Source organism: Streptomyces sp. CY-1 (assembly GCF_047218265.1).
In the GTDB taxonomy this organism is placed as follows: Bacteria; Actinomycetota; Actinomycetes; order Streptomycetales; family Streptomycetaceae; genus Streptomyces; species Streptomyces niphimycinicus.
This window is the reverse complement of record NZ_CP178393.1, coordinates 11,027,058-11,084,187: the sequence shown is the minus strand read 5'-3', so window position 1 is coordinate 11,084,187 and position 57,130 is coordinate 11,027,058. Positions and strand designations below refer to the sequence as shown.

At 69.2% G+C, this 57,130-nt stretch carries 47 protein-coding genes and 9 pseudogenes (2 of these 56 only partly in view); 35 read left to right on the top strand and 21 right to left on the bottom strand.

Annotation, left to right across the window (positions count from 1 at the left end; translation table 11 throughout):
- The 3 genes and pseudogenes from ACK1X7_RS46530 to ACK1X7_RS46520 form a co-directional block, all read left to right on the top strand.
- A protein-coding gene (locus ACK1X7_RS46530) for an MFS transporter (RefSeq protein ID WP_413116738.1) crosses the window boundary here: on the top strand, positions 1-715 show its 3' portion. 659 nt of this gene lie to the left of the window's left edge; only the last 715 of its 1,374 coding nucleotides appear in the window; its start codon lies off the left edge, out of view; it ends in the stop codon at positions 713-715.
- 265 nt (positions 716-980) lie between these two features.
- Positions 981-1,162: pseudogene (locus tag ACK1X7_RS46525) on the top strand (transposase); the annotation flags it as partial.
- Between the two features lie 388 nt (positions 1,163-1,550).
- Complete coding sequence (locus tag ACK1X7_RS46520; protein WP_398158803.1) at positions 1,551-1,916, top strand: hypothetical protein; 366 nt, start codon at positions 1,551-1,553, stop codon at positions 1,914-1,916.
- Between the two features lie 187 nt (positions 1,917-2,103).
- Here the strand turns inward: ACK1X7_RS46520 and fdxA are convergent, their stop codons facing one another.
- Together fdxA and ACK1X7_RS46510 are read right to left on the bottom strand one after the other, a co-directional pair.
- A complete protein-coding gene (gene fdxA / locus ACK1X7_RS46515; RefSeq protein ID WP_385154605.1) occupies positions 2,104-2,430 on the bottom strand; it encodes a ferredoxin in 327 nt (108 codons plus the stop codon).
- Positions 2,431-2,710: 280 nt separating this feature from the next.
- Complete coding sequence (locus ACK1X7_RS46510) at positions 2,711-3,178, bottom strand: MarR family winged helix-turn-helix transcriptional regulator (protein WP_216345787.1); 468 nt, start codon at positions 3,176-3,178, stop codon at positions 2,711-2,713.
- A 104-nt stretch (positions 3,179-3,282) separates the two neighbouring features.
- Here ACK1X7_RS46510 and ACK1X7_RS46505 point away from each other — a divergent pair, with 104 nt between their 5' ends.
- Entirely contained in the window at positions 3,283-4,497 is a 1,215-nt protein-coding gene (locus tag ACK1X7_RS46505) for an amidohydrolase family protein (RefSeq protein WP_385154602.1), read from the top strand.
- 842 nt (positions 4,498-5,339) lie between these two features.
- Positions 5,340-5,942, top strand: coding sequence for an ALF repeat-containing protein (locus ACK1X7_RS46500; protein ID WP_413116737.1), 603 nt, complete (start codon positions 5,340-5,342; stop codon positions 5,940-5,942).
- Here ACK1X7_RS46500 and ACK1X7_RS46495 read toward each other — a convergent pair.
- A complete protein-coding gene (locus tag ACK1X7_RS46495; protein ID WP_385154593.1) occupies positions 5,939-6,196 on the bottom strand; it encodes a hypothetical protein in 258 nt (85 codons plus the stop codon). The two genes, ACK1X7_RS46500 and ACK1X7_RS46495, sit on opposite strands and share 4 nt — an antisense overlap.
- Before the next feature lie 34 nt (positions 6,197-6,230).
- Here ACK1X7_RS46495 and ACK1X7_RS46490 point away from each other — a divergent pair, with 34 nt between their 5' ends.
- The 5 genes and pseudogenes from ACK1X7_RS46490 to ACK1X7_RS46470 all read left to right on the top strand — a co-directional run bounded on the left by ACK1X7_RS46490 (position 6,231) and on the right by ACK1X7_RS46470 (position 11,214).
- Positions 6,231-6,548 (top strand): response regulator transcription factor, encoded by a 318-nt coding sequence (locus tag ACK1X7_RS46490; protein ID WP_385154590.1) that lies wholly within the window; start codon positions 6,231-6,233, stop codon positions 6,546-6,548.
- 872 nt (positions 6,549-7,420) lie between these two features.
- Positions 7,421-9,487, top strand: a complete 2,067-nt coding sequence (locus ACK1X7_RS46485) for a discoidin domain-containing protein (protein ID WP_413116736.1) — start codon at positions 7,421-7,423, stop codon at positions 9,485-9,487.
- Between the two features lie 209 nt (positions 9,488-9,696).
- Positions 9,697-9,981: pseudogene (locus ACK1X7_RS46480) on the top strand (glycoside hydrolase family 36 N-terminal domain-containing protein); the annotation flags it as partial.
- Positions 9,982-10,084: 103 nt separating this feature from the next.
- A complete protein-coding gene (locus ACK1X7_RS46475; RefSeq protein ID WP_390792348.1) occupies positions 10,085-10,327 on the top strand; it encodes an alpha-galactosidase in 243 nt (80 codons plus the stop codon).
- A gap of 173 nt (positions 10,328-10,500) precedes the next feature.
- Positions 10,501-11,214 carry an MFS transporter gene (locus ACK1X7_RS46470; protein WP_413116735.1) on the top strand — a complete coding sequence of 238 codons (714 nt, stop codon included), beginning with the start codon at positions 10,501-10,503 and terminating at the stop codon, positions 11,212-11,214.
- A 100-nt stretch (positions 11,215-11,314) separates the two neighbouring features.
- Here the strand turns inward: ACK1X7_RS46470 and ACK1X7_RS46465 are convergent, their stop codons facing one another.
- Entirely contained in the window at positions 11,315-11,938 is a 624-nt protein-coding gene (locus ACK1X7_RS46465; RefSeq protein WP_119994144.1) for a TetR/AcrR family transcriptional regulator, read from the bottom strand.
- Between the two features lie 61 nt (positions 11,939-11,999).
- On the opposite strand from ACK1X7_RS46465, the gene ACK1X7_RS46460 reads away from it, so the two are divergent.
- Positions 12,000-13,334: a GH1 family beta-glucosidase gene (locus tag ACK1X7_RS46460; RefSeq protein WP_390792344.1), complete on the top strand. Its 1,335-nt coding sequence runs from the start codon at positions 12,000-12,002 to the stop codon at positions 13,332-13,334.
- Here the strand turns inward: ACK1X7_RS46460 and ACK1X7_RS46455 are convergent.
- Positions 13,312-13,953, bottom strand: coding sequence for a DDE-type integrase/transposase/recombinase (locus tag ACK1X7_RS46455; RefSeq protein ID WP_413116734.1), 642 nt, complete (start codon positions 13,951-13,953; stop codon positions 13,312-13,314). The two genes, ACK1X7_RS46460 and ACK1X7_RS46455, sit on opposite strands and share 23 nt — an antisense overlap.
- Positions 13,954-14,077: 124 nt before the next feature.
- Positions 14,078-15,370: an FAD-dependent monooxygenase gene (locus ACK1X7_RS46450; RefSeq protein WP_413116733.1), complete on the bottom strand. Its 1,293-nt coding sequence runs from the start codon at positions 15,368-15,370 to the stop codon at positions 14,078-14,080.
- Between the two features lie 193 nt (positions 15,371-15,563).
- Between ACK1X7_RS46450 and ACK1X7_RS46445 the strand changes: the two genes are divergently transcribed.
- Positions 15,564-16,196 (top strand): TetR/AcrR family transcriptional regulator, encoded by a 633-nt coding sequence (locus ACK1X7_RS46445; RefSeq protein ID WP_413116732.1) that lies wholly within the window; start codon positions 15,564-15,566, stop codon positions 16,194-16,196.
- Between the two features lie 316 nt (positions 16,197-16,512).
- Here ACK1X7_RS46445 and ACK1X7_RS46440 read toward each other — a convergent pair whose 3' ends face one another.
- Both ACK1X7_RS46440 and ACK1X7_RS46435 read right to left on the bottom strand, forming a co-directional pair.
- Positions 16,513-17,262: an SDR family oxidoreductase gene (locus tag ACK1X7_RS46440; protein ID WP_390792340.1), complete on the bottom strand. Its 750-nt coding sequence runs from the start codon at positions 17,260-17,262 to the stop codon at positions 16,513-16,515.
- Between the two features lie 158 nt (positions 17,263-17,420).
- Complete coding sequence (locus tag ACK1X7_RS46435) at positions 17,421-18,326, bottom strand: AraC family transcriptional regulator (RefSeq protein ID WP_413116731.1); 906 nt, start codon at positions 18,324-18,326, stop codon at positions 17,421-17,423.
- Between the two features lie 143 nt (positions 18,327-18,469).
- Between ACK1X7_RS46435 and ACK1X7_RS46430 the strand changes: the two genes are divergently transcribed.
- From ACK1X7_RS46430 to ACK1X7_RS46415, 4 genes and pseudogenes are all read left to right on the top strand, one after another.
- Positions 18,470-18,787 (top strand): putative quinol monooxygenase, encoded by a 318-nt coding sequence (locus tag ACK1X7_RS46430; RefSeq protein ID WP_385155908.1) that lies wholly within the window; start codon positions 18,470-18,472, stop codon positions 18,785-18,787.
- A 105-nt stretch (positions 18,788-18,892) separates the two neighbouring features.
- A complete protein-coding gene (locus ACK1X7_RS46425; protein WP_385155911.1) occupies positions 18,893-19,861 on the top strand; it encodes an alpha/beta hydrolase in 969 nt (322 codons plus the stop codon).
- A 160-nt stretch (positions 19,862-20,021) separates the two neighbouring features.
- Positions 20,022-20,712, top strand: a pseudogene (locus ACK1X7_RS46420) (transposase); the annotation flags it as partial.
- Between the two features lie 805 nt (positions 20,713-21,517).
- On the top strand, positions 21,518-21,910 hold the full coding sequence (locus ACK1X7_RS46415) for a hypothetical protein (RefSeq protein ID WP_385155914.1): 393 nt from the start codon (positions 21,518-21,520) through the stop codon (positions 21,908-21,910).
- A 35-nt stretch (positions 21,911-21,945) separates the two neighbouring features.
- On the opposite strand, the gene ACK1X7_RS46410 is transcribed toward ACK1X7_RS46415, so the two are convergent.
- Entirely contained in the window at positions 21,946-23,832 is a 1,887-nt protein-coding gene (locus ACK1X7_RS46410) for a S9 family peptidase (RefSeq protein WP_390792337.1), read from the bottom strand.
- Between the two features lie 839 nt (positions 23,833-24,671).
- Between ACK1X7_RS46410 and ACK1X7_RS46405 the strand changes: the two genes are divergently transcribed.
- From ACK1X7_RS46405 to ACK1X7_RS46395, 3 genes and pseudogenes are all read left to right on the top strand, one after another.
- The gene (locus ACK1X7_RS46405; protein WP_390792336.1) at positions 24,672-24,842 is read left to right on the top strand and encodes a hypothetical protein; all 171 of its coding nucleotides are present in this window, start codon (positions 24,672-24,674) and stop codon (positions 24,840-24,842) included.
- Positions 24,818-24,919: pseudogene (locus ACK1X7_RS46400) on the top strand (hypothetical protein); the annotation flags it as partial. The gene ACK1X7_RS46405 and the pseudogene ACK1X7_RS46400, both read left to right, overlap by 25 nt.
- A gap of 75 nt (positions 24,920-24,994) precedes the next feature.
- Positions 24,995-26,150, top strand: a pseudogene (locus ACK1X7_RS46395) (IS110 family transposase).
- Here ACK1X7_RS46395 and ACK1X7_RS46390 read toward each other — a convergent pair.
- Together ACK1X7_RS46390 and ACK1X7_RS46385 are read right to left on the bottom strand one after the other, a co-directional pair.
- A complete protein-coding gene (locus tag ACK1X7_RS46390; protein WP_385155923.1) occupies positions 26,117-26,542 on the bottom strand; it encodes a hypothetical protein in 426 nt (141 codons plus the stop codon). The pseudogene ACK1X7_RS46395 and the gene ACK1X7_RS46390 overlap by 34 nt on opposite strands.
- Positions 26,543-26,611: 69 nt before the next feature.
- Positions 26,612-27,223 (bottom strand): annotated as a pseudogene (locus ACK1X7_RS46385) (NF041680 family putative transposase); the annotation flags it as partial.
- A 226-nt stretch (positions 27,224-27,449) separates the two neighbouring features.
- On the opposite strand from ACK1X7_RS46385, the gene ACK1X7_RS46380 reads away from it, so the two are divergent.
- The gene (locus ACK1X7_RS46380; RefSeq protein WP_413116730.1) at positions 27,450-28,196 is read left to right on the top strand and encodes a phosphotransferase family protein; all 747 of its coding nucleotides are present in this window, start codon (positions 27,450-27,452) and stop codon (positions 28,194-28,196) included.
- Positions 28,197-28,272: 76 nt separating this feature from the next.
- On the opposite strand, the pseudogene ACK1X7_RS46375 reads toward ACK1X7_RS46380, so the two are convergent.
- Together ACK1X7_RS46375 and ACK1X7_RS46370 are read right to left on the bottom strand one after the other, a co-directional pair.
- A pseudogene (locus tag ACK1X7_RS46375) lies at positions 28,273-28,600 on the bottom strand (IS5/IS1182 family transposase); the annotation flags it as partial.
- A gap of 300 nt (positions 28,601-28,900) precedes the next feature.
- The gene (locus tag ACK1X7_RS46370) at positions 28,901-29,293 is read right to left on the bottom strand and encodes a winged helix-turn-helix transcriptional regulator (protein ID WP_385158348.1); all 393 of its coding nucleotides are present in this window, start codon (positions 29,291-29,293) and stop codon (positions 28,901-28,903) included.
- Between the two features lie 107 nt (positions 29,294-29,400).
- Here ACK1X7_RS46370 and ACK1X7_RS46365 point away from each other — a divergent pair, with 107 nt between their 5' ends.
- From ACK1X7_RS46365 to ACK1X7_RS46335, 7 genes and pseudogenes are all read left to right on the top strand, one after another.
- A complete protein-coding gene (locus tag ACK1X7_RS46365) occupies positions 29,401-30,237 on the top strand; it encodes an enoyl-CoA hydratase/isomerase family protein (protein ID WP_390792334.1) in 837 nt (278 codons plus the stop codon).
- A gap of 408 nt (positions 30,238-30,645) precedes the next feature.
- On the top strand, positions 30,646-31,632 hold the full coding sequence (locus ACK1X7_RS46360) for an NADPH:quinone reductase (protein ID WP_413116729.1): 987 nt from the start codon (positions 30,646-30,648) through the stop codon (positions 31,630-31,632).
- A 125-nt stretch (positions 31,633-31,757) separates the two neighbouring features.
- Positions 31,758-31,944, top strand: a pseudogene (locus ACK1X7_RS46355) (IS5/IS1182 family transposase); the annotation flags it as partial.
- 63 nt (positions 31,945-32,007) lie between these two features.
- A pseudogene (locus ACK1X7_RS46350) lies at positions 32,008-32,412 on the top strand (YybH family protein); the annotation flags it as partial.
- A gap of 587 nt (positions 32,413-32,999) precedes the next feature.
- Complete coding sequence (locus ACK1X7_RS46345) at positions 33,000-33,974, top strand: NAD(P)H-dependent flavin oxidoreductase (RefSeq protein WP_413116963.1); 975 nt, start codon at positions 33,000-33,002, stop codon at positions 33,972-33,974.
- Positions 33,975-34,200: 226 nt separating this feature from the next.
- A complete protein-coding gene (locus tag ACK1X7_RS46340; protein WP_390792332.1) occupies positions 34,201-35,160 on the top strand; it encodes an alpha/beta hydrolase family protein in 960 nt (319 codons plus the stop codon).
- Positions 35,161-35,286: 126 nt separating this feature from the next.
- Positions 35,287-36,180, top strand: coding sequence for a LysR family transcriptional regulator (locus tag ACK1X7_RS46335; RefSeq protein WP_390792331.1), 894 nt, complete (start codon positions 35,287-35,289; stop codon positions 36,178-36,180).
- 499 nt (positions 36,181-36,679) lie between these two features.
- On the opposite strand, the gene rocD is transcribed toward ACK1X7_RS46335, so the two are convergent.
- From rocD to ACK1X7_RS46305, 6 genes are all read right to left on the bottom strand, one after another.
- Complete coding sequence (gene rocD, locus ACK1X7_RS46330) at positions 36,680-37,921, bottom strand: ornithine--oxo-acid transaminase (RefSeq protein WP_385146290.1); 1,242 nt, start codon at positions 37,919-37,921, stop codon at positions 36,680-36,682.
- 36 nt (positions 37,922-37,957) lie between these two features.
- Entirely contained in the window at positions 37,958-39,121 is a 1,164-nt protein-coding gene (locus ACK1X7_RS46325; protein WP_385146292.1) for a M20 metallopeptidase family protein, read from the bottom strand.
- On the bottom strand, positions 39,118-40,266 hold the full coding sequence (locus ACK1X7_RS46320; protein ID WP_390792330.1) for an amidohydrolase family protein: 1,149 nt from the start codon (positions 40,264-40,266) through the stop codon (positions 39,118-39,120). Before ACK1X7_RS46320 ends, ACK1X7_RS46325 begins: the two co-directional genes overlap by 4 nt.
- Positions 40,256-41,563 (bottom strand): glutamine synthetase, encoded by a 1,308-nt coding sequence (locus ACK1X7_RS46315; protein WP_390792329.1) that lies wholly within the window; start codon positions 41,561-41,563, stop codon positions 40,256-40,258. Before ACK1X7_RS46315 ends, ACK1X7_RS46320 begins: the two co-directional genes overlap by 11 nt.
- Positions 41,560-43,035, bottom strand: a complete 1,476-nt coding sequence (locus ACK1X7_RS46310; RefSeq protein ID WP_385146296.1) for an APC family permease — start codon at positions 43,033-43,035, stop codon at positions 41,560-41,562. Before ACK1X7_RS46310 ends, ACK1X7_RS46315 begins: the two co-directional genes overlap by 4 nt.
- Before the next feature lie 105 nt (positions 43,036-43,140).
- Entirely contained in the window at positions 43,141-44,085 is a 945-nt protein-coding gene (locus ACK1X7_RS46305) for a MurR/RpiR family transcriptional regulator (RefSeq protein WP_385146298.1), read from the bottom strand.
- A gap of 222 nt (positions 44,086-44,307) precedes the next feature.
- Between ACK1X7_RS46305 and ACK1X7_RS46300 the strand changes: the two genes are divergently transcribed.
- Positions 44,308-45,879 carry an alpha/beta hydrolase gene (locus ACK1X7_RS46300; protein WP_413116728.1) on the top strand — a complete coding sequence of 524 codons (1,572 nt, stop codon included), beginning with the start codon at positions 44,308-44,310 and terminating at the stop codon, positions 45,877-45,879.
- 195 nt (positions 45,880-46,074) lie between these two features.
- On the opposite strand, the gene ACK1X7_RS46295 is transcribed toward ACK1X7_RS46300, so the two are convergent.
- Positions 46,075-48,042: a hypothetical protein gene (locus ACK1X7_RS46295; RefSeq protein WP_413116727.1), complete on the bottom strand. Its 1,968-nt coding sequence runs from the start codon at positions 48,040-48,042 to the stop codon at positions 46,075-46,077.
- Positions 48,043-48,280: 238 nt separating this feature from the next.
- Here ACK1X7_RS46295 and ACK1X7_RS46290 point away from each other — a divergent pair, with 238 nt between their 5' ends.
- The 6 genes from ACK1X7_RS46290 to ACK1X7_RS46265 all read left to right on the top strand — a co-directional run bounded on the left by ACK1X7_RS46290 (position 48,281) and on the right by ACK1X7_RS46265 (position 55,459).
- Positions 48,281-49,642: an ABC transporter substrate-binding protein gene (locus ACK1X7_RS46290; RefSeq protein ID WP_385146304.1), complete on the top strand. Its 1,362-nt coding sequence runs from the start codon at positions 48,281-48,283 to the stop codon at positions 49,640-49,642.
- Complete coding sequence (locus ACK1X7_RS46285) at positions 49,639-50,565, top strand: carbohydrate ABC transporter permease (RefSeq protein ID WP_413116726.1); 927 nt, start codon at positions 49,639-49,641, stop codon at positions 50,563-50,565. The genes ACK1X7_RS46290 and ACK1X7_RS46285 overlap by 4 nt, the downstream gene beginning before the upstream one ends.
- Positions 50,562-51,389 carry a carbohydrate ABC transporter permease gene (locus tag ACK1X7_RS46280; RefSeq protein ID WP_390792325.1) on the top strand — a complete coding sequence of 276 codons (828 nt, stop codon included), beginning with the start codon at positions 50,562-50,564 and terminating at the stop codon, positions 51,387-51,389. The genes ACK1X7_RS46285 and ACK1X7_RS46280 overlap by 4 nt, the downstream gene beginning before the upstream one ends.
- A 2-nt stretch (positions 51,390-51,391) precedes the next feature.
- On the top strand, positions 51,392-53,158 hold the full coding sequence (locus ACK1X7_RS46275) for a glycoside hydrolase family 36 protein (protein WP_413116725.1): 1,767 nt from the start codon (positions 51,392-51,394) through the stop codon (positions 53,156-53,158).
- A gap of 2 nt (positions 53,159-53,160) precedes the next feature.
- Positions 53,161-54,150: a LacI family DNA-binding transcriptional regulator gene (locus ACK1X7_RS46270; protein ID WP_385146312.1), complete on the top strand. Its 990-nt coding sequence runs from the start codon at positions 53,161-53,163 to the stop codon at positions 54,148-54,150.
- Between the two features lie 247 nt (positions 54,151-54,397).
- Positions 54,398-55,459, top strand: coding sequence for a fatty acid desaturase family protein (locus ACK1X7_RS46265; protein WP_398158815.1), 1,062 nt, complete (start codon positions 54,398-54,400; stop codon positions 55,457-55,459).
- A 335-nt stretch (positions 55,460-55,794) separates the two neighbouring features.
- On the opposite strand, the gene ACK1X7_RS46260 is transcribed toward ACK1X7_RS46265, so the two are convergent.
- The gene (locus ACK1X7_RS46260) at positions 55,795-56,370 is read right to left on the bottom strand and encodes a TetR family transcriptional regulator (RefSeq protein WP_385146316.1); all 576 of its coding nucleotides are present in this window, start codon (positions 56,368-56,370) and stop codon (positions 55,795-55,797) included.
- A 180-nt stretch (positions 56,371-56,550) separates the two neighbouring features.
- Here ACK1X7_RS46260 and ACK1X7_RS46255 point away from each other — a divergent pair, with 180 nt between their 5' ends.
- Positions 56,551-57,130: the 5' portion of a zinc-binding dehydrogenase gene (locus tag ACK1X7_RS46255; protein WP_385146318.1), read on the top strand. It continues 359 nt past the right edge of the window; the window shows 580 of its 939 coding nt (coding positions 1-580); it begins with the start codon at positions 56,551-56,553; the stop codon falls past the right edge of the window.

The window sequence follows — 57,130 nt, the reverse complement described above, 5'->3', positions numbered from 1 at the left end:
GATGAAGGCGGCGGGAGTTGCTCCCCGCAACCCGCTGCTGACCGGCATCCGCACCCAGTGGCGCAAGATGCTCCTCGTGTTCTGCGCCGCCGCGGTCACCGCATCGTCTTTCTACATCCTGAACTCGTACATGGTCACCTATACGGAGACGGAGCTGGGTGCCAGCCGGAACGCCTCGCTCTTCATGAACAGCACGGCCATCGTGATCTTCTGCGTCGTGGTGCTCCTCGGCGGTCGCGCGGCCGACCGATTCGGCCGCCGACCGGTCATCATCACGGGGCTGGTCGCCCTGGTCGTCCTCGGGGTGCCGGCTTTCTTGCTGATGCAGACCGGGCACCTCGCCGGCGTGCTGCTCGGGCAGATCATCTTCGGCCTGTGCATCGCACCTGTTTCGGGTGTCGTGCCAGCCCTTTCGGCCGAGCTGTTCCCTACCTCGGTCCGGTACAGCTGTAATTCGATGAGCTACAACCTCGCCTACACGGTCTTCGCCGGTACCGCCCCCTTCGTCGCCGCGTGGCTGGTCTCCCTGACCGGCCTGCTGGTCTCTCCGGCCATCTACGCATCCTCGATCGCACTCATCTCCGGTGTGATCGTCTTCTGTTTCCTCAAGGAAACCGGTGGCACCGCCCTCGAGCAGGGTGTCGATACCGGCGAGCGCCAGGGCGGCGTGCGCCCAGGAGACCACAGCGACGCGGCGGTTGCCCGCGCCTCATGAAGACCTCGGCGGAGGCCACGCCGAGAGGGAAGCCGGACCGGGCCCGTCGGAGGGCCGTCCGACGTTCTCGTCCAGCATGCGGCCGAGGGGCCCTCGATGGCTGTGGCGGCGCCGCGGAGCCGTCGGGCCGCATCATCGATCCGGTTGATCATCCGTGACGCGGGGCCGGATACGTTGATCACGCCGACCAGCCCACCCGCTGGTGTCCGCAGGGAGCCCCGGCCTAACGCCGTGTGCTACATGGTCAGTTGGTCGTTGGCCGAGTATGGGGAGTGGGCTGTGGGGATGGATCCTGCCGGTGGGACTGTGGGAGATCGCCAGGCCGTTGCTACCGTCGGCGCGAGTGCGGCCGCAGGGCGGCGGGGTGGCCAACATCGATGACGAGGCGGTGTTCGCGGGCATCGTCTACGTGCTGGTCAGCGGCTGTACGCCTGGCGGGCGCCGCCTGTCGGACTCTGTTGGTCGATGTGATGGTTCACCCGAAATGACCTTCGAGTGCGGTGGACACTGCTCGTTGTCGGGTCTGTTTCCTGGGCGCGAGGGGGAGATCATGTCGATGCGTCCGTTGCCTGCGCCTGCGGTGCCTGAGTCCACGGCGAGGGTCGCCCGTGCTGCGTTCCCGCGCGGGTGTCTGGCCATGCGGATCAGGGACGAGTTCGGGGCGGTGTTTGAAAGCGAGCGGTTCGTGGCGGCGTTCGCATATCGAGGTGGTCCGTCCATGTCTCCGGGGATGCTGGCGCTGGTGAGCGTGTTGCATTACGCCGAGGCTGACCGACCGGCAGGCCGCTGATGCCGTGCGTGGCCGGATCGACTGGAAGGTGGCTTTGATTTCCCGGTGCTCAGGGAGTTCCGTGACCGGCTGATCGCCCACGGCCTGGAGCAGCAGATCCTGGACGCCATCCTCGCGCAGTGCAGCAAGCGGGGCCTGCTGCGGGCCGGCGGTCGGGCCCGCACCGACTCCACCCATGTCATCGCCTGCATCCGTGACCTGAACCGGCTGGAGTTCGTCACCGAGACCATGCGCTGCCCGGTTCGTCCTCGACGAGTTGGGAAGGCGCGGGTGGAATCTCGACAAGGCCGGCATGTTCGGCCACTCCTTTGGCGGCTTCACCGCCTCACTCTCCACCTGCCCCAACGCTGGCGCTTGGAGCACGACTTCGCCAACCTGTGGACGGCAACCGGTCAGCGCATAGTCGCCTGAGCCAGCCGCTCGGCCTGACCGCCCACGACCCGAAAGACCCTGGAGACCCCGCCCGGACGGCCACCCGACGACTCGCGCTGCCTCGGACTGGAGAAGTCTCCGGAAACCGGCCGAAAAGGATCACCGGAGTTCACGCGTCCTCGGCGCGGGGAGACCTGCTCGCGCTCGTGATCCCTGGCCATGGTGGTCAGCCTTCCAGGTCCTGCGGCGGCAGCGCGGCGATCAGCGAGTGGTCGCGCTCGATGAGCCCGAGCTTGGCAGCGCCGCCGGGAGAGCCGAGTTCGTCGAAGAACTCCACGTTCGCCTGGCAGTAGCCCTTCCACTCCTGCGGGACGTCGTCCTCGTAGAAGATGGCCTCGACCGGGCAGACGGGCTCGCAGGCCCCGCAGTCGACGCACTCGTCCGGGTGGATGTACAAAGAGCGCTGCCCCTCGTAGACGCAGTCGACCGGGCATTCCTCGATGCACGCCTTGTCCTTCACATCGACGCGGGGCTGAGCAATCACGTAGGTCACGATGCTCTCCTCACGCCACCAGGGAAGGCCAAGTGGTCGGGCTGTACGTCCAAGGAAAGAACGCGTGGTCGTGGGGCGTGGGCGCGGCCACGACACGGCTCACGAAGTGCACTGTCCACCCGGGCCCGCCCAACTCCCGCGGACACCGACCGGTCAGTGGTCGACTGCCCACAGCCAATCCGGCAGGGATCGGCCCTCCCCCAGGTCGACGCCGCGGAGGCCGCCCATCCGGCCGTTTCCCGGCCCGAGCTCAATGTCGGACGCACCGCTGTCGCCTCGCTCAGTCGCGCCTTGTGGCCTGTGTCCTGGACCATGCGGTGGCATCAGCGCCGTACCGGACCAAGAGGCGTGCGAACTGAACCCGCTCCTCCGGAGACCAGGCAGCGGTGATCTCCAGGAACGCTTTTCGCTGCTCAGCGGCAAAGCGGTTGCGCTCAGCCTCACCGTGCTCGGTGAGTTCGAGCACGGTACGGCGTCCATCGAACTGGGACGCCGCCCGGCGCAGCAACCCGTCGTCTATGCAGGCGGCGACGGTCCGGCTGGCCACCGGCTGGGCGACGCCCATCTCGGCAGCGAGGCCACCGACGGTCATCTCGCCCGGCGCATCGGCGATCACATTGAGTACGAGGTTGCGGGAGAGGTCCTTGCTCGAAGCGGGTGCGCGTCGTCGCAGACGTGACAGCGCCGGGCCGATCTGGTCCAACGCCAGGTCGTCGGGAGGCTGTTCAGAGAACGACGCGCTGCTCATGTGCCTGAGTCTAGGTCCACAGTCGCACATTTGCATACCATCCAGCAAGTGCATAGCATCAGGTATGTAAATATTGACGAGCAAGAAAACGAGGCGGACTGCTCATGGCACTCACCGCGATCACCAACGCCCGGGTCTTCGACGGGGAGAAGACGGTCGGCGTGCAGACCGTGGTCATCGACGGCAGGAGGATCGCCCGCGTCGGTGGCGATGCCCCCCGAGGCAGCGAGATCGTCGACGGCAGCGGCGCCACACTGCTGCCGGGGCTCATCGACGCCCATGTTCACTCCGCCCCGGGTTCCCTGGCGCTCGCCCTGCGGTTCGGGGTGACGACCGAACTGGAGATGCAGGGGATGAACACCCGGGAGAACCGGGGGCTCATCAGCGACGACGACACCGTGGCCGACGTGCGCTCCGCAGGCTTCGGCATCACACCGCCCGGTGGTCACCCGAGTGAGCTGATGCCCGAGGGATTCCGGCCGAAGTGGGACCTCCCCCCGGTGATGCCCCTGATGCCGTTCTCCACCACGCCGGAGGAAGCGGCCGCCTTCGTCCCCCAACTTCTCGGCCGGGGATCCGACTTCATCAAGTTCATGATCGACGACGGCAGCGTGGAGGGACACCCTGGGCTGCCGTCGCTCGACCAGGCCACCGTGAACGCCGGTGTGGCGGAAGCCAAGAAGTACGGGGCCCTCACTGTGGCCCACGCGCTGACCCTGGAGGCCACCAGGATGGCCGCCGAAGCCGGCATCGACGGCGTCACCCACGTGTTCATGGACCAGCCGCATACCGCCGAGATCATCAGCCTCATCAAGGACGCGGGCATGTTCGTCATTCCCTGCATCAGCCTCAATGCCTCGATGATGGGGATCACCGGCAGTGGACTCGCCGACGATCCCCGGGTCGCCGCACGCCTGGACAGCACGTGGGACCGGACCCTGCGCTCCAGCTACAACCGCTACCCGCAGGGCAAGCTCGACGACGTGTACGACACCGTGCGCGCTCTGGACGCCGCCGGTGTCGACGTGCTGGCCGGCACCGACGTCTCCATGCCCGAGACGTTCTTCGGGGGCCTGGCGCACGGAGCGAGCCTGCACCACGAACTGCAATACCTCGTGGCAGCCGGCCTGACGCCCGCACGGGCCTTGCGCGCGGCCACAACGACCACAGCCCGCCGCTTCCATCTCAGCGACCGGGGCCGCATCGCCGAGGGACTCCGCGCCGACCTTCTGCTGGTCGACGGCGACCCGACCAGCAACATCAGCGACACTCTCAACACCCGCGCCATCTGGCGCCGCGGCACCCGCCTGGCGGAATGACCACAGTCCATCATCATGCGGTATCCCGACGGGGGCGACCTGACGCCAGGAGGTGTTCGTGGCGGCCCCGGCACAACGGGGCGGGGGTGCCGTCGCCCTCGGTCGCCCGATCTCGTACAGGGTCATGGTGGTCCCGCAGCGCCCTCCCGGCCAACAGCGGCCGCAGAGCGCGACCGCTTCGGTCGCGTACGGGTCACGGTAGGCGGCGTGGTCACTGACATCGAACGGGACCGTCTTCGCCACAGCCTCGGGGACCGTGTCCTTGCGGCTGCGCGTCGAGATGGTCGACGGCGCGCTCTGCGTGGCCGCGCTGGGTGTAGGGGCCGATCCGCGGTAAGAGCTGCCCGAAGAACTCGGCCTTCAGGCACCGGGCAACGTGCACGGCGTGGTTGGCCGGCGGCATCCCGACGTCGTCGGGGAGGTGCAGGCCCGCTGCGGCCTGGTTGAGTGCGCGGTAGCGGCCACGACGGGGTCCGTCGCGCAGTCCTGGACGTGGCCGCGGGGCAGGACCAGGAGGTGCCCGTCGGCGCAGCCACCGCTGCGGGGCACGATCGCGAGCGCGTCGACCCACTCGTGGACGATCGTCACCGGGAGGCACCGTGATGGATGATCGCGCAGAAAGGGCAGTCGGACCGTGGGGGTTCGCGAATGGGGGGGAGCCGGCGGCCGGTTGATGTGGTGGTGGGTGACCTGGACGCGGGCGCCGGTCTCCTGCGTGCAGCGGCCGATGGTGTCGGCGATGCCGGGTGCGCTTCTTCTGGATTGACGGATTCCTGATGCCGTTTCGGCCCGCATGGGTGATCATCGGCTCACCTGAAGTTCGATCACGGAGGCGTACATTCATGAGACCGACGCGTGCCGCTCTGCTCGTCGTGGCCACCGCCCTGACACCAGCCCTCCTCTTCACCGCCCCGGCGTTTGCCAGCGGTTCGGCGGCCCCGACCACCACCACTACCGTGGCGACCACGTCCGGCACACCGGTGGACGAGATGTCGGAGGACGAACTGCGTGCCGCGATCGCCGTCATCCTGGCCGACGAGGGCAGCGGTCAGGGGGTCATCCGAGAGGCCGATGAGGCCCTCAACGGGACCATGGATGACATGCGGACCTTCTTGAAGACCGGCTATCGGCTGGCCCAGGCCGAGGACGACCGGGTCGCCATCGCCGGTATCCTCCACGTGGCAACACAGAGCCAAGACAAGCGGGTCATTGAGGAGGCCAACAAGCTCCTCGACAGCGACTCTCCGGAGGAGATGCGCGCCTGGCTGGAGACTGGCTATCGGCTGGCCCAGGCCGAGGACGACGCCGTCTACATAGTTCGCATGCTCACGGACCCGAACATCAGCGATGCCCTCCGCGCCGCTGTCAACGCAGCCCTCGACGACGGCTCCCCAGAGACCCTGCGCTACTTCCGTGAGGTGGGACAGTACGAGGTGGACGGCTAGGCCAAGCGGGGGCGCTGCCACCCGGCGCGTTCTGCGGTAATCCGGTCAATGACTCGGTGGCGGCCGTACCAGCAGTTCACCAGGAGCCGGACCGGGCGGCCGTGCGCAGCGGCGCGTAACGCGGTGAGTTCGCGGACGGCGTCGTTGATGATGCGGGCCGCGCCCGGCGTCGCCAGAACGTAGTCGCGCACGCCTGCGTCCCTTTCCGGTCCGGCGGGCGCCGAAGGCGCCGATGTACAGGTCAGGGTCGTCACGGGGTCTCCAAGTTCACCAGGCCGTAGGCGGATCGTGCACGAAACCGCACCGTCCACGAAGGCGACCCCGTTCCTCGCGCCCGCCCTCATGCGCACCCTCATCGAGCGCACCTACACGACCCCGCCCCCATCGCCCGCACCCCCGGGCGCCGCCGACGCGCTCAGCACCCGCGAACAGGAGACCCTCGGCCGCCTCGGGCGCGGCCTGGGCAACCGGGCCATCGCCGCCGAACTCCACGTCGCCGAGACCACGGTCCGCGCCTACGTCTCCCGGCTGCTGACCAAACCCGGCCTGGAGAACCGCGCCCAGGCCACCCTGTACGCCCACCGGGCGGGACACCGCGCTCCCTGACGGATGCCAGAGCTGTTTGGCCAGGAAGTCGCGGCTGATGCCCGTGGGCGCGCAGCGCACTTCGCCCAGGCGGCGCCAACCGTTCCACTCGTAGAAGCCAAGGGCCTGGAAGCTGACGGTGTACAGGACGGCGGTCGTCCTCGGCCCGGCGCAGAATCCGGCTGCCGAGCCCGGCGCCGCCGGGCTCACAGGCCAGGACGGCGAGGGGACGTCGGTCGTCCATGCCCGTGGCGTCGAGGTTGAAGCGGTCCAGCGTGTCCGAGATCGCCGCCACGTCAGCGGGTCCTGGGGGTCGATGAGGACGAGTTCCACCGCCCCCGACGATCAGCGACGGCGGTCGCGGTGGCACGGCTGCTCGCGGACGGCACCCGGGCCGACATGTCCCTGACCCTCCTCGACCGCCGGCCCGGAACGGCACGGGAGCTGGGCCGAGGAACGGCACGGCCGCCACCGGTATCTGCCGCCGGCCGACCCAATGTGGTGATCCTGACCGCCCTCCGTCGATCGCTCGGCCACCTCGCGGGAATCCTCGGTCTGGCCGCGCCGGACGCGATGCTGGAGTCATGGCCTGATCACCTGGGAACCGGATCCGCGGCTCACCCCGGCCGGCGCGGCCTTGACCGAGCACCGACCCCACTGGGCAGGCCCGCCGAAGCCGCGCGCTGCCCCCGGGCTCTGGACGCGCCAAAGAGGCGAACCCTCATGAAGAGTGACCATCTCGGTCGGAGTGAGCGACGCCACCGGCGGCCGTTCCGGTGGGGTGCTCTTCCCATTTCCCGGCGATAGCCCCCGTCAGGGGGTTGGCGTTGCGGGCTCGCGTCCCTAACGTACGAGTAGAACATGAGTCTGGCTCACATTTAAGGATCGACGCGATGATCATGGTTCAACCTCCGCGCCGCAGGCTCAGATCCCTCACGGTGGTCTTACTGCTCCTGTCCGCGATGGCTCTGGCACTCGGCCCGACGCCCAGTTCCGCGGCGGAGTCCAACTGGTGGGATCCGACCGCGCGGCCCACACCCGAGGCTCAGATCAACGTCACGGGCGAGCCCTTCAAGGGCACTGACGCCCAGGGGCACGTACGGGGCTTCGTCGACGCCCACGACCACATCATGTCCAACGAGGGCTTCGGCGGCCGGCTGATCTGCGGCAAGCCGTTCTCGGAGCAGGGCGTCACCGACGCGCTCAAGGACTGCCCCGAGCACTACCCCGACGGCTCGCTCGCCATCTTCGACATGATCACCAAGGGCGGCGACGGCAAGCACGACCCCAACGGGTGGCCCACCTTCAAGGACTGGCCCGCCCACGACTCGCTGACCCACCAGCAGAACTACTACGCCTGGATCGAGCGGGCATGGCGCGGCGGCCAGCGGGTACTGGTCAACGACCTGGTCACCAACGGCGTGATCTGCTCGGTCTACTTCTTCAAGGACCGCGGCTGTGACGAGATGACCGCCATTCGTCTCGAGGCGAAGAAGACATACGACATGCAGGCCTTCATCGACAAGATGTACGGCGGCCCGGGCAAGGGCTGGTTCCGGATCGTCACCGACAGCGCGCAGGCCCGAAAGGTCATCGAGCAGGGCAAGCTGGCCGTCGTCCTGGGCGTCGAGACCTCGGAGCCGTTCGGCTGCAAGCAGATCCTGGACAAGGCGCAGTGCAGCGAGGAGGACATCGACCGCGGCCTGGACGAGCTGTACAAGCTGGGCGTGCGCAGCATGTTCCTGTGCCACAAGTTCGACAACGCCCTGTGCGGGGTGCGCTTCGACTCCGGCACCCTCGGTACGGCCATCAACGTCGGCCAGTTCCTGTCGACCGGCACCTTCTGGAAGACGGAGACCTGCCGCGGCCCACAGCACGACAACCCCATCGGCAACGCGGTAGCACCGGAGGCGGAGAAGCGGCTCCCGAAGGGGGTGTCCGTCCCCACGTACACCTCGGGCGCGCAGTGCAACACCCGCGGGCTGACCGACCTGGGAGCGTACGCGGTGCGCGGCATGATGAAACGCAAGATGATGCTGGAAGTCGACCACATGAGCGTCAAGGCCGCGGATCAAGCCTTCGACATCCTCGAGTCCGAGTCGTACCCGGGCGTCATCTCCTCGCATAGCTGGATGGACCTGGGCTGGACCGAACGGCTCTACAAGCTCGGCGGGTTCGCCGCTCAGTACATGAGCGGCTCCGAGGCGTTCAGCGCGGAGGCCAAACGCACGGACGCGCTGCGCGAGAAGTACAAGGTCGGCTACGGCTACGGCACCGACATGAACGGTGTCGGCGGCTGGCCGGGCCCGCGGGGCGGGGACACCCCGAACCCGGTGAAGTACCCCTTCCGCAGCACGGACGGCGGCTCGGTGACCGACAAGCAGACCACCGGCGAGCGCACGTGGGACTTCAACACCGACGGCGCCGCGCACTACGGCATGGTCCCGGACTGGATCGAGGACATCCGGATCGTCGGCGGCCAGGGAGTCGTGGATGCCCTCTTCGCGGGCGCCGAGTCCTACCTCCGCACCTGGGGGAACACCGAGAAGCACAAGTCCGGGGAGAACCTGGCCTCGGGCGCGGCCGCCTCGGCATCCTCGTCGGAGTGGTGGAACCCGGCCGTCAGCTTCGCACCCGGCAAGGCCGTGGACGGCGACATCGGCACCCGCTGGGCCAGCGAGTGGAACAACGACCAATGGCTACGGGGCGACCTCGGATCCGCGAAGCCGGTCAAGCGCGTCACCCTCGACTGGCAGGCGGCGTACGCGAAGTCGTACCGCGTCGAGCTGTCGGCAGACGGTACGAACTGGAAGACGGTGTGGTCCACGGCCGCCGGTGACGGCGGCCTGGACACGGCGCGTATCGCCGAAACTCAGGCGCGCTACGTACGAATCAAGGGGCTGGAGCGCGGCACCCAGTGGGGCTACTCACTGCGCGAGGTCGGCGTCTACGCCAACTGAGGCACCGGTGAGGCGGTGCCCGGGGCCGGGGCCGGCCGGATCAGCTCTCCTGATCCGGCCGACCCCGGCTGACTTTCCGGCGCGTTCGCCGACCGAGCCACGCGGAGCGCATGGAACCACACGCCGCGAATTTCGATAGCCCCTGTCAGGGGCTTGGCGTTGCGGGCTCGCTTGCCTAACGCGAGCGCTGGGCCGTCCTCACCGCGGGCGTGCCGGTGGACGTCCTGCGGTTCGACTCCGCCGCCTGGACGCTACCCGCCCGCGACGACTACCGGGTCAGCCATGTGATGAGGGAATGGGGCCGAGAGTTCCTGCTCCAGCACGACCGGGTGCCCGTCGGGGAGACCGTGTTCACCAGCCGCCTCGGCATCACAGGACAGCGCTCCGGACCCTGGCTGATGCTCGACGCGCAGGACGCCGCCGAGGAGCACGGCGAGGTCTGGAACGCGGCCCCGGCCTGGAGCGGCAGCCGCCGGATCACCCTGCGCCGCGCCCCCTACGGCCGTGCCTCCTGGACGGGCGGGTTCGGACACGAGGGGCTGGTCTGGAAGCTGGGCGCCGGCGAGCGTCTGGAGACCCCTGTCTTCACCAGGCTGTATGCCCCCCAACGGCTTCGGCGGCACCAGCCGCCGCTGGCATGCCTACGTCGAACGTCAGGTGCTTCCTGCCCGTCCTGCCGAACGCCCTTTGATCTTCAACTCGTGGGAGGCGACCGAGTTCGACATCAGCGAGAAGCAGCAGACCGAGCTGGCCGCGGGTCTCGGCGTCGAGGTCTTCGTCGTGGACGACGCCTGGTTCGGCGCCCGCACCAGCGACGTGGCCGGGCTCGGCGACTGGTGACCCAACCCCGACCGGTTCCCGAACGGTCTGGACCCGCTCGGCCCCGATGCCCGCTACCGGGATGAGGCCACCGGCGCCGTCCACGAGGACGCCGTCCTGCTCAGCCACGGTCTCCCGCCGCTGCTGTCCTTCGACTGGACGAGCGAGCTCGTCCACCTCAAGCGAGTGCCTCGATGAGCCTCGCCCCTCAACGGCCCGAGGCCCTCGCCGAGCCTGTCCGCAAGGTCGGCCCTGGCTGGGTCGCCCTGTACCTCCTGGCCAACGTCGGGATGTTCATCCCGATGCGGGCGCCGACCACGTTCCTGATGCCCGAGCAGATCGCCCAGATCGACCCGGCGGGAAAAGTCGGCAGTTACGCCTGGGTCAGCATGATGGGCGCGATCTCGGGAATCGTCCTCGCGCCGCTGGCCGGCGCCCTCAGCGACCGCACTACCAGCCGGTTCGGCCGCCGCCGGCCGTGGCTGATCGTGGGCTCGCTGGTACGCACGGCTGCACTGGTCTGCATCGGCATCCAGACGACGGTCGCCGGGGTCGCGATCGGCTCTCTCGTGCTGTTCGCCGCCTTCATGATCATCGGTGCCGGACTCTTCCACGTGGTGCCCGACCGGGTCCCGGTCGGGCAGCGCGGTGTGGTGCTGGGCTGGGCTGGGCTGGGCTGGGCTGGGCTGGGCCATGGTCCCGCAGGCCGGCGGCATGATCGCGGGCGGGCTACTGCTCGGGCTGGTCGCGGGCTTCTCACCGAGGTGCTCCCTGCCTCGGCGGACCGCGGCAAGGACATGGCCCTGGCCAACCTGATGACTTCCCTGCCGTACGTCCTGGTTCCCCCGATTGCCTCGGTCGTGCTCGGCAGCCCGGGGGGCTACCCGGACGGCGGCATCCTCCGGTAGATCCAGGGCATCACTCGACGTGACCTGCAACAGCGCCGAGCGGCCTCAGCCATTCGCGCCTCCGGCCGCGAAGCACGCCTTGACCACAACTAGTCGCCGGTCACCGGAGTCGATCGTTCAGATAGCTGTTGAGGACTCGTTTGCACTCAGCGATCAGATGGGAGTCGCCCTGCGGATCGGCACGGAAGGCGAGTTTCAGCACACTGTCCGCGCACTCCAGGGCCACCCGCACGGCGATCTCAAGTTCGGCGTCGTCCTGGCCACCGGTCAGGGAGGCGGTCAGCCAGCGCAGCCGTCCGGCGACCGCGGTGTTGTTGTCCAGGGTCGGCTCCAGGATGTGGTCCTGTCCCGCCGCGCCGAAGTCGACCACGCCGAACCCGGTGATCGTCCGGCGCATGGTGACGAACTCATCGACTGTGACGTCCACGATGCCCGAGATACCTTCGGGCTCCTCGCGCTCCAGCCGGTCGGCGACCCGCTCCAGGAAGGACTCCAGATTGCGGGCGGCAAGCGCACCGATCAACCCCTCCCTGTCGGAGAAGAACTGGTAAAGGGTGCCGATGGGCACCTCGGCTCTGCGGGCCACCTCCTTGGTGGTCAGCGCGGCATAGCCGGCCTCGTCCAGGAGTTCGGCGCAGGCGTCCAGCAGCCGTTCGAAGCGTTCTGCGCTGCGCTTTTGGACTGGCAGTCGGCGCAGCGTCCCTGCGGGGCGATCTTGATTCACGCTTCCATCATCCCATCGAACAGGCTAATATGAGCCATGCTCATGTTTCAGGAGGTTAGACGTGACACTGGACCACCTCCCCGCGGACTTCATCTGGGGCGCCTCGACGGCGTCCTATCAGATCGAGGGCGCCACCAAGGAGGACGGCCGCGGACCGTCGGTATGGGACACCTTCACCGCCCGGCCCGGCACAGTCCGCGACGGGCACACCGGTGACGTGGCCTGCGACCACTACCACCGGTACGAGGAGGACATCGCGCTGATGGCCGAGGCGGGTCTCACCGGCTACCGCTTCTCCATCGCCTGGCCGCGGATCCAGCCGACCGGCACAGGCGAGGCCAACCTTCGGGGCCTGGACTTCTATGACCGGCTGGTCGACGGCTTGCTCGCACGCGGCATCGAACCTGTCCCGACACTGTTCCACTGGGACCTCCCACAGGGCCTCGAGGACGCCGACGGCTGGCTGAACCGCAACACCGCGCACCGCTTCGCCGAGTACGCCGCCATCATGGCCGACAGGCTGGGCGACCGTGTCCAGAAGTGGATCACACTCAACGAGCCGTTCATCCACATGGTCTGGGGCTACGGTCTTGGCACCCACGCACCGGGCCGCACCCTGTTCCTGGACTGCCTGCCGGTCGCCCACCACCAGTTGCTCGGCCATGGCCTGGCGCTGAGAGAGCTGCGGGCGCGCGGCCTCCAGGTGATGATCGCCAACAACTGCACCCCGGTCTGGCCCGCCTCGGACGCCCCCGCCGACCGCGCCGCCGCGCGAGCCTATGACAACCTGCACAACCGCCTGTTCAACGACCCGATCCTCACGGGCGCCTACCCCGACCTGTCGGATTTCGGCGCGGACACGACCCTCGGCGGCTCCGTCCGTGACGGCGATCTCGAACTGATCTCGGCCCCCCTGAGCGCGCTCGGCATCAACTACTACAACCCGACCCGGATCCAGGCGCCGGCGTCCGAGGGGCTGCCGTTCGAAGAGGCCCCCATCGAGGGCTACCGCCGCACCGCCTTCGACTGGCCCGTCGTCCCCGACGGCCTACGGGAACTGCTCGTCGGCCTCAAGGAGCGATACCCGGCACTCCCGCCGGTCTACATCACGGAGAACGGCTGCTCGGTCGAGGACGTCGTCAACGCGGACGGCACCGTCCTCGACCTCGACCGCATCGACTACCTGGACACCCATCTCCAGGCCGTCGACGCCTCCGTGGCCCAGGGCGTGGACGTACGCGGCTACTTCACCTGGACGCTGATGGACAACTTCGAATGGGCCGAGGGCTTCCACCAGCGCTTCGGTCTCGTCCACGTCGACCACGACACCCAGGTCCGCACCCCGAAGGCGTCCTTCGCGTGGTACCGCGACCTCATCCGCGCTCAGCTCGGTTGAGCCGCCCACCGCGCTCGCGCGGATCCCGCACACGCTCCGCCGGCCCGCCGGCTGGTCCCGTGAACTGTCCGCCCGCGAGGTCGTCACGGCGTAACTGGAGCGCATGCGTCGGCCCGATCCGATAATCAACGCGATGGTCACCTTCACCGCCGACCAGGCACTCAAGGTCGAAGCAAGAACCGGTCCAGCCGGTGCTCGGCCGTAGGCCCAGCCTGCCCAGCTCGGTTCGGGATTGGGCCGAGGTGTACCCGCTTCCGCGGTCGCTGTGAACAATGCAGCCAGATTGCAGGCCGTCGCATCCGTGGGCCATCCGCAGCGCCTCGACGACGAGGTCGACATGGTGGTGGTCGGTCATCGCATAACCGACCACCTCTCCGGTGGCCAGGCCCAGCCAGCGGGCCAGATACAACCACCCTTCGGCGGTGGGCAGATAGGTGATGTCCCCGACCAGGCGGGTGCCTGGCCGGTCGGCGGTGAAATCGCGGCCGATCAGATCGGGGGCCGGCCGCGCCTGCCGGTCCGCGCCCGCTCGCCGCTGCTCGGCTCCCTGGTGATTCGCAGCATCGCCGGCCTGTCCGAACAGACTCGCCGCGGCCTGCTCGGCGAGTTGCCGCGGCACACGACCAGCTCTCCGTGGCGATGGCGGCCGAACGGTGGTGACCGGGGCTTCAGTTCGGGCCCGGCCAGGTGCCGGCACGCGCCTGGTGCTGGACGCGCCTGGTGCTACGCGCTTTCGGCCGGCGTCATCGCGTGCCGACCCAGCGCAGGGTGGCCGCATCGAGCCGCTTCGTGGCGTCGTCGCTGGCGGGCTCGTCATCCTGGTCCGCGGCCCAGATGATGATGCCGTCCGGCCGTACGAGCAGGCTCGGCAGCTCCGTGTCGGCGGCGGAGTCGGCGACATAGGCGATCCGCTCGCTGAGATGCTGCACCGCGTCGGCGAACCGGCCGTCGTGCGTGCGGTCGACGAGGACGAAGCGACCGTCGTGGGCGAAGTCGGCGAGTCGGCGGCCGGAGGTCAGGACGACGTCGCCGACGGTGGTTCCGACGGGCGCGGTGGCGTCGTCCGCGACGTCGTAGTGCTGCATGATGCCCGAGGACACGGCGAGCATCTTGTTCGTCGCGCCCGGCACGGTGAACAGCTCGTCGCCGACGACCCTGCGTAGCTGCTTGGTGCGCTCGTCCCCGCGCATGAGGGCGACCTGGGCGCGCGTCCAGTCGAGCACCCAATCGGCGATCGGGGAGCGCTCCGTGTCGTAGGTGTCCAGCAGTCCGGCCGGTGCCCAGCCCTGGATTGTCGCGGCGAGCTTCCACCCGAGGTTCACGGCGTCCCCGAAGCCGAGGTTGAGGCCCTGTGCCCTGAACGGCGAGTGCACGTGGGCGGCATCGCCGGCGAAGAGCACCCGGCCATGGCGGTAGTGCTTCACCCGGCGGGCGTTGTCCGACCAGCGGGTCGCACGGCCGTGTATCGCGCTCAGGGTCACTTTGGTCTGGATGACGTCGCGCACCACTTCCTGCAGCTCTTCCAGGGTGACGGGAGCGTCGCGGTCCTCGGGCTGGGGGCCGAAGCGTGCGACGAGGATCCGGCCGGGGATGGGGCCGTAGGCGTAAACGCCGCGGGGCGTCCAGTTCCACCCGTGGCTCAGACCGGTCGTGTCGTCGAAGTCAGCGATGCACTGATAGCCGACCAGCTCGGGGTCGGTGCCGATGAAGTCGATGCCGAGCTGCTTGCGGATGGGGCTGCGCCCGCCGTCGGCCGCCACGACCCAGCCGGCGGTCAGCTCGCCCGCGTCCGTCTCGACGACGACGTCGGCATCGGCATCGGCATCGGCATCGGCATCGGCATCGGCGAGGAGATCGCCGCCGGTGCTGCGCACGCCCTTGACGGCGATGCCTCGGCGAACGTCGACGCCGAGTTGGGCACAGCGGTCGGCGAGCAGCAGCTCAAGGTCGTACTGGGGCACCGCGACACCGCCCGCCACCGCCGTGTGGGAGGCCAGCACCGGGTCCTCCTGGTCGACCAGGTCATTGCGGAACATGATTCCCGCGAAGTGCCCCATCACCGGGAAGCGCGGGGACGTCTGCTCGAACCTGGAGGAGCCCGGTGGGTCCGGCTCCCACAACGATCACATCGGTCCGCTGCATGGCGCACCCCTTAGACTGCGTCTGTGGGTTAACTCGGTATCTTTACCAAGTAATCTTACCGAGTAAATATAACGCGAGAGGTGGGTCATGCCGAACCGAGGAGACCGGGGTGGTGCGAAGACGCGGGCGCGGATCGCGGCCGTCGCAACGGAGCTGTTCTTGGAGCGCGGCTTTGATGACGTCACGATCGCCCAGGTCGCGGCTGCGGCCAGCGTCTCGAAGGTGACGGTGTTCTCGCACTTCGAGCGCAAGGAAGACCTCCTGCTGGATCGGCTTCCCGACGCGGTCGAGCTCCTGCGCTCCGCAATCCGTGAGCGCGCCGAGTGCGTCGGCCCCGTGGAGGCGTTCCGGACCCTCGCCCTCACCCTCGTGGACCAGCGGCACGCACTGTCCGGACTGAGTGACGGAGTCGAGCCGTTCCTCCGTACGGTTGCGGGCTCCCCCGCGCTCATCGCACGGCTCCGCACGTTCGAACACGAGGCGGAAGAGGCCCTGACGGAGGACCTGCGGAACGACGCGCGCTTCACCGGCGACCCGGCTCTCGTCGCGGCGCTGCTGATCGCCGCCTACCGCACGGTCGCCGTGACAACAGCTCAGCGCCGACTCGCCAGGTGTGACCTCGCCGAGACCATCTCCGTGCATCGTGAGCGTCTGAACCATGCCTTCGACGCCGTCGAGCACGGCGTCTTTGCCGACCATCGCGCGGCACCGAGCCCGTAGCGGGAAAGGCACGCCTACGAGCCGTCCCACGGGACACGTCGATTCCGGCGTCCCGTCAGAACTGACGGCGACGCAGCAACCTGGTCCGGAACCTCTTGGCTTTGGCGCTGCGGTGAGTCAGGGAGGCGCCGAGCAGTCGAATCATCGTGATCATGGTGTTACGGGACAATGCCACCGGGGCCCAAGGGCGTCCGGGACAACGAGGGCCGACTACACCTCGCCTGTGGCGAACAGCTCGAGGACGGCGAGCCGGCCACTTGCCTGTGTGCGTGGCCGGCTCGTGGCATCAATGCGGCGTCATCATGCCTGCTGCTGATCACTTCGCCTGGGCGAGCCAGACCGCGTCGGGACCGGCCGGGAATCGCATCTGGCCGGTCATGTCGTGCACGGCTCGCCACACCGTCTCGGCAACGTCGCTCTCCTTGGTGAACACGTCCTGGCCCGTGAAGTCATCCATGGCCTTCTTCGCGAACGCTACGTAGGGCGCCGGGACGAGCGCGTCCAGCGACCCGCCGTTCGTTGCCCTGGCTGCGAAGTTCGTCGTCACGCAGGCGCCCGGCTCGACCGTCTTCGCCTGCACACCGAACGGCGCGAGTTCCAGCGCGAGGGATGCGGTGAACCCCTCGATGGCCATCTTGCTCGCCTTGTAGACGGCCGAGAGCGGCATGTGCCCCAGTACCACGCTGGAGGTCACGTTGACCACCACGCCGGAGCCACGCTCGCGGAACTGGGGCAGCACCGCCTGCGTCGTCGCCATCACGCCGAACGTGTTGGTCTCGAAAACCTCCCGCACTCGGGCCATGGAGGTGCCCTCGAACACGCTGATCGAGGGCACCCCCGCGTTGTTGACCAGGACATCGATGGCGCCCTCGGCCTCGAACGCGGCGGTGATGCTCTCGGGCCTGGTCACGTCGAGCTCGACGACGCGGAGCCGGTCCGACTCAGGAAGGACGCCCGGACGCGGCGTCCGCATCGTTGCGATGACGTTCCACCCCTGCGAGTGGAAGTAGAGGGCGGTCTCCCGCCCGTACCCGGATGAGGTACCAGTGATCAGAACCGTCTTCATGTCGTGCCCCTTGCGATGTGGTGGGATCCATACGGGCGGACAGGCATTTCCCTGCTCCGCGGAAGAACCGGTGATCCCATTGAATCGCTTTGACCTGCGGAGATAGTAGAACTATCCTCGCTGCTCCTTGCACGATCCTCCTGTGCGGCCCACCCAGTTCAGGGCAGGACACCTGTCGGCGCACACACGGCCTGACGCAGGCGGGCGGCGTCCTGGCCAGGTGGTGCGCCGAACTGGCGGCGGTACTCCCGGCTGAACTGCGACGGGTTGTCGTAGCCGACGCGGTGGCCGACTCCGGCGACGTCTCCGGGGTGGGTGGCGAGCAGCAGCCGGGCCTCTTGGAGCCGGATCTGCTTCTGGAACTGGATGGGGCTCATCGCGGTCACCGCTTGGAAGTTGCGGTAGAAGGCGGAGACGCTCATGCCGGACACGCGTGCCACGTCCTCGACCCGGAAGGGCTGCGCGTAGTGCTCGCGGATCCAGCGCACGGCCCGGGAGACGTGGTTGAGGCTGCTGTCGGCCAGGCCGAGCTGGCGGACCGTCGCACCCTGCTCGCCGGTGATCAGACGCCACAGGATCTCGCGCTTGACCAGCGGGGCCAGTACGGCCCGGTCGCGGGGCTCGTCGAGCAGGCGCAGCAGCCGGACCACCGCGTCCAGCAGCACCGCCGGAGCGTCACTGACGGCGATCCCCGACGGCGCGCCCCCGCTGCTGCGGGGGGTGTCTCCGGGCCCGGCCTCGAGCAACAGCTCGGCAACGGCGGACGGTTCCAGGACGAGACCGAACCCCAGCGCCGGCTGCTTGGGGTCGGCCTGGGTGAACTGCCCTGTGACCGGCAGATCGACGGATGCGACCAGGTACTGCCCGGGCCCGTACTCGAACACCCTCTCACCCAGGGCAAGGCGTTTGGCGCCCTGCGCGATGACCGCCAGGAGCGTGCCGGACATCGAGGGCGCCGGCGGATCAGGGCGGTCGACCTTCGAGATGAGGACGCCGTCGACGGCGGTGGTCCAGTCGGGCCGCGCATGGCGGGCCAGCAGGGTGCGGAGTTCTTCGAGGTACATGCGTCCATTGCAGCACCATTCCGCGCCACAGTTCCCATAGTCGCGAGGATCGTGCAAGTACGGACGAGTATCGGTCTAACATTTCCGCAGGTCAACCCGGTTGAATGGAATCACCGCGCTCCATCACCGAAGAGAAGGAATCCATGATCGACAACTACGGCTTCAACGCCACCCTGACCGCCAGGCCCGGAATGGGCGACCAGCTCGTCGACCTGCTGCTGACCGGACTGAACGAGGGCAGCCCCGGCGCGAGCGAACACTGCCTCGTCTACCTCGTCTCCCGCTCCGCGTCCGACCCCGACGTCGTCCACGTCACCGAAGGCTGGACCAGCGAGGAGGACCACCACCGCATCTTCGCCGGCGAGACCGCCCAGGCCATCGTGGCGCAGATCGACCCGCTGCTCGCCAAGGACTCCGAGTACACCGACTACGTCCCGGTCCGCGGCAAAGCCGCCTTCTGATCCGCCGAACACCCCACACCCCGGCCCCTGCCGCCTCGGTGCCCGCCGAGGTCGGCCCCCCTCCTCGCCCGACCGTCCCGCCACCGCCCACGAAAGGCAACGACCATGACCACAGCACGCCCCGCCCTCGACCCCGAACTGCATGAACTCTTGGCCGACATGCCGCTGATGTCCCAGCTCAGCCCGGAAGTGCTGGCGCAGGTACGCCCCTTCTCCTCGATGCCCGTCGAACCCCTCCTCGAAGGCCGCGCGATCGACCGGCGCGAGGTCACCGTTTCGAGTCCGGACGGCACCCCGATCCCCTTGTCCGTCTTCAGCCCCGCGAACACCGATCACACCACCGCCGCACCCTGCGTCTACTGGATGCACGGCGGCGGGATGGTCATGGGCGACCGCTTCTCTCAGATCGACATCCCGCTGGAGTGGCTCGACGAGTTCGGCGCCGTCGTGGTCTCCGTCGACTACCGGCTCGCGCCCGAGGCCACCGGCATCATCCCGGTCGACGACTGCTACCAGGGACTGCTCTGGATCGCCGACCACGCCGCCGAACTGGGCATCGACCCCGCCCGGATCATCGTCGCAGGCGCCAGCGCGGGCGGCGGCCTAGCCGCCGGCGTCACCCTGCTGGCCCGCGACCTCGGCACCCCGACGATCGCCGCCCAAGTCCTGATCGGCCCCATGCTCGACCACCGCAACACCACCACCTCCAGCCTCCAGTACTCGAACGGGCCCGGCGTCTGGACCCGCGAGATGAACGGATTCGGATGGCGCTGCCTCCTCGGCGACCTCACCGACGACGAGGTACCCGCATACGTCTCACCCGCCCTGGCCGACGACCTCGCGGGCCTGCCGACCACCTACATCGACACCGGCTCCGCCGAAGTCTTCCGCGACGAGGACACCGATTACGCCACCCGCATCTGGGCGGCCGGCGGCCAGGCCGAACTCCACGTCTGGGCAGGCGGCTTCCACGGATTCGACGCCCTGTACCCGCAGGCACACATCTCGGCTACGGCCCGCCGAACCCGCACCGACTGGCTCGCCCGAGTCCTGCCCACGAACCCCGCCGCATAACGCCACCGAAAACCTGATGATGCAGTGTGCACGAGCTTGGCGCCTAACGTCGCGGGTCACTCGACCTGCTGAGATCCCGGGGAACAGGCGGCACGTGACGCGGCCGTTCTCCACGCTTCGAGATGTCGAGTAACGAAGCACGAGAGAACGGCGGCTGTGCATGAGTCTCCCCGTCGTCGGGTCCGCAGGCGAGGCATGGAGCGTCTTGTCCCGCTTTCGGGTCGAGTTTTACGACTGTCTCTACGCCCGCACGGACACGCTCTTCGAGCTCACCGACGCGGTCTTGTGCGCGGACGGGCCGGTGAAGACCCTGGTCGAGCTCTGTCCGGCGGTCGAGCACCGACGAGGGCGCGGGGCCCTGTATGCCGCTTTGGACCGGGGCCGGCTGGAGCCGACGCGGTTGCGCCGCGCGCTGACCGGCCTGCCGCTGCCGAGGGCAGCCGACGGCCGGATCGTGCCGGCAGTGGACGTCGGCAACTGGCTCCGCTCTGATGCCCCGACCAGCGAGGACCGGCTGTTTGGCCACGTCTACGGGCGCGGCGACAGCAGCTCGGACCAGTTCGTGCCCGGTTGGCCCTACTCCTTCGTCACCGCCCTGGAGACAGGCCGCACCTCCTGGACCGCGCTGCTGGACGCGGTACCCTGGGGTCGGCGGACGACGCGACCACCCTCACCGCTGCCCAACTGCGGGACTTGGTAACGAGGTTGGTGCAGGCCCGGCAGTGGCAGGCGGGAGACCCGGAGATCTGGATCGTGACGGACTCCGGCTACTACGTCGCCTATCTCTTCCACGCCTGGCGGACCTGCCGGTCGTGCTGGTCGTGCTGGTCGGCCGGCTGCGCTCGGACCGGCGACCTGGCTGACGATCTGGACGGATCTCGGACGTGCGCCCCGCACGATCGATGCCTACGCCCGCGGGCCGGCCGAGTACCTGCTGATGTGTGAAAGGGAAGCCGTCGACGCGGTCACACGCGGGCGGCACCGCGCCGCACGACACACGGTCCGAGCGAGGAACCGACCCCTGAGTAGTACATCGGTCAAGTCCCTCCCGGCCGAGCCGTCGCACAGCAGACCGGCCGGGCCGATGGGGGCGCTCGTCACCTGGGCTTCGCGGTGTCCTCGCACTATGCCGAGCTGATGTCACCGCCGACTGGGCGAACTTCCCATCCGCGGCGCCCTCCAGCCCGTCGAGGAACCTCGCCGTGACGCATGACCTCCCACCCAGGGGGTGTGAGCCCTCGCCGGCACAGTGGCTTGGGGCCAGCGGGCAAGCGGGCGGCAGGATGCTCGGTCGCCGATCGCTTACGGCTTGGTACGCGAGGGCCAGGGATCTCTGTGGGATGAGATGGGCCCTGGCGGTCCTGCGAGACTGCCAACAGGACTGAAGCCGGGCCCGGGTGCCCTGCCAAACCGATCAACGACCTCGACATCGTGGTGTCCGAGGAGGCTGCCCGCTGCCGGTGGTTCCTCGGGCGGGCGGCCCGTCCATGCCGAGCTGGTCTTCCATCCCGGCGACGATGCCTCCGACGAGCAGAGGGGCGGCCTCCTCAATACCGAGAGGCTGCCCAACGGGACCACGGTGGAGTACCGGGTCACCATCGACCGGGCCGGCGGCGGCAAGCGGATCACCAATGCCGCCACCGCCTCGTACGAGAAATGGCCCGGAGCGTCCCCGAGTCCTTGGCGGTCACGTCCAACGACGAGGTCACGCAGGTCCTGCCCGCCGCCGACCTGACCGGGGTCACCGTGGCCGACGCGACCACCGTCACCGTCGGCCAGACCGTGACCTACCGCGTCGCGGCCCGCGACCGCGGCCCGAACCAGTCGACCGGAGTCACCCTCACCGACCGCCTCCCGGACAACCTCGCCCTTTCTGCCGGCCCGAGCCACGCCCGGCTCCCGCAACCTTGCCAATCGCCGTCTGGGCCCAGCCGGCCCCCTCCTGCGCCCCCCGCTTCACCTGGCAAGAGCCTCGGGCCCGCGCTCCGTGGCCGATCGACGGCAGGCCGTGCGCCCTCGCCTCGCCTTCGGCACGGCACGCCCGGGTAAGGAGACGTCCGGAGGCGAGGTCCCCGATGCGGCCGTCAACCGTGTCGTCCGCCCAGGTGCCGGTGCAGGAATCGATCGGCGGCTCGGTACATCTCGATCTGGTTGTCCGGGTTCAGGAATCCGTGCCCTTCGTCATCCTTGACCATGTACTCGACATCGACCCCCCGCTCCCGCAGCGCGGCGACGATGTTGTCCGACTCGGCCTTCACGACGCGGGGGTCGTTGGCGCCTTGCACCACCATCAACGGTGCCTTGATGTGTTCCACCCGGGTGATCGGTGAGCGGGCCAGCATGTCGGCCTCCTGCTCGGGATCGGCGGGGTCGCCGACGTAGCGGTACCAGTTGGCGACCAGCCCGGGTTGGAGGAACGGGGGCATCGAGCGCATGACGTTCGCCAGGTTCGAGATGCCGACGTAGTCGATGGCGGCCGCGAAGCGGTCCGGGGTGAACGCGACGCCGACGAGCGCGGCGTAGCCGCCGTAGGAACCGCCGAAGATCCCGATCCGGTCGGGGTCGGCATAGCCCTGGGCGACCGCCCAGTCGACGGCGTCCAGCAAATCGTTCTGCATCGCGCCGGCGAACTCCCCGATCGCGGCCTGCATATGGGCCTTGCCGTAGCCAACGGAGCCGCGGAAGTTGACCTGGAGCACCGCATAGCCGCGGTTGGCCAGGAGCTGTGCCTCGGGGTCGAATCCCCAACCGTTCCGGAACCACGGGCCACCGTGGACCAGCAGCACCATCGGCAGCGCGAACGGCTCGATCCCCACCGGCAGCGTCAGGTACGACGGCAGGGCCAGCCCGTCCCGCGCGGTGATCGTCACCGGCTTCATGGGGGCCATCGCGTCCGGGTCGAGGTGCGGACGGGAGCGGAACAGCAGCCGGCTCTCGCCGGTGGTGTGGTCGTAGTAGTAGGTGACCTCGGGGTTGCGGTCGTCGACAAAGTTCGCGACCCACCGCTGCCCGCTGTCGTCGGACGACAACGCGTCGATGTCCCCGTCGGAGAGTGTCCGCAGATTCCGCAGTACCGCGGCGAATTCCGGGTCCACCGGGCGGATCTCTTGTCGTTCTCCGAGGTAGCACACGCCGAGTAGCGCGCCGGTACGCGGGTTACGGATCAGCGGCGACGACAGACCGGCGACGGCGCGGCGAGCTCCGTCGAGGTCCAGGGTCGGGTGGCTGTCGACCTCGGTCTCCACTCCGGTGGTCAGGTCGACCCGGACCAGGCGAGTGAGATCGGTGCCTTGCATGGAACCGATCCAGACACCGGCTCCGTCGGCGGCCATCTCGAAGGGCTGGATACCCATCGGGTAGTCGGCGCCGTTGAAGGTGGTGATCAGCTCGAGTTCGCCCGCTGTCGTGTTCCAGCGCGACAGCGCCATGTCGCCTTCCGCGGTGAGGGTGCGGGCGAACAGCTCGCCGTCGGCACCCCACATCCAGTCGTACACATGGCCCGGGTTCTCGGCGAGAACGGTGAGTTCACCGGTCGCGATGTCGATCTCCGCCAGGTCGAACTCCTCGAGCTTCCTGGCGTTGAGCTGCACGATCGCCTTGCCGGGACGTTCGATGGGCAGGTTCACATCCAGGACCTTTATCCCGGGGAAGGGCGTGAGGTCGACCACGGGGGCGTCCGGATCGTCGAGGTCGACCCGGTGGACGTGCCAATTCTCGTCGCCGCCGGTGTCCTGGGTGTAGAGCAGCCAGCGTGGGTCGTCGGTCCAGTAGTACGTGCTCACACTGCGGACGTCGTCAGCGGTCACGCAGCGTGCGTCGGTGTCGCTGTCGACGCCGCTCACCCACACGTTGAGCCGGTTCTTCCATGGCGCGAGGTAGGCGATCCGGGTTCCGTCCGGTGAAATCGTGGCCGTGGTGCGCTCGGGTGGGCCGAAGAGCGCTTCGACCGTGATCAGTTCTGGCAGTGCCATGGAACTTCCTTTCCACGCGACCGCGTACGGCCGTCCTGGTCGGGGGTTGGCTGAACGTACTGCGGGGCGGGGCGGGTGCCGAATCCGGCGGTGGGTGACGCCGCACCGAGGTGTCCGGGCTCCGCCGGTGAACCGCACCGCGCCGCGCGGGGTGTGCAAACGGCCGAGACCCGGAGCCCGGTGTCTCTCAGCGCGTACACCTGGCGCGTTCCGTACGGTGGTGGTGCCGCACGGCGCGGGTGGTGATGCCGACGATGCCGACAAGCGCTCCGGTTCGCATGGGACCAGTAGAAACGTTGTCGTTACGACAAGGTCAAGCTGGAGCGTTGCTGCCGCAATGGTGCTCTACACAGCGACAACAAGTCCGCGCCAAGCTCCACCGCGGAGCGTGGTTGCAGCACTGAGACGCCCTGGAAGCGCCACGGAAGCCGGTGTCCGGAGTTCCTGAAACCGGCCTTCCCGCTGGACGTGAAGGCCGACCGCTAGGGCCAATGCCGTTGCATTACGGGCCTGCGGGTTCGGGTCTTGTGATGAGGATGGCTTACGTGCCGGTGCGGGTCGGTTGCGGCCAGAGACGGTGTTCAGCCCGTTTGAGCTGGTAACTGGACATCTTGCGTTTCACGGCTCGGGACTGGCTGCCCAGGCGCCTGGCGGGCAGGAGTCGTTCCAAAAGGTCCTGCTCGAGCATCACCAAGGCCCTGACCAGCAGGTCAGGGGGAAAAGCTGCCCGGTGTAACGGTCACGCCGCGCCTGGCAGAGCGCAGGGTCTCGGTGCAGGAGACCCGATCGGGGTCCAGAACACGGGTGGCGGCCGTTCTCAGCATGAGCTCGCGCAGGGCGTGGTGGACCAGCAGGTGTGCCCAGATCTGCTGACGGACACCATCAGGGGTCTTGCTGCTCAGTACGACACGGGCGCCGCGCTGATGGGTCTTGACCTCGGCGGTTTCATGTTCACCACGTCGTCCACCGTCAGCACGGTGGATCAGATGATCCACGGAATCTGGAACTGAGGCACACCACCTGCCACCAGCAGCTTTATGCGGGCGGCAGGGACAGAGCGAACGCGCGCCCCCCGCGGCCCGCTTGAGCCGTGTGCCGCGACGAGCGGCATGCACGGTTCTGAGGGGGCCGGAGCCTCGCAAGGGGCTCCGGCTACCCGACCGTGGTGATCGACGCCCAGGGCGAGCGCCTGCTGTCGCGGCGTGTCCTGAACGATGAGAGCGCACTACTGGAGCTGATCGGCGATGTACTCGCACTCTCCGAGGACGCGCTGTGGGCGGTCGACATCAACCACGGCGGCGCCGCCTTGCTGATCGGCCTGCTGCTCAGCCACGACCAGCCGATGGTCCATCTCACCGGCCTCGCCGTTCACCAGGCATCAGCCGCCTACCGGGGCCAGGGGAAGACCGACGCCAAGGACGCCTTCGTCATCGCCGACCAGGCCCGCATGTGCAAGGACCTCGGTGCACTCCGGCCGGGCGACAAGATAGCCGTCGGCCTAAAGATCCTGGTCAGGCGTCGCACCGACCTCGTCAACGACCGCACCCGCCAGATCAACCGGCTTCGGGAACAACTCCTGGAAATCTGTCCGCCGCTGGAGCGCGCGCTGAGCCTGATCAACAAGGGGCCGATCCTGCTGCTGACCGGTTATCAAACTCCAGCCGCCATCCGCCGCAGCGGTGCCAAGCGCATCAAGACCTGGCTGAAGAATCGCAAGGTCAGAGGCGCTTCGTCGATCGCGCGGGCCGCCGTCGAAGCAGCTCAAGCTCAGCACACCGCGCTGCCCGGCGAGAAGTTGGCCGCCTCGATGGTGGCCCGCCTCGATGGTGGCCCGCCTCGCGAAGGGGGTGATGGCCCTCGAAGAGGAGATCGCAGAGCTCGACACCCTCATCGAGGCCCGGTTTCACGAGCACCGACATGCCGAGGTGATCCGAAGCCTGCCCGGCATGGGCGCCATGCCCGGGGCTACCTTCATCGCCGCCACCGGCGGAGACATGGAAGCCTTCGGCACCCCGGACCGGCCGGCGGCCTTCGCTGGCCTGTCACCGGTGCCACGCGACTCCGGCCGCGTTAGTGGCAACATGCGCCGACCACGCCGCTATCACCGCGGCCTTCTGAGGGCCTTCTACCTCTCCTCCATGGCCAGCCTGCGATCGTGTCCCGCTTCGCGGGCGTACTACGAACGCAAGCGCGCCAAGGGCAAAGGACACAAGCAGGCCGTGCTGTCTCTTGCCCGGCGCAGAGCCAATGTTCTGTGGGCCATGATCCGCGACGGAGCGTGCTATCAAGCGGCACCACCAGTCACAATCGCTGCTTGACTTCTTGATTGGAAAGTCGTTTGACCTCCGACCGCTTTGGTGAGGGATTCCGGCGTTGCTCGCAGGGCGTGCAACCATCGCTGGCAGACGGCAAGGGTGACGGGTTCGAACAGCTCGGGGGTCGAGACTTCGACGAGGAACTGGGTCAGCAGGTCCTGGTGTCTTTCGTCGATGTCCACTCGCTCCTCGAAGTGCACCGCTTGGGCCCAGTCGATGAGCTCGCCGGGACTGGCGAGTCCAGTGGTGACCCTCTCCAGGGCGGCTGCGGCGTGATCACGACGGAGGGTAATGATCGCTGTCGGGTCGTCGTGCCGGGCGGCTTCGATGAGCTCGGAAAGCTCACCTTTCCAGTGCACGAGGTCTTCAAGAGGTTGGTGTCCGCTCGCATCCACGGTGCCATCCTGCTTGACGGCTCCGGCATCGGACAGAGGCGGACTTCCGTCAGCTCGGAGTCCGGGTACACGTCGAGGTTTGGGGCCGGCCTTGTGGTGAGCGGGGCGGCTGTATGTCTCGCCGGTCGCAAGGATCCGGCCCACGTCATGACGGAGGGCCGGGCGGCGGTTCCTCGAGCCCGGTGGTCGGCCGGGCCCGGGCTGGGTCGGTTTCGGTGCACGGGCTGGAGAGCCGGTCTTCGTGCGGAGGTTTCTGAACCCACGCCGGACTCGGGCAGGCGTCAGTCTGTTCGGTGGGGCCGGCTTCTCCCAGGGCCGCCTCAGATCGGTGGTCAGCGGGCGGGCCGGCCGGAGCTGGGCATAGGCCGCGACCACCAGCAACGTCCACCGATCGGCTGCCTCCGAGCTGCGGAGCCGGGGCTTGGTCCAGCCGAGTGTCTGCTTGAACAGGCGAAAGGTGTGTTCCAGGCCGAAGCGCCGGAGGAAGGACTGCCAGCAGCGGTCTACGTCCGCTTCGGTGGCGCCGGTGCCCGACCACCACAACCAGACCGGCTTGTTCACCCCGCCGCTGGGCATTTTCTCCACGACCAGCCGGAGGACGGTGCCCTCGATGATGGGCAGCGGTCCATCGTGGTCGATCCACTCCGCCCGGCGGGTCAGCCGCGGGTGCAGCCGCGACAGCGTCGAGGCAGCCAGGCGGTGGCTGTGAAGCCCAGCCCTGGTACTGAACCGCCCTGGGCGCCTCAAGTGACGGGCACCTAGGACTCCTGACAAAAGTGGTGGACTTGACCTGGTCAGAGGTCGGTGTCGCGCACGAGGCCGCCGGGTATCGGGACGCAGTCAGCCCCGTAATGGCACGCGATAAACCCGGCGACGTCGGCGATCACCCCCGGGATACTGGTCGCCCATGGATGAGGTCGAAGTCGTTGTCGCCCATTCCGAGCGCGCGACCCTGCGCGTCGGCGACGTGTTCCTGAAGGTGGACGCCGATCAGGCACGCATCGACGTCGAGGTCGAGGCGATGTCCCTCGCGCCGGTCCCGACCCCGGAGGTCCTGTGGCGCAAGCCGCCCGTACTCGCGATCGCCGCACTCCCGGGGACGACGCTTGGGCGCCTCGGCGGGCCGTCGACCGGGGCGTCGGCGGCGTGGGCCGCGGCGGGCGCCGCCATCCGGAAGCTGCACGCCGCGCCGCTGCCGCCCCGGCCCGGCCGGGCCGGCCGGAGCATCGTCGCGCTGGCGGCGGAACTCGACGACGAGTGCGAGTTGCTCGTGACGAACGGCCTCCTGCCCGCCGACCTGGTCACCCACAACCGCCAGGTCGCCGAGGCCGCGCTCCGGCCGTGGACTCCGGCGTTCACGCACGGCGACCTGCAGATCGCGCACGTCTTCGTCGACGGCGACGAGGTCACGGGCATCATCGACTGGTCCGAGGCGGGCCAGGGTGATGCCCTGTACGACCTCGCCACCTTCACGCTCGGACACGAGGAGCACCTCGACGACGTCGTCGCCGGCTATGGAACCGACATCGACCTCGACGTGATCCGCGCGTGGTGGTCGTTGCGAAGCCTGCTGGCAGTTCGCTGGCTGATCGAGCACGGCTTCGACCCGTTCGCGCCGGGCTGTGAGGTCGACGTGCTGAGATCCCGGATGTGAGGCTGCGCGGGCCCGACTGCTACGAACGCGTTCTGACGCATCGAGCAGGCCATCCCCTGGGGCGCATCGCCTGCCCTTACTCTCGACATGGTGCGGTGCGCAGTCGCCGCCAGCAGATGACGGCGCAGCCGAGGGTGACGAACGCGTGGTGGATGTCGTCGCGGATCTCCCAGCGGATACGCAGGCAACGGAACCAGTACAGCAGCGCGATCGCTCCTTCCACGACCCAGCGGTACACGCCCAGGCCGGAGCCGTGCCCGGTGCCGCGCCGGGCGAGGTGCGGGGTGCGGGGTGATCTGGAACCGGCGGACCTTGTCCCGGTAGACCTCGTGGTCATAGCCGCGGTCGGCGTACAGATCCCTGGGGCGGCGCAGTGGCCGGCCGCGCTTGCCGTGGATCGGCGGGGCCTGCGACCGTGTACAGCCCGTCGTCGCCACGAAGATGATCGCGGCCGGCACTTCGCGGTCGCCGTACCGGCGCCGGCCCCCCGTTCTCCGTCGTCGACTGGTGCAGGGCGCCGACCAGTGCCTCGACATCTGCCTTGTGCCGGGCGAGCTGCGGCAGAAGCTGTCCGAGGAGTCCAGCGCGGTCAGGGCGCTGCCGCATCCAGGAAGCGGCGGGACGGGACGTCTCATGCCACCCGACCCCATGTGACCGTCCACGTCTGTTTGTTGTCCGAGACCGTCGAGGGGCTGGTCGGGCGGCTACTGCCCCGATGACCGCGCGTCGTATTCGTGCTGCGCCGACAGGACCTCGTCGCTGTGCTCGATCGTCCATTCGTGCAAACGTGTGAAAGGACCGCGGAACGACTCACCGAGGGGTGTGAGGGAGTACTCCACGCCGAGCGGGGAGGTCTCGAGCACCCGGCGCCGGATCATGCCGTTGCGTTCGAGTCTACGCAGCGTCTGGGTCAGTACCCGCTGCGTGACGCCCTCCAGTTGGCGTTTGATCTCGTTGAACCGCGTCGGTCGCTCCAGGACCGCCATGACCATCATCGACCACTTGTCGGAGATCTGATCGAGGATGGGTCGGCTCGGGCACTCGGCACTGAACCGCGGAGCGCCACGGGACGGCAGGGACGAGGGGCTGGTATCCATCAAGATCCTTGGTTGTCGAAAAGTGCGTTATTGACCGTTCATGGCGCAGAGCCCAGGGTTGGTATGCGTTGCAAACCTACTAGCTCACCGCAAACCTTGGAACTCTCATGAACCTGGACCAGTACACGACACTCCGCGTCGCAATCGATGCCGGAGTCGCGCGGATCACCCTGGACAACCCCCCTGTCAACGTGCTCAGCGGAACCCTGATCCGCGAACTGCATGACGCTCTCGGGATGCTGCGGGACGACCGCTCGGTCTGCGTCATCGTGTTCTCCAGTGCCAACCCCGAGCTCTTCATCGCCCACGTCGACATCCACATCCTCAACGAGATGGACGAGCTACAGGAGATCGCGGACCGCAACCCGAACGCCAACCTCTTCCAGGGGGTTGGCGAGCTGCTGCGCCACCAGCCACAGGTAACGATCGTCAAACTGGCGGGCAAGGCGCGAGCCGGAGGCGCGGAGTTCATCGCGGCGGCCGACATGACCTTCGCCGCGCGGGAAACCGCGGGCATCGGCCAGAGCGAGGTGTTGATGGGCATCGTGCCGGGCGGCGGGGGCACGCAGTACCTGCGCGAGCGGGTCGGGCGCAACCGGGCGCTGGAGCTGCTGCTCACCGGTGATCTGGTGGATGCGGACACTGCGGCCGCCTACGGGTGGATCAACCGTGCGGTACCCGCGGCCGAGCTGGACGCATTCGTGGACGGGGTGGCGGAGAAGATCGCCGCGCTTTCCCCCGAGCTCATCGCCGCCGCCAAGCAGTTGGTCCCTCCGGCGGACCTGACCGACGGCCTGCGAGCGGAAAACGACGCATGGACCGAGCTGGTGAGCGGGGATCTGCCGGCACGGCTCATGACCGGGGCTCTGGAGCACGGTGCCCAGACTCCGGCGGGCGAGCACGATCTGGAATCGGTCATGCGAAGCCTCGCTGCTGGCCTGTAGAGCGGAAGCCACGGCCCGGGAAGGCCCCTGGACGGGATCCGGTTGTGCCAGCGTCACCGAGCGGCATGTGCCGGCGCGCGCCTTGGCTGCCCCTGGCGTGACCGGTTCCACCCCCTTTCGTCCCAGTGAACCCGCGGCCAGCGAGGTAACCCACATCTCGGTGCACAACCCGCCGGCATACAAACGACCATTCAAGACCCAGCCGCCGACCACAGCGCGGACGAACGCCATCGAGCCTGCTGATGGTCCGCGGCAGGTTCGATCCGTCTCAGCTAACCGTTCGCGAGGCGGCGATCCCACGGCCAAGGAATCAGACCACGGCGCGGTACATGGACCCCGCCGTGGTGACGTGCGCGATCCTCGGCCAGTGCCGTGGATCGCGCCACAGCCAAGAGGAGAGATGAAGCAATGAGGGCAGCCTTCTACGACACGCCCGGTCCCGCGAAGAGCGTGCTGCGGGTGCTCGACGTCGAGCACCCCGAGCCCGGCCCCGGCCAGGTCCGCGTCCGCGTCGCAATCTCTGCGATCAACCCGGGCGACATGTTCATGCGGCTGAACTCCACCCCGCAGGACTTCCAGCGCGTCGGCGAGCGCACCGGCCGCATCCCGCACCAGGACGGCACAGGCACGATCGACGCGGTCGGCGCGGGCGTTGACCCGAGCCGGGTCGGCGAACGCGTGTGGATCTGGATGGCCGGCGCAGGCCATCCGTGGGGGACCGCAGCGGAGTGGACCGTACTGCCGTCCGAGCAGGCCGTTGCGCTGCCGGACGGGATCTCCGACGAGCTCGGCGCCTGCCTCGGCATCCCGGCGATGACCGCGCACTGGTGCCTGCACGCCGACGGATCGCCCCGCGACCGCACGGTACTCGTCGCGGCCGGTGCGGGCGCCGTCGGGCACTACGCGATCGAACTCGGCCGGATCGCGGGCGCACGGATCGTGACTACGGTCAGCGGGCCGGAAAAGGCCAAGTTGGCCAGGGCCGCGGGCGCAGACCTCGTTGTGAACTACCGCGACGCCGACGCCGCACAGCAGATCCTCGACGGAGCCGGGCCTGTCGACCGGATCATCGAGGTCTCGCTGACCGACAACCTCGAACTGGACCTGGCCGTCACCGGCCCCGGAGCCACCATCGTGACCTACGCAGCACAGCCCGACGACCCGACTCTGCCGGTCTTCCGGCTCATGTGGTCCAACCTGGTGCTGCGGTTCGCCTTGTTCCTCACCGAACCGCGGGATGCGCTGCTGCGTGCCGCCGCCGAGATCACCGCAGCCCTGCGCGAGGGCGCTCTTACGCCACTGCCAGTGCACTCCTTCAGCCTCGACGACGTGGCGGCCGCACACGAGGCCGTCGAGAACGGCATCATCGGGAAGGCTGTACTCGACCTGCGCTGATCAGTCCATTGCGAACGGCACGAGAATGAGCAATACCTCCCTGCCTCCAGGGTTCAGGACGAACTCGTAGCCGCGGCTCGCCGCATCCATCGAGCCGGCCGAGGAGCAGGCTGAACTGACTTGTGGATCGGGGTAGGAAAGGGTCGAAGATCCACTTGATCGCCGAGCGGACCGGACTGCCCCTGTCCGTCGGGATCTCCGGTGCCAACCTCCACGACAGCAAGGGCATGGAGTCCTCCAAGCGGCTGGGCCGTCCGTCACCGTTGGGTGATCGAGCGGACTGTGGCCTGGCTCGCCGGAAGCCGTCGCCTCGCGCATCCGCGGTCAACTACGCTCTGAGCGCCTACAGCGGCAGGGAAAGGAACCAGGATCGGCATGTCCGACGACTCTGAGCAGATCCGTGCCCTGATCGAGGGATGGGCAGCGGCGGTGCACCGAGGCGGCCTGACCGAGGTCACGGCCGACCACGCCGACGACATCGTGATGTTCGATGTGCCACCACCGTACAAGCCACCGTACAAGGGCGTGCGGGGCCTCGCCGCGTATCGGAAGGTCTGGCCGCCGTTCTTCGCCTGGCAGGCGCAGGGCGCCTGCTTCGAGATCGAGGAGCTCGAGGTCACGGCGGGCGAGGATGTCGCCTTCGCCTTCGCGCTGCTGCGCTGCGGCACCGAGGAGGAACTTGCCGAGCGGCCCGAGTTCCGGATGCGGCTCACGTTGGGGCTGCGTAAGGAGGAGGGACGCTGGGTGGTGGCGCACGAGCACCACTCCTTCCCCGACCTCCACGGGCCGGATGAACAGGCTCAGGCCGAGCGCGAGGTGCGCGCGGTGCACCAGCACTGGTCCGACCGCACCGCCACAAAGGATCTGGACGGGCTGATGGCCCACATCGCCGAGGACATCGTCTCCTACGAGCACGACACGCCGTTGCAGTACCTCGGCCGGGACCAGGTGCGCGAAGCGTGCCGCGCGGGCCTGGACTCCGCGCCCGGCGGGGTGACCTGGGACGGAGCTGGAGGAACGCGGGTGCGTCGTCCTGCTGTAAATCACCCGCCGACACCCTGGAGTCCGGGGTCGAGGCCACCCGCCGACTCGCCGTCGATCCTGCTCAGGAAGGCACCACCGGCCAGTTCTTCGACCGCCTCCGGGCCGCCCGCCCAACCGACCAGGCTTACGACGAACAGGCCAGCACGGCTCTGCGCGCCCGCAGCCTCGCGCTCGCGAACGGCTGCCTCACGACGGCGCACTGACCTCGACACCGCCCAGCGGACGCACGGCAGGGATCCCCAGCGGGCAGGTCCCCAGGTCCGACAGGGCCGCCTGGCCGCGGATGTCGCGACAAGCGATGTTCGCGCGGCGTGCCGAGGGGGATGATGGCGGCTATGGCGCTGTCGACGCGGTTCACGGAGTTGTTCGGTGTGGAGCACCCGATCGCGCTGGCGCCGATGGGTGGATCTGCCGGCGGTGCGCTGGCGGCGGCCGTCTCTCGTGGCGGTGGGCTCGGGATGCTGGGCGCCGCGAACGGGGACCCGGAGTGGCTGGCCCGCGAGCTGCCGCTCCTCGCGGAAGCCGCCGGGCGGCCATGGGGCATCGGTTTCCTCACCTGGCAGATCGACGTCGGCGCGATCGAGCGGGCGCTGGAGCACCGGCCCAGGGCGGTGATGTTGTCCTTCGGGGATCCGAGCCCTTTCGCTGAGCGCATCCGCGCGTCGGGCACGCCGCTGATCATTCAGGTAACCGATCTGGAAGAGGCCAACCGGGCGGTCGACGTGGGCGCCGATGTCATCGTGGCGCAAGGCACCGAAAGCGGTGGGCACGGGGCCCGGAAGGGGCGTTCCACCTTGCCGTTCGTGCCGGTCGTGGTGGATCTGGCGGCACCAGTGCCGGTACTGGCGGCCGGTGGCATCGCCGACGGCCGCGGTGTCGCGGCGGCCTTGGCGCTGGGCGCTGCGGGGGCGCTCGTCGGTACCCGCTTCCACGCCACGGCTGAGGCCCTGGTGGCGCACTCGACCGCCGAGGCGATCGTGGAGAGACATGGCGAGGACACCGAGCGCAACAGGGTGCTCGACATCGCCCGAGGTTCCCGGTGGCCGTCGAAGTACACCGCTCGCACCCTTGGCCACCCCTACCTCGACCAGTGGCGGGGCCGGGAAGCCGAACTCGCGGCGGACCCCAGGGCCAAGCAGGACTATCAGCGCGATGTGGCGCAGGGAAACCTTCCCGCACTGCCGATGTGGGCCGGCGAGGCCATCGATCTGATCACCGACCTGCCATCCGCGGCCGACCTCATGGCTACCTTGGCCGCACAGGCCCAAGACGCACTCGACCGTGCCGGAAGACGCTGACCCCAGTGGAGCCGGCGGGGCTACCCGTGCTGGTGGCCGCAGTGACATGCGGCAGCCGGGCGGAGCGGGCGTCAAACGGTAGACGGTCTCCGTCATCCGGGTGGTTCTCTGCCGCCCGCTCAGCCGCCCGCTCGGCCGACGCCCGGTGGCAGCCGGGAAGATCGCGTTTACACCTGTCCCCGGGACGGGACCGGGCAGGCTGTTCCCGCGGCGGAAAGGATCGACGATGAAATTCCTCTACGAGGACGAGTCCTTCTCCTTCGAGGCACTGCGCGCCGCGGGCTACGCCGCCTATGGTGGCGCCGACCTCGGCGAGGTCCTCGTCACCTGCCGGCGGATTCCGGAGGGAGACGAGGATGCCTGGTCGGCCCAGTTGGCCGCGACGGCGGCGCGCGTCGAGCGCATCGGCCGGGACGCGCTGGCCGCCGGTCACCGGGTCAGCGCCCGGGAGGCGCTGCTGCGCGCGTCCAACTACTACCGGACCGCCGACTTCTACCGCCGCGAGAATCCCGCCGCCGACGCCGAGTCGGCGCGGCTCGCCAAGGCATCCCAACAGACGTTCGCCGACGCGGCCGCCCTGTTCGACACTCCGGCGCGTGCCCTGCGCATCCCGTACGAGGACACCACGCTTCCCGGCTACCTGTTCCTCGCCGACGATTCGGGCGCCCCGCGCCCGACCGTGCTCTTCCACGGCGGGTACGACTCCACCCTCGAGGAGAACTACCTGGCGCTGGCCGCGGGCGCGCTCCGGCGCGGCTACAACGTCATCGCGTTCGACTGCCCCGGTGAGGGCAGCACCGTCCGCGAGCAGGGCCTGCACTTCCGGCCGGACTGGGAGGCCGTGGTCACCCCCGTCGTCGACTTCGCGCTCACCGTGCCCGAGGTGGACGCCGGGCGACTCGTGCTGATCGGCATGAGCCTCGGCGGCTACCTCGCCCCGAGGGCGGCCGCCTTCGAGCACCGCATCGCCGCGTGCGTGGCGTACGACGGCGTCTACGACTTCCACGCGGTCGTCGCCGCGACCGCCGGCCGTGCCGTGTCGATGCCCGGCGGTATGGAGGCGTTGATGGCGCGGAACACCATGGTGCGATGGGTGGTGCGCAACGGCCGGTGGTCGGGCCGCGCCGGTCAGCAGGGCAACGGCCTGAAGGCGCACGCACCGACGACGGCGCGGGTCGGGTACTGATCCAGGGTGACACCGCAGGTCAGCGACGGTATCCGTGGTGACGGGCCGGGAGGCGGAGCAGAAACGGTTCAGTACGGAGGGTATGCGGGAAGCGACGTTCCAGCATCTGTGGTATGCGTATGCCGCATGGACATCTCCAGTACGGGGCTGCGGGTCCTGCAACAGATCGCGGAATCCGGCAGCTTCACCGCGGCAGCAGCCAGGCTCGGCTACACGCAGTCGGCGGTCTCACGACAGGCCGTCTCGCTCGAACGGAGCGCGGGCACCACCCTGTTCGACCGCCGCCCCGACGGGGTGCGGCTCACCCCCGCGGGTCTGACCCTGCTGCGCCACGCCCGCACCATCCTGGACTGCCTCACGGCGGCCGAGGCCGACCTCACCGGCACCGTCCCACGGACCGAACTGGTGCGGCTCGGACTGTTCCTGAGCGCGGGCGCCGTCATCCTGCCCGCCGCGCTCACCCGCCTCACGGCGACCGACCCGCAGATCACGGTCACGACGACCGAGGGAACCACTCCCACCTTGATCCGGGCGCTGCGGGCGGGCTCGATCGACCTCGCCGTGCTGACGTCCCGCCCGCCCCACCGGCCCTTGGACAGCGAGTCGCCGCGCCTGCACGTCGAGACCATCGTGGACACCGAACTGGTCCTGGCGACGCCTTCGACCGGGAAGTTCGCCGGCCGCACCACGGTGCATGTCGACGAACTGGTCGACGCCGCGTGGATCGCCACCCCGTCGTCGAGCTCCGAGCCACTGCTCGGCGTCTGGCCCGGCCTGCCCGGACGGCCGCGCATCGTCCATTCAGCGCGCGACTGGCTGACGAAGCTTCATCTGGTCGCCGGCGGTTTCGGGGTGACGACGGTGCCGTCCCGGGTCTTGCCGGTGCTACCGCCCGGGGTGAGCCTGGTACATGTCGAGGGCGCGCCGCCTGAGATCCGCCGTGTTCTCGTGGCGCGCCTCCCCGGCCGTCCCACCCCGGCGATCACGGCCGTCACCCGAGCGATCACCTCGACCGTCTGACACCTGCCGCCGGGGAGGCCGGCCGACCCCGGTCATCGTCCGCGCGATCACCCCCGCGCCCCCGGATTCATCGATGCCGCCGACTTGCCCGTCGCGCTGGCCGGGCTGCTCTGGCCGCCCGGGGCTTCACCGCGCGCTGCGCTGGGAGGGAGATTGCGGGACGTGGTCGATCATTGCCTCCTCGTCCATGCCCAGAGCAACGGCAAGAGCCCCCGCCGGGGAACCGCGGGTCGCCTCAAGAGGGTATGCGGCCCGGCGGATCGTCACTGTCCGCGGCAGCCAATGCGGCAGCTCCGATCGCCGAGAGCCGCCCTAACGATGATCGCGTCAATCTGTAGGCGACGGTGCGACGTATTGACATGACTGCTCCTACTCCAGGCAGCGGGGTTCCCCCGTGGGGCACCTTCGAATCGGCCCGCGCTGTCCGGTGCGGCAACGACCTTGCCCGAACGCCGCTGCCACAGGCAGAAGCCGGACCGCCCCGGCCGCCGGGCACCGTTCAGGCCCCGCCCAGGACCGTACTCAACTGCTCGCACATCCAGTCGAGTTCCGCGGGTTCGATGGTGAGGGGCGGGGCGAGCCGAATGGTGGAGCCGTGTGTGTCCTTGGCCAGTATCGACCGGTCCAGAAGTCCTTGACATGCCTGGCGTCCGGTCATGAGGGCGGGGTCGATGTCGATCCCGGCCCACAGGCCGCGGCAGCGGACGGCGACGGCGCCGTGCCCGATCAGGGCTTCGAGCCGACCTTGGAGCTGCTTGCCGAGTTCGGCCGCCCGTGCCTGGTACTCGCCGCCGCGCAGCAACCCGACGACCGCGTGGCCGACGGCGGCTGCCAGCGGGTTGCCGCCGAAGGTCGATCCGTGGCTGCCGGGGCGGATCACACCGAGAACGTCATGGCGGGCGACGACCGCGGAAACGGGCACGATACCGCCGCCGAGCGCCTTGCCGAGGACGTAGATGTCGGGCGTGACGCCCTCGAAGTCGCAGGCGAATGTCGTGCCCGTGCGGCCCAGTCCTGACTGGATCTCATCGGCGATGAAGAGCACGTTCTCGCGACCGCACACCTCCCGCACACGCCGGAGGTAGCCGGGTGGCGGGATGAGGACACCGGCTTCGCCCTGGATGGGTTCGAGCAGCACGGCCACGGTGGTCTCGTCGACCGCGGCTTCCAGGGCCGCGGCGTCGCCGTAGGGGACCGTGCGGAAGCCGGGCGCGAAGGGGCCGAATCCCTCACGGGCGAGGGGATCGCTGGAGAAGCCGACGATCGTGGTGGTTCGTCCGTGGAAGTTGCCGTCGGCGACGATGATGGTGGCATGGTCCGGGGCCACTCCCTTGCGTTCACACCCCCATTTGCGTGCGACCTTGATGGCGGTTTCGACAGCCTCGGCGCCTGTGTTCATGGGCAGGACCGTGTCCATGTCGGCGAGGTCGGCCAGGTCTCGGCAGAAGGGTCCCAGGCGGTCGTTGTGGAAGGCCCGGCTGGTGAGGGTGATGCGTTCCAACTGCTCGCGGGCCGCGGCGGTCAGCGCCGGGTGGCGGTGGCCGAAGTTGAGAGCCGAGTAGCCCGCGAGGCAGTCCAGGTAGCGGCGGCCTTCCACATCGCTGACCCAGGCGCCCTCGCCGGAGTCCAGCACCACCGGAAGGGGGTGGTAGTTGTGGGCGGTGGCCGTCTCGGCCAGGGACAGGTGGTGCCGGGTTGTGGAGCCGGGGGTGGGGTTGGTGTGTGTGCCGGTGGTGGTCATGACGGGGTCCTTGTGATCGAGCGGGGTGCCGGGGCGTCAGGCGGTCAGTTCGGCGGCGGCCAGGTAGCCGGCGAGCATGGCGCGGGCGACGTCCCGTATCCGCTCGTCGGCCGGCAGGAAGGTGGGTGAATGGAGCTGTTCGGCCCCGCCGTGGGTGCCCACGAACACCATCAGCGACGGCAGATGTCGGCAGAAGAAGGAGAAGTCGTCCGAACCCGCGGACCGCAAGTCGTCACCGGTGCGCAGGCCGAGACTGCCGAGCAGGGGTCGGGTCGCGGCGGTCAGCGCCTCGTCGTTATGGAGGACGGGCTCTCCGCGTTCGATGGTCACCTCCGCGGTGCAGCCGTGGCTCTGTGCCACCAGCTCCGCGACCTCCGTCAGCCGGGAGTGCAGGATGTCGCGGTCGCGACCGTCCAGCGCCCGCACTGTGCCGCGGGCTTCGGCGGTGCCGGGGATGACGTTGGCGGCGGTGCCGGCCGTGAGGGTGCCGATGCTGAGGACAACATGTGCCATGGGGTCGGTGCCGCGGCTGACCAGGCTCTGGAGGGCGACGACGACGTGGGCCAGGGCGACGACGGGGTCACGGGTGAGGTGCGGGTAGGCGGCGTGGCCGCCGCGCCCCCGCACGGTGACCGTGAACTCGTCGGCCGAGGCGTTGACACCACCGGGGGTGCAGGCGACGGTGCCGACCGGCAGCAGGGGCTGGACATGTGCCCCGATCACGGCCCGGCAGCGCTCGCGCTCGAGGATGCCGTCTTCGACGATGTCCCGGGCGCCGGATGGATAGGTCTCCTCTCTCGGTTGCAGAACGGTCAGCAGCGGGGCGGGGCCACCACTGGAGTCGACGGCGCGGGCCAGAGCGGTGAGCGCGGCCAGATGTACGTCGTGGCCGCAGGCGTGCATGATGCCCGGGTGCTCGGAGGCCCATGGCGCGCCGGTGGTCTCCTTGACGGCGAGCGCGTCGAGTTCGCCGCGGACCGCGACCGCGGGCCCCGGGCCACCGACACGCACCACGGCCCCGGTGTCGGCGACCTTGGTGGTGGAACCGGTGGGCAGCGCGGCGAGCAGGAGATCGCGGGTGGGGGCTTCGGCACCGGACAGGCAGGGACGGGCGTGCAGTCGGTGGCGCAGTTCCACGGCGGCCGGCAGTTCCTTCTCCAGCGCGGTGGACAGCGCGGTGAGGTGGTGGTGTTGGTTCATTCCGCGGTCTCCAGCCGGTAGACGCGACGGGCGTTGTCGCGGCCGATCATGCGCACCACCTTGAGGGCGTCGTCCACGTCCCATTCCCCGCTGTCGGTCCAGGGGGTGATGGCTCTGGTCATGCCACGGCGCCACAACAGGGCGCCGAGGTGGTGCAGTTCGGGCGGCCCCCAGGCGTCGGAGGAGAAGAGGATCTTGGCGAAGGGAGCGAGTTCCAGTGATTCGGCGATGACGGCGTCGGAGCGCACACCGGTGTAGTTGATGCCGAGGCCGACATCGAAGTACACATGAGGGAAGACCTGGGCGAGATAGCCCGCGTTGCGCTGGAAGGGGTAGCAGTGCAGCAGCATCAGGTCGGTGCCGTGCGGCTCCACGTTCTTGATGAACCGGGTGAGCAGCAGCGGGTCGCACCGGTGGAGTTCGACATCCGGGTCGCCGTATCCGGCGTGCAGTTGGATCGGCAGACCGCGGTCGACACCGCACCACAGGGCGAAGCGCAGCAGAACCGGGTCGTCGACGCGGATGGTGCCGGTGTGATCACACCTCCTGAGCCAGGTGTCCGCCGCGGCGGACACCTCGTGGGCATGGGGGCGTCCGGGGTCGAAATCGAAGCCGTGGCGGTAGGCGATGATGCTCTTGAGACCGACCGCGGTGGCCGTGCGGGCGGCCAGGGTCTCGCGGAACCGGTCGGGAAGGGCGGCGGCGGTGACACCGCCGCGCACCACGTCTTCCAGTACGGTCTCCAGGCGCACCACCTCGTCGACACGGCGGCCGGAGGCGGCGGCCATGCCCTGAGGGTCGAGGATGTCTTCCCCCTTGTAGCCGGTCTCCAGCAGATAGTGGCCGATACCGGAGGTCTCGAGCAGTCTGCGGTTGACCTCCTCGGTGCCGAGTTCGCGGCGCCGGGCCAGGTATGCCTCGGGATCGGCGTGCGGCGCGAGGCCGAGCGCGGGGGCGCACCAGCGGCGGATGGCGAAGCCGATCTGCGAGTCGAACTGGGTCATCCACGGCGGGATCGGGCGGTCGGACTCGGTGAGCATCTGTTCCAGCGCGGCACGGTCGGCCTCATGGCGCAGGGCGCCGTGGACGTGATGATCCACGAGAGGTAGCCGCTCGATCTCGGCGGTGATCCGGTCAGTAGACATTCCGCACCCTCCGGATGCGCTCCGCGTCGTCCAGGCCGTCGAGCTGGGCGAGTTCGGACCGTTTGACGGACAGATGGGTGGCCAGCAGCCGCGGGTCGAACCAGGACCGGACGGTGTGGTCCTTCTCGAGGGCGTCCAGGGCCTCGTCGAGGCTCGCGGGCAGTGCCGGGGCCTGGGCCAGCACGGACTCGTCGGTCTCCTCCGGCCATACGGTGGGCTCGTCGTAGTTCCGGGTGAGGCCCGCCAGACCGGCGCGGATCAGTGCGGCCAGAGCGAGCCAGGGATTGGCCGTGGCGTCGGCGGCGCGATATTCCAGGTTGAACTGGGCGGCGGGGTCCGAGTCGCCCAGTGCGGTGGTGGGACAGATGCGCAGCAGCGCCTCGCGGTTGCGCTCGGCCAGGAACACCCCGCCGCTGCTCCAGCGGTGAGGTGTCAGGCGCAGGAAGGACACCGGGCTCGGCGCGGTCAGGGCGGTGAGCGCGGGGGTGTGGGCGAGGATGCCGGCGCTGAACCGGGCACCGGTGGCGGAGAGCCGCCCGGGGCGCTGCGGGTCGTACAGCGCGGGGCGTCCGTCCGCGTGGCGCAGACTCAGGTGGATGTGCACACCGTTGCCGACTCCGGTGGTGGCGAGGAGCGGGGAGAAGGAGACGGGCAGACCACGGCGCCGGGCCAGATCACGGACGAGTTCCTTGAGGAGCACGGCACGGTCGGCCGCGGCCAGCGCCTCGGCGGGGCGCAGGGTGAGCTCGAACTGGCCGTCGCCGTACTCGGGAATCCACGTCTCCGGCTCAAGACCGGTGTGTTCCAGCAGCCGTACCAGATCAGTGCCGAAGGGCTCCGCGTCCCGGAAGCGCCGCAGTGAGAACGGGGCGCTCTCGGGCAGCCCGTCGAGGACGAATTCGTGCTCGAAGGCCGCGACGACCTCCAGCCCGGTGTGTTCGCGCAGCTCCGTCAGGGTTTCGCGCAGGAAGGTACGCGGGCAGCACGCCCAGGGCTGCCCGTCCGGCAGCGTCTGGTCGGCGAGGTAGAGCAGCATTCCGGGCGTGGTGCTGTCGGCGGGTATGCCGACCGCGGTGGCGGCGTCGGGGACCAGCCGGAGGTCGCCCCGGGAACCGAAGACGTTGTCGGGGGCGATCGGCCCGAACGAGGAGATCGCGAGGTTCGCGGGGACCCAGCCGGTGCCGCTGCGGAGCACCGCGTCGTGTGCGGCGGATGGCACTGACCTGCCCCGCACCAGGCCGGCCAGGTCACATGTGGCGACGAAGACGGTGGTGGAGCTGTCGGCGGGGAGTGTCATGAGACCACCTTGGTGTTGTCAGCGGTTGGCTCGGGGCCCGGTTCACGTCCGACGCCGGTGTCCCCGTTCAGCTCGCTGGTGAGGCGGGTGCCGATGCGCCGTGCGAGCGAGGGAGCCAGGAGGATGATGGCGACGCCGGTCAGGCACCAGGCCGCGGCGATCCAGGGAAAGTAGGTGTAGGGCGCGCTGAGCCCTGCGGACTGCTTGAAGAAGACGAAGCAGAGGTAGCCCAAACCGATGAGGGGGATGGGGAGTTCGCGTCGGGGGATGTTGCCGCGGCCGGAGAGCGTGAAGGCGATCACGCCGGCTCCGGCGAGGGCGTAGACCACCAGGACGCACAGCACGCCGATGGTCGCGAACCAGTAGTAGGTGTCGAAAGCGGAGGTGCCCACGCCGTACATCACCAGGGTGAACGTGATTCCCACGGCACCGCACAGCCACAGGGCCCCGGTGGGGGCGCCGGTGCCGGGGTCGGTTCGGGTGAGCGCCGGCGGACCGAAGCCGTCGCGGGCCAGGGCGAACACCATGCGGGACGCGGCGGCGGAGGAGGACAGCGCGGCGGCGAAGGCGGAGGCCACCGCGGTGAAGGCGACGACGAGCGAGAACCAGGTGCCTACGTAGCTGTCGGCGAGGGTCACCAGCGCTGATTCCGCACCGGCGAACGCGCTCACCCCCTTGTCGTCGGTGCCGAAGCCGATGGTCTGGACGAACATCATCAGGACGTACAGAACACCGGTGAGCAGCACACTGCCCGCCAGGGCACGCGGGATGTTGCGCCGGGGGTCGTCGGTCTCCTCGCCCAGGGACGCACATGCCTCGAACCCGGCCCAGGACAGAAAGGCGAAGACCGTCGCGGTCATCACGGCGCCGTAGGTGGCGGCGCCGGGTGTGAACACCGACAGGTCGAACGACTGGTGGCGGGGGGCCGATCCGGTGCCGGTGCGCCCGATCACGACGGTGGCGAGCAGCAGCATGGCCACGATGCCGATGCCTTCGACGATCAGCAGGGTACGGGCGGTGATCCGGGTGTCACGCGAGTTGAGCGCGGTGACACCCAGGCCGGCGGCGATCGCCACGGCGGCCCAGGGGCCCGTGGACGTCACACCGAGGGAGTGCAGGAACGCGTGGGCGAAGACACCCGTGGCGGCGAGGGTGCAGACGAGGAAGGCCAGATAGGTGCCCAGCAGGGCGAAGCCGCCGAAGAAACCGGCGCGGGGCCCGATGGTCGCCCCGGCCAGGGCGTAGACGGATCCGGCGTGGTGGAAGTGCTGGGTCAGCCGCCAGAAGCCGTAGCCGACGACGGCGACACCGAGGAGACCGAGCAGGAAGACGAGGGGCACCGCCTTGCCCACGGTGGCCGCGACCCCGGCCCCGTTGAGACCCATGGCCAGGGTGGGACCCATGAGGCCGACGGAGAGGGCCAGCGCCTCCCAGAGGCGCAGTTTGCGTGGCGGATGAGGATGATCGGGCACGACGTACTCCCGAGCAGAAGGAGGCCGCATGACCGCGGCCCGGGAACACCCTCATGAAATATTCATTACATGCGGCAAGTCAACGGTGGCGGTGAAACAAATATTTCATGAGGAGTCCCGGGTCCCGCCCCGCAAGGTGTCCTCCGCCGCTCGCATCCGCTCCTCGGCCGCCGGGCCCAGGCGTGCGTGCACGGCGGCGACCAGGGTTTCCACCAGTGCCACGGGGGCCACGACGCTGTCGAACGGACTGGGCGCCTCGACCCGCGCGGGGAGCACCACATCGGCGAACTCGGCCGCGGGTGACAGCCATGGATCGGTGAACAGCACGATCTTCGCCCCCTGCTCATGGGCGTGCCGGGCCAGCTCCACGGTGTCGTCCTGATAGCGGCGGAAGTCGAAGACCACACATACGTCCCGCCGGCCCACATCGACACGGAACCCCGCGTCCCGTCCCGGGGTGGGGGTGTGCACGATCGTCCCCGGACGCAGCACCCGAAGGTGCAGATCGAGGTATTCGGCGAGGAGTTGGGAGAAGCGGCCGCCGAAGCATGCGATCCGTTTGGCCGGGTCGCAGATCAGACCCACCGCGTGATCGAACTCCTGCTCGGGAAGGGCGGCGAAGGTCTGTCCCAGCGTGGCGGTGCCCACCTGCCGTGCCGCCTCCACCAGCTCGGACGTCGGTGAATCGGCGCCGATCACCGGCGCCAAGGTCAGCGGCGACGCCTGGCGCGCCTGCACCTCCTCGCGCAATGACTGCTGGAACTGCCGATAGCCGTCGAAGCCGAGCCGTGCGACAAAGCGTACGACGGTGGGTGCGCTGACCCCGGCCTGGGAGGCGAGCCCCGACGCGGAGTTCAGCCCGGCGGCCGGGTAGTTGGCGGTCAGCTCTCGGGCGATCTTCATCTCGGCCCGGGAGAGGCCGCCCTGTACGTGGCGCAGCCGCTCGGCCACGGTGACTCCCAGGCCGGAGGGCTCCTGCGCACCGCTCGCCGACTCCGTGTCCCCGGGGCGGTTCGCATGATCGCTTCGGTCTCCGGCCCGGTCGGCCATGGGCTTCCCCTCTCCGCGCTGTCTGACGCGACGATCGTTGCACACGCTCGGGCGCATAGGAGGCGCCCGAGCCCCTGGGGGGAGTGGCCCGGCGTCCGCCTGCCGGACCTGGGCTGCCGTGTGTCGGTGGCGCTGGAATGCGCGCCTCCCCGGCGGCACGCTGTTACCTCGCCATCATGTGGCCACCAAAGCACCATCACATGGGGGCGCGATCCTGACGCCATGAAGGATTCGAATGATCTTGTCGGAGCGCACGGGGCCGGTCCGGCGGCATCCTCGCGCAGGCGGCGCACGGTCCGCCTCACCTATGCGTCGGCGGCCGGGTTCCTCGCCACCTCGCTTCTGATGGTCCCGCAGTTCGCGTGGTCGAGCACGAGCGACAAGCCGAGCGCGGAGCCGACGCCGACCATCCACTGGTCGGCCTGTCCGAAGGCCGAGCCGCCCATGCCCGACCCGAGCGGGCGAGCGCAGTGCGGCACGGTGCGGGTGCCGGTCGACTGGGCACAACCGGACGGACCGACGATGAACATCGCGGTCGCCCGCCAGAAGGCCACCGACCCCGGCAAGCGGATCGGGGCGCTGCTGTCCAATCCGGGCGGGCCCGGAAGCACGGGTCTGGACGACGCCTATTACGCAGACAACCCGGTCGAGGGCTACTCCAAGAGCATCAGGGAACGGTTCGACATCATCGGCTTCGACCCGCGCGGCATCGGGCGCAGCGGAGAGCTGCGGTGCGATGACCGGCTCGCCCGGAGGATTCCCACCCGTCCGAAGAACGCCGCCGAGTTCCAGCGCATGCGCGACCTGAACAAACGGCTCGCGGACAGTTGCCGCGAGCGCAGCGGCCCCGTCGTCGGCCATATGGACAGCGAAAGCGTCGCCCGCGACATGGACGCGATCCGCGCGGCCCTCGGCGAGCGGAAGATCAGCTTCCTTGGCCACTCCTACGGCACGCGCATCGGTGAGCGCTACGCACGTCTCTTCCCGCGGAATCTCCGGGCACTGGCCCTCGACAGCGCCATGGACCCCTCCCGGCCCGGAGCCGAGCGCTACCTCATGGACGGCACCGCCGCCGCCGACAGCGCGCTGCGGGAACTGGCGAAGTGGTGCGACAAGGATGCCTCGTGCGCCCTGAAGGGCAAGGATGTGACGGCCATTGTCCGCGGGCTGTTCGCGCGTGCGGACGCGGGCACGCTGTTCGAGCCCGGGCCGCACGGCCCCACGCGGAAGAAGGTCACCGCCCACCGGCTGTCCGGCTTCCTCTACGGCTACCTGAACAAGTGGAATCCACAGCCCACCGCTGAGCAACTGGCCGCACTGCACAGTGGCAAGGGGAAGGTGTACTGGATCGACGACTCCTCCCCCGAGCTCGCCTGGCGCTCGGTGATCTGCCGCGACGACAACCTCCGGCTGCGCGACTACGCCGACTATCGCGCCCTGCTCCACCGAGCCGCCGCCGAGCACCCCAACGTCCGCTACAACGCCCAGGCCCTGGATATGATCCTCGGCTGCCAGGGGTGGCCGGTGGAAACCAAGCCGCAGCCGGCCCAGAACAAGGGCACCCTCCCGCCGGTCCTGGTGGTAAACGCCGGACACGACCTCGCGACTCCACTGGCGGGTGCCCGGCGCATGGCACGGGAGTTCCCGAAAGGAAGGCTCGCCGTCCTCGACGGGGTGGATCACTGGCTCTACCGCAAGTGCCAGTCCCCCCTCCCGGCACGGGCGATCGACACCTACCTGCGGACGCTGAAGACCCCGGCCCCCGGCACGGTGTACCACTCTCGAGGGCGTTGAGCCGAGCTCGCGCCCGCGGCACCGGGCGCCCCTGGTTGCCGCAGGCTCCTCGGCCGGGTTCACCGGTCGAGGAGCAGCTCGGCCCGCCGCCGGACCTCCCCGGGGTCCGGCCCGCGGCAGCGCCCCTGTCCCTGGAGCGGGCCGCCGCACCGGAGACGGTCGGCATCCGGTGCGGCGGCGGTTCGGGGAGGGCGGTCAGCCGACCCGGACGGTCCTGGACATTCCGGGGGCCACGGAGACCACGGCGTAGGTGTAGGTCACCCCGTCCACCGTCTTGGTCCGTGCCGTGCGCCTCTTGCCGTCGACGGTGATCCGGCTGTGCTTGCCGGGGAATCGGGCCTCCCAGGTGTAGGCGGCGCCTCCGGAGCTGTGGGCGAGGGTGGAGGAGGTGGTGCCGTCGTGACGCAGGCTGAAGGTGCTCTTGCCGATGCGCAGATGGTCCAGCTTCAGCCAGTCCATCCCGCCGGGCAGCCGTGACTGGGTGGTCAGGGAGCGACGGGGCGCGTCGGGTGCGACACCCATCAGTCCCTGGACCGTCTGGCTCAGGAGGGTGAAGGACACCTCGGGGTAGTCCCCGTTGGGGCCCTGGCGGGTGACGGTGTGCTGGGTGTTCCGCTGGTCGTAGATGTGGCGCATCCACTTCCAGGCCGTGTCCGCGCGGTTGTACCGGAAGAAGGTGTCCGGGAGGTAGGTGAGGGCCTCGATGTTCACCGGCCTGCCCGAGCCGCTCGCCTGCTCGTCGATGTAGTCGAGGTAGGCGTCGTTGCGGGGGCCGGGGTCGATGATGCCCTTCATCGGCATGAACCAGCTATTCTCCTTGCCCCAGCCGGTGACCGCCGTGCCATCGGTGCGGTAGGCGCGCACCATGGACGCGCCCGATCCGCTGCCGCTCCAGGTGGCGTTGAAGTACTCCTTGAGCCGCTCGGCCCGTGCGGCGGACGCGGCCGCGAGGGCGCGGTCGCCCTTGTCGCGTGCGAGATCCGCCAGCGCGCGGTACGCCTGGTACTGCGCCGCGATGCCGTCTCCGGCCTCGGCGAGGTGTTCGTTGCCCTCCTCGTTGTAGCTGGCGGCTCCGGCGAAGATGCCCTTCCCCGTGCCCTCGGCCACCTTGACCTTCCCGTTGTCCTTGGTGCCGTCATGCAGGTCGACGAACTCCTTGGTCGCGTGGCGGTAGTAGTCCCAGAAGGCGGTGTCGTCGAGGTAGGCGCGGTCGCCACTCCAGCGGTATGCCTCATTGGCCTTCTCCACCAGTTCGAAGGTGGCGGGCACTTCGCGGACGAAGTCGTCGGGGCCGTGGTAGTCGATCGCATGCGCGGTGCCGGTGTCGAAGTTGAGCGACCAGACCGGGTAGTAGCGGTGCTCGGCCGTGGCGGAGGCGGCGTAGGAACGGAGCATCGCCTTGTTCTCGGCGCCGAGCCCGAGGACTGCGGCTCCGCCGAGCTGGTGGGCGAAGTCGCGCGAGTAGTACGCGCTGCGGTGGGCATAGCCCGCCCAGTAAGCGGGGCCGTAGGTACCCGTGCCGGTTCCCGACCGGTGGTTCTCGTCGACGTTCAACGGGCCGGTGGTACCGGGGAGTTGCACCCAGCTATTGGCCTTCCGCTTCGACCAGGTGAACATCTCCACGATCCTCGGGTCCGAGGAGCTGATCGTGGGGTCCACCGGGGACGACGGCGACACCATGACGTCATCGGCGTTGACCCAGCCGTCGCCGGACTCGAAGGCGATCTCCAGTTGGTCGTCGGGGGCCAGGGCGACCCGGCTGACGGTGTAGCGAGCGTACGTCGGGCGGCTGGGCAGCGCGACGGAGTCCATGACCTTTCCGTTCACCCGCACCGTGAAGTGGGCGCCGGGCCCTCCGGTGGCGATCCACGCGGAGAAGTCATAGGTGCCGGAGCGGCGGGCCGTGATGGTCTGGGACGCCTTCTTGTCCGGGCCCGCGTCGAGGTAGAGCAGCCGGTTGCCGCCGTGGGGCAGGTTGGTGGCGGTTCCCGCGCCGGAGGTGAGGGTCCAGCCCGTGCCCTCCTGCTCGAAGCCGGGGTCGGTGACGGTGAGCTGGGCCGGTGGGGTGGCCGCGGCGGGCGCCCCTCCCGTCGGCAGAAGCGTTACGGCGAGCACGCTGAGCGCGGACAGCGCGGACAGCACGGACAGGCGGGAAGGTCTCATCTTTCTTTTCTCCCGGTCGTCATCGGCGTGGACGGGAGCCGGGCGGCCCTTGGGGCGGTGACGCTAGCAATCGGCCATCATGCTTGCAATGTGCGTGCGCATACTTTCTCTCGTGACCTCAAGAGACAAAATAAAATGTGCAGAAAGATTGCAGTGATTCTTTGCAAGTACTACGTTCCCGGCATCACCTCTCGTGCCACGGTGCGGCTGTGCGCGTAGCCGCAGACAGGGATCAGCCATGAACGTCTCGCCCGTGAACACCCCCCTCGGTATCGACCGCCGAAGACTGCTCCAGCTCGGCGGCGCGCTCGCCGCCGCCACCTCGCTCTCCGCGTGCTCCGGCACCGGCTCCGCCGGGACCGGCGGCGCGGGCGACAAGGACAAGGCATCCATCACCGTCTGGAGCTGGCTGGAGCCGGCCAAGGCGCTGAAGGCGATGGTGCCGGAGTTCCGCAAGAAGCACCCGGGCATCAAGGTGACCGTCCAGGACATCGGGAACCCGGCCATCTGGGACAAGATCACCACCGGCATGGCGGCCGGAGGCGAGGGGCTCGCCGATGTGCTGCACATCGGCGTCGACTACCTCCCCGGCTACGCCGAGAAGTTCCCGGACGGACTCGCCGACCTGGGCGGGCTGGGCGCCACCAAGTACCGCGGCGCCTTCGCCCCGGGCCTGTGGCGCACCGTCTCCCCGGACGGCAAACGGGTCAACGCCCTTCCCTGGGAGGCCAATTCGGCGGGCTTCTGGTACCGCGCGGACCTCTTCGAGAAGGCAGGTGTCGATGCGGGCGCCCTGGCCACCTGGGACGACGCCATCGAGGCCGGAAAGAAGATCAAGGCCAAGACCGGCATCCGCCTGATCGGCATGGACAAACCCGCTTCCCAGGCAGATGCCGCGAACTTCTTCCAGATGCTCCTCCAGCTCCAGGGCACCTTCTACTTCAACGCCGACGGTGACATCACGCTCGACTCCCCGGAGGCGGTGCGTGCCATGAAGATCATCAAGCGGATGAACGACGCCGGGCTGGTCAGCGACTTCTCCGGCGGCTGGAACACCATGGTGCGATCGCTGAAGAAGAGCACCGTCGCCATACACCCCTCGCCCACCTGGTTCGGCGGTGTCATCGAGCGCGAGGTGCCCCAGCAGAAGGGCAAGTGGCGAGTCCAGTTGCCCCCGGCCGTCCGCCCCGGCGGCTCCCGTTCGGCCACCGTCAACTCCACCCACCTCGCCGTCGCCGGCAGCAGCCCTCACCAGGCCGCCGCCTGGTCCTTCGTCGAGTACGTCCTCACCCGCCCGGCCTCACAGGCGAAGATCTACCGGAGCGCGGCCATCGCCCCGGCCCTGATGGAGGCATACGACGACGCCGCCTTCCACCAGCCGTCGGCCTACTTCGGCGGACAGAAGCGAGGAGAGGTCTTCCTCAAGGCGCTCAAGGCGCCCTCCCCGGCGTTCAACTACTCCGCCGACTACGCCCGTGCGCTCAAGGTGGTCACCGACGCACAGACCAAGGTGCTGCTCAAGAGCGCCGACCCGGCCGATGTGCTGGGCGATGCCGCCGACCAACTCGGCAAGCAGACCGGACGGAAGATCGTCCGATGAGTGCGGTCCTCCACAAGGCGCCGGCGGCAACCGCCCCCGCCGGAGCGGCCCGAGCGAGGAGGAGCCGACCGCGCGGGCGCCTCGCCCCCTACCTCTTCATCCTGCCCGCCCTCGTCCTCTTCGCGGCGTTCAAGCTCTACCCCATCGGCTGGTCCTTCGTGCTCAGCCTCCACAAGTCGGTGGGCGGCACCGACACCTTCGTGGGCGCCGACAACTACCGGCGGCTGATCGACGATCCGCTGTTCTGGACCGCGTTCAAGAACACCGCCGTGGTACTCGCTGTCCAGGTCCCGGTGATGCTGGCCCTCGCCACCGGACTCGCCGTCGCGCTCAACTCGACGCTGTTGCACGGGCGTTCGGTCTTCCGGCTGGGCTTCTTCCTGCCGATGGTCACCGGTCTGGTGGCCTACGGCATCGTCTTCTCCGTCCTCCTCCACCAGGAGTACGGCCTGGTCAACTGGTTCCTGGAACTCCTCGGCAGCGACGGCGTCCCCTGGCTGACCGACCCCCTCTGGGCGAAGATCTCCATCGGCCTCGCGCTGACCTGGCACTACACCGGCTACAACGCGGTGATCCTGCTGGCCCGGCTGCAAACCGTACCGAAGGAGCTCTACGACGCCGCCGCCGTGGACGGAGCGGGCCCCTGGCACACCTTCCGCCATGTGACCCTGCCGGGGCTCCGCCCCGCACTCCTGCTCACCACGGTCCTCTCCACCATCGGCACCCTGCAACTCTTCGACGAGCCATACGTCCTCACCAAAGGCGGCCCGGACAACGCCACCCTCACCATCGGTGTGTACCTCTACCAGACCGCCTTCAAGTACTTCGACTTCGGCTACGCCTCGGCCATCGCCTACGCGCTCGCCGTCCTCATCGGAATCCTCGGACTGATCCAGTTCCGGGTGCTGGGAGACAAGTCGTGAGACCCGCACAGCGCCGCCACGGCATCCTGCTGACCTCCTCGCTCGCCATCACCCTGGCCGCGGTGGTCATCCCCCTCTACTGGCTGATCGTCGCCAGTACCCACAGCAGCAACGAGATCTTCGACAGCCCCCCGCCCCTGCTGCCCGGCGGCCACCTCCCGGAGAACCTCGACACCCTCCAGCGGACCGCGTCCTTCGGCCGCGTGGTGCTCAACTCCACGCTGATAGCGGCGATTTACACCCTGTTCGCCGGCGCGGTGTGCACCCTCGCCGGATACGGCTTCGCCAAGTACCGCTTCAAGGGACGCGAAGCGCTGTTCGGACTGCTGATGCTCGGGCTGGTGATCCCGCTCCAGGTGACCCTGATCCCGCTGTTCAAGCTGATGGCGCAGCTCGAGTGGCTGAACACCTACCAGGCCGTGATCATGCCGAATCTCGCCCTGCCGTTCGGCATCTTCCTGATGCGCCAGTCGATGGCCGCCCTCCCCGACGAGCTGCTCGACTCGGCCCGGATGGACGGCTGCGGCGAGCTGCGGCTGTTCTGGAAAGTGGTCCTCCCGCCGATGAAACCCGCCCTCGCGGCACTCGCCATCTTCCTCTTCCTCTACCAGTGGAACGACTTCATCTGGCCGCTGATCGTGCTGCGCGACAGCCAGTCGTTCACCATCCCCGTGGCCCTCGCCGCCCTCCAGGGGGTTAACGAGACCGACTACGGGGCCCTCCTCACCGGTACCGCCGTCGCCGCGGTGCCGATGGCCGTCGTCTTCCTCGTGCTGCAACGCCACTTTGTCTCCGGCCTGCTGGCCGGTGCCGTGAAGGAGTGACCATGTCCCACGCGACCCACCAGGCCGTCACCACCGCGGAGCTGGCTCCCGCGGCCTGGGAGCCGCTGCTCGACGGCGTGAGCATCGCCGTGCCGGCCACCGGCGCGGACGTCTCCTGGGACCTTGTGGAGGAGCCAGGAGGGCCCAGCACCCTGTGGCTGCGGGCCGACGGCGCCCCCGTCGAGGTGCGGTTCTCCGTACCTCTCGGGGACGCCGCCGGATACTGGCATCCGCGCGTCGGATGGCATCGCACCCTGCCCGCCGACTGGGAGGGGCGGTCGGTGGCGTCCCTGGTCGACGGACACGCCGCGGGGTGTCTCTACGACCACTCCGGCGCCACCCTGCTGACCTTCGCGGCCGTCGATCCGGTCCCGGAGACCGCCCTGCGGTTCGGGGTGTCGGAGGAGAACGACACCTATGTCGTCCATGTCCATCTGCCCGCGTCGGACGGCCCGCACCGGTTGCTGCTGGTACCGCGCGCGGAGTCGGTCGCCGCGGCGCTGCGCGTCCTGCGTGGCTGGTTCACCGCCGAGGTGGCGGCGCTGCCGGTGCCCGACAGCGCCCGCACACCCGTCTACTCCACCTGGTACGCCTTCAACCAGCAGGTGGACGCGGTATCCGTGGAGACCCAGGCCCGCCTGGCCGCCGAACTCGGCTGCGGAGTCCTGATCCTGGACGACGGGTGGCAACGCCACGGCCATGGGCGCGGCTACGCGGGCTGCGGCGACTGGGAGCCGGACGGGGCCAAGTTCCCCGACTTCACCGCGCATGTCGCCCGGGTCCGCGGCCACGGACTGCGCTACATGGTCTGGATCGCCCCGCTCCTGCTGGGCCCACGGGCCGCATGCCACCGGCAGTGGGCACCGTACGCCACGCGCCCCGCCACGGTCCCCGGCGCCGCCGTCCTGGACCCCCGCCACCCGGAGGTGCGCTCCCGCATCGTCGAGAGTTGCGTTCGCCTGGTGCGCGACCACGGACTCGACGGTCTGAAGGTGGACTTCCTCGACCAGGCCATGGTGTACGCGGGCGACGGCGCCGGGGACGTCGGAGCGGCCATGGCTCTCCTCCTGGCCGACCTGCGGTGCGCGCTGCGGACCGTCCGCCCCGATGCGCTGCTGGAACTGCGCCAGCCGTACACCGGTCCCGGTATGGCTCCGTACGGCAATATGATGCGCTCCGTCGACTGCCCGGCGGACGCCACCGCCAACCGGGTCCGCACCATCGACACCTCACTGCTCACCGTCGGTGGTGCGGTCCATTCCGACATGCTGCTGTGGGATACCGGCGCGCCGGTCGAGGCCGCGGTGCGCCAGCTCATCGGCACCTTCCACTCCGTACCGCAGCTTTCGGTGCGGCTGGACCGGCTCCCGGCGGACCACCGTGAGGCGATCGGGTTCTGGCTCGCCGAATGGAGCCGCCTGCGTCCGCAACTGCTGGACGGAACGGTCGAACCCGGGCGCCCCGACGAGCTCTACACGCTGGTCCGTTCGGCCGCCGATGGGGTGTGCGTCATCGATGTGCACAGCGATCGCGTCGTGCCGCTGCGGCCCGCCGGGCAGCACGAGATCGTGCTGGTCAACGCGACCTCGGCGGACCGGCTCACCGTGGCGACAGAGGAGGACTCCCACACCGCGGACATCACGGTGCACGACCCTCGTGGCCGTATCATCGACCGGTGCCGGCGGGTGCTCACACCCGGCTTGCACACGGTCCCCGTACCGAGCATGGGACTGGCCACACTCCGGATCAGGGAAGGCGGCACACAGTGAAGGTGGGGATCACCGAGGTCGCCACGCGGGCAGGGGTCAGCGAGGCGACCGTCAGCCGTGTGATCAACCGGCGGCCGGGCGTCTCCAAGAAGACCCGCGACACCGTCGAGCGGGCCATGGCCGAGCTCGGCTACGAACGCCCGACCCAAGGCCAGCTAGTCGCCCTGCTCACCGAGCACGTGTCCAATCCGTTCTTCGCGGACGTGGCCGAGCGGATCGAGTCCTCGCTCGCGCCCCACGGCCTGAAGACGGTGGTGTGTCCCGCGTTCCCCGGCGGTGTCCAGGAGCGCGACTTCATCGCCTCCCTGGTGGACAAGGGCATCGCGGCGGTGGTGTTCCTCTCCGCGTCGAACACCGTCGAGGGAGCGGACCTGGAGACCTACGAGATGCTGCGGACGCGCCGGATTCCCTATGTGGCCATCAACGGCGAGTTCGCGGACGGTGTGCCCGCGCCCGTGTTCTCCACCGATGACGTCCTGGCCGCCGAACTGGCCGTCGACCACCTCCACCGGCTCGGACACCGCAGGATCGGCATGGCCTCCGGTCCGGTGGGCAACCACCCGGCCGACAAGCGGGTCGAGGGATTCCGCACGGCCATGGCCAAGCGCGGCATCGAGGACCCCGAGCGCTGGGTGATCCGGCAGTCGTACACCGTCGAGGGCGGCCAGTCGGCCGCCACCACCTTGCTCGGCCTCGGTGCCACCGCGATCGTCGCGGCGAGTGACTACATGGCGCTCGGCGCCATCCGCGGGGTGCGGCGCCAGGGCCGCTCGGTGCCCGAGGACATCTCGGTGGTGGGATACGACGGGACGATGATCACCGAGTTCGTGGACCCTCCGCTCACCACGGTGCGTCAGCCCGCCGACCGGCTCGCGCTGGAAGTCGGCCGTACGGTGCTGGCGCTGGTCAGCAATCGCGATGTACCCACCGGTGAGCTGCTGTTCGACCCCGAGCTGGTGATCCGCGCCAGCACGGGCCCGGCTCCCTCCTGACCGCGGCACTTCCTGACCACGGCACTTCCTGACCACGGCCACTACCTGACCGCGGCGGTGGCAGCACCGCAGGCCGCGTCGGACGGTCGGGACACCGGGAGTGGGAGAGGTGTAGCCAGCCCCCCTGTGGAACCCGGGGGCTGGCCCCCCTTCGGTCGGGGTGGTGCCGCCATAGCGCCGATCGGTCTTCGGTCCGTACGTTTTTACAGGTCAGAGTGTTATGACCGATACAGGACCGGAGTCCTTCATGCCTCAGGCCACCGTGCCGTCCGAGCCCCGCGCACTCGCCCGCGGCACCGCGCCACAGGGGAGCGAGTTCGCTGCCCTCCTGAGGGAGGTCAGGAGGCAGGGGCTGCTGGAGCGCCGCAGGGGTTGGTACACGCGGATGATCACCGTGAACGGCCTCGCCCTGGCCGCCGTGGTGACGGCGATGGCCCTCGTCGGGAACACCTGGTGGTCGCTGCTGCTCGCCCCGCCGCTCGCGGTCCTCTCCGCCCGCACCGCCTTCGTCGGCCATGACGCCGGACACGCCCAGATCGCCACCGGCCGCCGGGCGAACCGGGCCCTCGGACTGCTCCACGGCAATCTGCTCCTGGGCATGAGCTACGCCTGGTGGAACGACAAGCACAACCGGCACCACGCCAACCCCAACCACATCGAGAAGGACCCGGACGTCGGCGTCGGCGCACTCGTATGGACCGCGGAGCAAGCCGCCGAACGCCGCGGTTTCGCCCGCTGGGTGACCCGCCATCAGGCCCGGCTGTTCTTCCCGATGCTGCTGCTCGAAGGCATCGCCCTGAAGGTGAGCAGCGTCCAGGATCTGCGACGGCAGCCCGTTCGCGAGCGGGCCGTCGAAGGCGCTCTCCTGACGCTGCACGCCATCGGCTACGGAGCCCTGTTGCTCACCTGTCTGCCGGTGGGCAAGGCCATCATCTTCGCCCTGCTCCACCAGGCGCTCTTCGGACTCCATCTGGGTATGGCCTTCGCCCCCAACCACAAGGGCATGGAGATGCCCGACCCGGCGGACGAATGCCGCTGGGGCCATCTGCGCCGACAGGTCCTGACTTCGCGCAACGTGCGCGGCGGTGCGGTCACGGACTGGGCGCTCGGCGGACTGAACTACCAGATCGAGCACCACCTCTTCCCGAACATGCCCAGGCCCCATCTCAGGCTCGCGCAGCCGCTGGTGCGACAGCACTGCCACCTCCTCGGGCTGCCGTACGCCGAGTCGGGGCTGCTCGACTCCTATCGACAGGGGCTGCGGCACATGCACACGGTCGGCCGTGCGGTGTCTAATCCAGGCCGCTGACCAGGCCAGATAGCGAAACGATGCTGGAGTACCAGATGTGCTGGCCGGGGACGTTGTGCCCACCACCGCCCGGTCCACCACCTGAACGGGAACGAACCGGACCGTCCCGGCCCGCGCCGGTCAAGACACCCTTCAGAGCCGCCACGAGTCATCCTGGCCGCGATGCCTCGTCGCACGACAGCGCCCGTCCCGTCAGGGCCAAGTCGAGTGCGCGGACCTGGCGCCCGTCCTGGTCCTCCTCGCCGGCGACGCGTCCCATTTCATCACCGGCCGGCTCATCCCGGTGGACGGCGGCCTGATCTCCGTCCGCTGAGTGCCGTATCTCCCGGACGCGGTCACTGCCGGTCAAGCCATCCCTGGAGCACGTCGCACAGCGGGGTGAGATCCGCCTCGAGGCCGCGCAGCAGCTCGGAAGCGGGCTCCGATGAGGTCTGCCAGCCACGGAGGGCGGCGAGGAAGGCGGCCTGGACGGCGCCGCCGACACTCGCCGGTACCAGGCCGCGCTCGCTCACCCCCAGGCGTCCCGCCACATATCCGCTCACCGCATCGGCCCAGCTCATCCACTGGGACGATTCCTCGGCCCTCAGCTCGGCGGAGTTGTCGAGAATAATGAACCGTTTCATCCAGATTCCGTGTTCGTCGGCCGAGGCGCGCAAGGCTTCCACGACGCATGTGCGGATCACCGTCATGACCGGCTCGCGTACGTCCGCCTCCGCCAGGAGCCGGCGCAGCCGATGTGTGTGCTCGTCGAAGGCGTACCAGATGATCTCCGACCTCGACGCGATGTAGCGGAAGAACGTCGTCTTGCTGAGGCCGCAGGCGTCGATGACCGTGGCGAGACCGGTCTCGGCGTACCCGTGTTCCAGGAAGAGCGCGATGGCCACCGCCTCGACCTTCTCCCGCGACGTCACCGGTGGTCGTCCCCGGGGCCGCCTGGCCTGGGCCAGAGCTCCTCGGCCTCGACCCCGACGGCTTCTCCCGGACCACCGACCACGACGCCGCGTAACCGGAGCGAGTACCCGCACCAGCGCAAACGGTTCACCGGTCGGCGGCCATACCGCCACCGACCGGTGACTCCGAAAGGAAAGATCATGAAAGCATGGCAGTTCACGGACATCGGAAAGCCTCTCACCCGCAATGACATCCCAGAGCCCGAAGCAGGATCCGGTGAGATCGTCATCGATGTGAAGGCGACTGGTCTCTGCCACAGTGATGTCGGATTCCTCGACGGCACCCTGACCTCACTGCTGCCCTTACGCCCGATCACCCTCGGACACGAGATCGCGGGCATCGTCGCCTCCACCGGCCCCGGCGCCACCCGCTTCGCCGTCGGCGACCGAGTCGCCGTGCCCGCCGCGATCGAAGGCCCGGGCACCTCCTCGAACGGCGGCTTCCAGCCCAGGGTCGCGGTACGCGAGAACCTGGTGGTCCCGCTGCCTGACGGCATCGCCTGGGATCAGGCGGCCGCCGCGACCGACGCGGGGCTCACCTCCCACCACGCCGTGATCGTCCAGGGAGCCGTGACGGCGGGCACCAAGGTTGGTGTCATCGGATTCGGCGGGCTGGGCTCGCTGGGTGCGCAGGTTGCCCTCGCCGTCGGTGCCGAGGTCTTCGTGGTCGAGAAGAACGAGAAGGTGCACGCGTTCGCCCGCGAACTCGGCGTCGCGGACG

Coding starts and splice junctions, on each gene's coding strand:
- ACK1X7_RS46435 (WP_413116731.1), bottom strand. CDS start 18,326: ATGTACCTCGAAGAACTCCGCACCCTGCTGGCCCGCCATGCGCGGCCC.
- ACK1X7_RS46485 (WP_413116736.1), top strand. CDS start 7,421: ATGATCATGGTTCAACCTCCGCGCCGCAGGCTCAGATCCCTCACGGTG.
- ACK1X7_RS46335 (WP_390792331.1), top strand. CDS start 35,287: ATGGACATCTCCAGTACGGGGCTGCGGGTCCTGCAACAGATCGCGGAA.
- ACK1X7_RS46475 (WP_390792348.1), top strand. CDS start 10,085: ATGCCCCCCAACGGCTTCGGCGGCACCAGCCGCCGCTGGCATGCCTAC.
- ACK1X7_RS46340 (WP_390792332.1), top strand. CDS start 34,201: ATGAAATTCCTCTACGAGGACGAGTCCTTCTCCTTCGAGGCACTGCGC.
- ACK1X7_RS46440 (WP_390792340.1), bottom strand. CDS start 17,262: ATGAAGACGGTTCTGATCACTGGTACCTCATCCGGGTACGGGCGGGAG.
- ACK1X7_RS46285 (WP_413116726.1), top strand. CDS start 49,639: ATGAGTGCGGTCCTCCACAAGGCGCCGGCGGCAACCGCCCCCGCCGGA.
- ACK1X7_RS46505 (WP_385154602.1), top strand. CDS start 3,283: ATGGCACTCACCGCGATCACCAACGCCCGGGTCTTCGACGGGGAGAAG.
- ACK1X7_RS46410 (WP_390792337.1), bottom strand. CDS start 23,832: ATGGCACTGCCAGAACTGATCACGGTCGAAGCGCTCTTCGGCCCACCC.
- ACK1X7_RS46265 (WP_398158815.1), top strand. CDS start 54,398: ATGCCTCAGGCCACCGTGCCGTCCGAGCCCCGCGCACTCGCCCGCGGC.
- ACK1X7_RS46275 (WP_413116725.1), top strand. CDS start 51,392: ATGTCCCACGCGACCCACCAGGCCGTCACCACCGCGGAGCTGGCTCCC.
- ACK1X7_RS46295 (WP_413116727.1), bottom strand. CDS start 48,042: ATGAGACCTTCCCGCCTGTCCGTGCTGTCCGCGCTGTCCGCGCTCAGC.
- ACK1X7_RS46510 (WP_216345787.1), bottom strand. CDS start 3,178: ATGAGCAGCGCGTCGTTCTCTGAACAGCCTCCCGACGACCTGGCGTTG.
- ACK1X7_RS46470 (WP_413116735.1), top strand. CDS start 10,501: ATGAGCCTCGCCCCTCAACGGCCCGAGGCCCTCGCCGAGCCTGTCCGC.
- ACK1X7_RS46300 (WP_413116728.1), top strand. CDS start 44,308: ATGAAGGATTCGAATGATCTTGTCGGAGCGCACGGGGCCGGTCCGGCG.
- ACK1X7_RS46345 (WP_413116963.1), top strand. CDS start 33,000: ATGATGGCGGCTATGGCGCTGTCGACGCGGTTCACGGAGTTGTTCGGT.
- ACK1X7_RS46370 (WP_385158348.1), bottom strand. CDS start 29,293: ATGGATACCAGCCCCTCGTCCCTGCCGTCCCGTGGCGCTCCGCGGTTC.
- ACK1X7_RS46325 (WP_385146292.1), bottom strand. CDS start 39,121: ATGAACCAACACCACCACCTCACCGCGCTGTCCACCGCGCTGGAGAAG.
- rocD (WP_385146290.1), bottom strand. CDS start 37,921: ATGACCACCACCGGCACACACACCAACCCCACCCCCGGCTCCACAACC.
- ACK1X7_RS46360 (WP_413116729.1), top strand. CDS start 30,646: ATGAGGGCAGCCTTCTACGACACGCCCGGTCCCGCGAAGAGCGTGCTG.
- ACK1X7_RS46315 (WP_390792329.1), bottom strand. CDS start 41,563: ATGACACTCCCCGCCGACAGCTCCACCACCGTCTTCGTCGCCACATGT.
- ACK1X7_RS46450 (WP_413116733.1), bottom strand. CDS start 15,370: ATGTTCCGCAATGACCTGGTCGACCAGGAGGACCCGGTGCTGGCCTCC.
- ACK1X7_RS46320 (WP_390792330.1), bottom strand. CDS start 40,266: ATGTCTACTGACCGGATCACCGCCGAGATCGAGCGGCTACCTCTCGTG.
- ACK1X7_RS46365 (WP_390792334.1), top strand. CDS start 29,401: ATGAACCTGGACCAGTACACGACACTCCGCGTCGCAATCGATGCCGGA.
- ACK1X7_RS46430 (WP_385155908.1), top strand. CDS start 18,470: ATGATCGACAACTACGGCTTCAACGCCACCCTGACCGCCAGGCCCGGA.
- ACK1X7_RS46415 (WP_385155914.1), top strand. CDS start 21,518: ATGGCCCGGAGCGTCCCCGAGTCCTTGGCGGTCACGTCCAACGACGAG.
- ACK1X7_RS46445 (WP_413116732.1), top strand. CDS start 15,564: ATGCCGAACCGAGGAGACCGGGGTGGTGCGAAGACGCGGGCGCGGATC.
- ACK1X7_RS46305 (WP_385146298.1), bottom strand. CDS start 44,085: ATGGCCGACCGGGCCGGAGACCGAAGCGATCATGCGAACCGCCCCGGG.
- ACK1X7_RS46425 (WP_385155911.1), top strand. CDS start 18,893: ATGACCACAGCACGCCCCGCCCTCGACCCCGAACTGCATGAACTCTTG.
- ACK1X7_RS46380 (WP_413116730.1), top strand. CDS start 27,450: ATGGATGAGGTCGAAGTCGTTGTCGCCCATTCCGAGCGCGCGACCCTG.
- ACK1X7_RS46500 (WP_413116737.1), top strand. CDS start 5,340: ATGAGACCGACGCGTGCCGCTCTGCTCGTCGTGGCCACCGCCCTGACA.
- ACK1X7_RS46290 (WP_385146304.1), top strand. CDS start 48,281: ATGAACGTCTCGCCCGTGAACACCCCCCTCGGTATCGACCGCCGAAGA.